Source organism: Erythrobacter sp. GH1-10 (assembly GCF_045363165.1).
In the GTDB taxonomy this organism is placed as follows: Bacteria; Pseudomonadota; Alphaproteobacteria; order Sphingomonadales; family Sphingomonadaceae; genus Erythrobacter.
In genome coordinates, this window is record NZ_JBJFLP010000001.1 from 2742246 (window position 1) to 2799916 (window position 57671).

Annotated in this window: 49 protein-coding genes (2 of these 49 cut by a window edge); 29 read left to right on the top strand and 20 right to left on the bottom strand. The window is 64.0% G+C overall.

Translation table 11 applies throughout. The features are described from left to right. The 4 genes from ACI5KX_RS13530 to ACI5KX_RS13545 all read right to left on the bottom strand — a co-directional run. Positions 1-904, bottom strand: partial view of a spinster family MFS transporter gene (locus tag ACI5KX_RS13530; protein WP_406811181.1) — the 5' portion only. Its footprint begins 416 nt before the window's first position; the window shows 904 of its 1320 coding nt (coding positions 1-904); it begins with the start codon at positions 902-904; its stop codon lies off the left edge, out of view. 73 nt (positions 905-977) lie between these two features. Beyond that, a complete protein-coding gene (locus tag ACI5KX_RS13535; protein WP_406811182.1) occupies positions 978-3941 on the bottom strand; it encodes a TonB-dependent receptor domain-containing protein in 2964 nt (987 codons plus the stop codon). 183 nt (positions 3942-4124) lie between these two features. Beyond that, positions 4125-5333: a TetR/AcrR family transcriptional regulator gene (locus ACI5KX_RS13540; protein ID WP_406811183.1), complete on the bottom strand. Its 1209-nt coding sequence runs from the start codon at positions 5331-5333 to the stop codon at positions 4125-4127. A 282-nt stretch (positions 5334-5615) separates the two neighbouring features. Next, positions 5616-6248: a TetR/AcrR family transcriptional regulator gene (locus ACI5KX_RS13545; protein WP_406811185.1), complete on the bottom strand. Its 633-nt coding sequence runs from the start codon at positions 6246-6248 to the stop codon at positions 5616-5618. 122 nt (positions 6249-6370) lie between these two features. Between ACI5KX_RS13545 and ACI5KX_RS13550 the strand changes: the two genes are divergently transcribed. Next, complete coding sequence (locus ACI5KX_RS13550) at positions 6371-8716, top strand: TonB-dependent receptor (protein WP_406811186.1); 2346 nt, start codon at positions 6371-6373, stop codon at positions 8714-8716. A 76-nt stretch (positions 8717-8792) separates the two neighbouring features. On the opposite strand, the gene ACI5KX_RS13555 is transcribed toward ACI5KX_RS13550, so the two are convergent. Continuing rightward, positions 8793-9146: a hypothetical protein gene (locus tag ACI5KX_RS13555; RefSeq protein WP_406811187.1), complete on the bottom strand. Its 354-nt coding sequence runs from the start codon at positions 9144-9146 to the stop codon at positions 8793-8795. Between the two features lie 145 nt (positions 9147-9291). Here ACI5KX_RS13555 and serS point away from each other — a divergent pair, with 145 nt between their 5' ends. From serS to ACI5KX_RS13570, 3 genes are read left to right on the top strand one after another with little or no spacing between them, the layout of a single operon-like run. Then, positions 9292-10572, top strand: a complete 1281-nt coding sequence (serS, locus tag ACI5KX_RS13560) for a serine--tRNA ligase (RefSeq protein WP_406811188.1) — start codon at positions 9292-9294, stop codon at positions 10570-10572. Then, positions 10572-11336: a 5'/3'-nucleotidase SurE gene (surE, locus tag ACI5KX_RS13565; protein ID WP_406811189.1), complete on the top strand. Its 765-nt coding sequence runs from the start codon at positions 10572-10574 to the stop codon at positions 11334-11336. Before serS ends, surE begins: the two co-directional genes overlap by 1 nt. Before the next feature lie 12 nt (positions 11337-11348). After that, positions 11349-12455, top strand: coding sequence for a potassium channel family protein (locus ACI5KX_RS13570; protein ID WP_406811190.1), 1107 nt, complete (start codon positions 11349-11351; stop codon positions 12453-12455). 11 nt (positions 12456-12466) lie between these two features. Here the strand turns inward: ACI5KX_RS13570 and ACI5KX_RS13575 are convergent, their stop codons facing one another. Beyond that, positions 12467-12865, bottom strand: coding sequence for a DUF1761 domain-containing protein (locus ACI5KX_RS13575; RefSeq protein ID WP_406811192.1), 399 nt, complete (start codon positions 12863-12865; stop codon positions 12467-12469). A gap of 70 nt (positions 12866-12935) precedes the next feature. Between ACI5KX_RS13575 and rimO the strand changes: the two genes are divergently transcribed. Beyond that, entirely contained in the window at positions 12936-14321 is a 1386-nt protein-coding gene (rimO, locus tag ACI5KX_RS13580; protein ID WP_406811193.1) for a 30S ribosomal protein S12 methylthiotransferase RimO, read from the top strand. Positions 14322-14524: 203 nt separating this feature from the next. Here rimO and ACI5KX_RS13585 read toward each other — a convergent pair whose 3' ends face one another. Both ACI5KX_RS13585 and ACI5KX_RS13590 read right to left on the bottom strand, forming a co-directional pair. Beyond that, positions 14525-16078: a hypothetical protein gene (locus tag ACI5KX_RS13585; RefSeq protein ID WP_406811194.1), complete on the bottom strand. Its 1554-nt coding sequence runs from the start codon at positions 16076-16078 to the stop codon at positions 14525-14527. 73 nt (positions 16079-16151) lie between these two features. Further along, a complete protein-coding gene (locus tag ACI5KX_RS13590; protein ID WP_406811196.1) occupies positions 16152-17177 on the bottom strand; it encodes a LacI family DNA-binding transcriptional regulator in 1026 nt (341 codons plus the stop codon). 150 nt (positions 17178-17327) lie between these two features. Here ACI5KX_RS13590 and zwf point away from each other — a divergent pair, with 150 nt between their 5' ends. The 5 genes from zwf to ACI5KX_RS13615 all read left to right on the top strand — a co-directional run bounded on the left by zwf (position 17328) and on the right by ACI5KX_RS13615 (position 25241). Next, entirely contained in the window at positions 17328-18791 is a 1464-nt protein-coding gene (zwf, locus tag ACI5KX_RS13595; RefSeq protein WP_406811197.1) for a glucose-6-phosphate dehydrogenase, read from the top strand. Further along, positions 18784-20592, top strand: coding sequence for a phosphogluconate dehydratase (gene edd, locus ACI5KX_RS13600; protein ID WP_406811198.1), 1809 nt, complete (start codon positions 18784-18786; stop codon positions 20590-20592). Before zwf ends, edd begins: the two co-directional genes overlap by 8 nt. Before the next feature lie 4 nt (positions 20593-20596). Then, positions 20597-21592: a glucokinase gene (glk, locus tag ACI5KX_RS13605; protein WP_406811199.1), complete on the top strand. Its 996-nt coding sequence runs from the start codon at positions 20597-20599 to the stop codon at positions 21590-21592. Further along, a complete protein-coding gene (locus tag ACI5KX_RS13610; RefSeq protein ID WP_406811200.1) occupies positions 21589-24381 on the top strand; it encodes a phosphoenolpyruvate carboxylase in 2793 nt (930 codons plus the stop codon). The genes glk and ACI5KX_RS13610 overlap by 4 nt, the downstream gene beginning before the upstream one ends. A gap of 101 nt (positions 24382-24482) precedes the next feature. Next, the gene (locus ACI5KX_RS13615) at positions 24483-25241 is read left to right on the top strand and encodes a L,D-transpeptidase family protein (protein WP_406811201.1); all 759 of its coding nucleotides are present in this window, start codon (positions 24483-24485) and stop codon (positions 25239-25241) included. Here ACI5KX_RS13615 and tilS read toward each other — a convergent pair. The 5 genes from tilS to ACI5KX_RS13640 form a co-directional block, all read right to left on the bottom strand. After that, positions 25238-26152, bottom strand: a complete 915-nt coding sequence (tilS, locus tag ACI5KX_RS13620; RefSeq protein WP_406811202.1) for a tRNA lysidine(34) synthetase TilS — start codon at positions 26150-26152, stop codon at positions 25238-25240. The genes ACI5KX_RS13615 and tilS overlap by 4 nt on opposite strands. 108 nt (positions 26153-26260) lie before the next feature. Continuing rightward, the gene (locus ACI5KX_RS13625; protein ID WP_406811203.1) at positions 26261-27235 is read right to left on the bottom strand and encodes a tetratricopeptide repeat protein; all 975 of its coding nucleotides are present in this window, start codon (positions 27233-27235) and stop codon (positions 26261-26263) included. A gap of 178 nt (positions 27236-27413) precedes the next feature. After that, the gene (locus ACI5KX_RS13630; RefSeq protein WP_406811204.1) at positions 27414-28280 is read right to left on the bottom strand and encodes a RodZ domain-containing protein; all 867 of its coding nucleotides are present in this window, start codon (positions 28278-28280) and stop codon (positions 27414-27416) included. A 132-nt stretch (positions 28281-28412) separates the two neighbouring features. After that, a complete protein-coding gene (gene ptsP / locus ACI5KX_RS13635) occupies positions 28413-30683 on the bottom strand; it encodes a phosphoenolpyruvate--protein phosphotransferase (RefSeq protein ID WP_406811205.1) in 2271 nt (756 codons plus the stop codon). Between the two features lie 166 nt (positions 30684-30849). Further along, positions 30850-31005, bottom strand: coding sequence for a YdcH family protein (locus ACI5KX_RS13640; protein WP_406811206.1), 156 nt, complete (start codon positions 31003-31005; stop codon positions 30850-30852). 194 nt (positions 31006-31199) lie between these two features. On the opposite strand from ACI5KX_RS13640, the gene ACI5KX_RS13645 reads away from it, so the two are divergent. Together ACI5KX_RS13645 and ACI5KX_RS13650 are read left to right on the top strand one after the other, a co-directional pair. After that, on the top strand, positions 31200-31397 hold the full coding sequence (locus ACI5KX_RS13645; RefSeq protein WP_406811207.1) for a YdcH family protein: 198 nt from the start codon (positions 31200-31202) through the stop codon (positions 31395-31397). Between the two features lie 161 nt (positions 31398-31558). Further along, positions 31559-32017, top strand: a complete 459-nt coding sequence (locus ACI5KX_RS13650; protein ID WP_406811208.1) for a DUF1465 family protein — start codon at positions 31559-31561, stop codon at positions 32015-32017. A gap of 9 nt (positions 32018-32026) precedes the next feature. Here ACI5KX_RS13650 and glpK read toward each other — a convergent pair whose 3' ends face one another. Beyond that, positions 32027-33496 (bottom strand): glycerol kinase GlpK, encoded by a 1470-nt coding sequence (gene glpK, locus ACI5KX_RS13655; RefSeq protein ID WP_406811209.1) that lies wholly within the window; start codon positions 33494-33496, stop codon positions 32027-32029. Between the two features lie 55 nt (positions 33497-33551). Between glpK and ACI5KX_RS13660 the strand changes: the two genes are divergently transcribed. From ACI5KX_RS13660 to ACI5KX_RS13675, 4 genes are all read left to right on the top strand, one after another. After that, the gene (locus tag ACI5KX_RS13660) at positions 33552-34430 is read left to right on the top strand and encodes an MBL fold metallo-hydrolase (protein WP_406811210.1); all 879 of its coding nucleotides are present in this window, start codon (positions 33552-33554) and stop codon (positions 34428-34430) included. 145 nt (positions 34431-34575) lie between these two features. Further along, on the top strand, positions 34576-35604 hold the full coding sequence (gene nadA, locus ACI5KX_RS13665; RefSeq protein WP_406811211.1) for a quinolinate synthase NadA: 1029 nt from the start codon (positions 34576-34578) through the stop codon (positions 35602-35604). Positions 35605-35670: 66 nt separating this feature from the next. Further along, positions 35671-35994 carry a hypothetical protein gene (locus ACI5KX_RS13670; protein ID WP_406811212.1) on the top strand — a complete coding sequence of 108 codons (324 nt, stop codon included), beginning with the start codon at positions 35671-35673 and terminating at the stop codon, positions 35992-35994. A gap of 26 nt (positions 35995-36020) precedes the next feature. Then, the gene (locus ACI5KX_RS13675; protein WP_406811213.1) at positions 36021-37355 is read left to right on the top strand and encodes a DUF2254 domain-containing protein; all 1335 of its coding nucleotides are present in this window, start codon (positions 36021-36023) and stop codon (positions 37353-37355) included. Here ACI5KX_RS13675 and ACI5KX_RS13680 read toward each other — a convergent pair. Beyond that, on the bottom strand, positions 37352-38275 hold the full coding sequence (locus ACI5KX_RS13680) for a DMT family transporter (protein WP_406811214.1): 924 nt from the start codon (positions 38273-38275) through the stop codon (positions 37352-37354). The genes ACI5KX_RS13675 and ACI5KX_RS13680 overlap by 4 nt on opposite strands. 66 nt (positions 38276-38341) lie before the next feature. On the opposite strand from ACI5KX_RS13680, the gene ACI5KX_RS13685 reads away from it, so the two are divergent. After that, positions 38342-39454 (top strand): alkene reductase, encoded by a 1113-nt coding sequence (locus ACI5KX_RS13685; RefSeq protein ID WP_406811215.1) that lies wholly within the window; start codon positions 38342-38344, stop codon positions 39452-39454. Here the strand turns inward: ACI5KX_RS13685 and ACI5KX_RS13690 are convergent, their stop codons facing one another. Both ACI5KX_RS13690 and lipB read right to left on the bottom strand, forming a co-directional pair. Continuing rightward, complete coding sequence (locus ACI5KX_RS13690) at positions 39455-39808, bottom strand: hypothetical protein (RefSeq protein ID WP_406811216.1); 354 nt, start codon at positions 39806-39808, stop codon at positions 39455-39457. Next, entirely contained in the window at positions 39805-40497 is a 693-nt protein-coding gene (gene lipB, locus ACI5KX_RS13695) for a lipoyl(octanoyl) transferase LipB (protein ID WP_406811217.1), read from the bottom strand. The genes ACI5KX_RS13690 and lipB overlap by 4 nt, the downstream gene beginning before the upstream one ends. Positions 40498-40581: 84 nt before the next feature. Here lipB and ACI5KX_RS13700 point away from each other — a divergent pair, with 84 nt between their 5' ends. After that, positions 40582-41412 carry a glycerophosphoryl diester phosphodiesterase membrane domain-containing protein gene (locus ACI5KX_RS13700; RefSeq protein WP_406811218.1) on the top strand — a complete coding sequence of 277 codons (831 nt, stop codon included), beginning with the start codon at positions 40582-40584 and terminating at the stop codon, positions 41410-41412. 10 nt (positions 41413-41422) lie between these two features. Here ACI5KX_RS13700 and ACI5KX_RS13705 read toward each other — a convergent pair whose 3' ends face one another. Then, positions 41423-42067, bottom strand: a complete 645-nt coding sequence (locus tag ACI5KX_RS13705) for a class I SAM-dependent methyltransferase (RefSeq protein ID WP_406811219.1) — start codon at positions 42065-42067, stop codon at positions 41423-41425. A gap of 110 nt (positions 42068-42177) precedes the next feature. Here ACI5KX_RS13705 and ACI5KX_RS13710 point away from each other — a divergent pair, with 110 nt between their 5' ends. Continuing rightward, on the top strand, positions 42178-43536 hold the full coding sequence (locus tag ACI5KX_RS13710) for an MFS transporter (protein ID WP_406811220.1): 1359 nt from the start codon (positions 42178-42180) through the stop codon (positions 43534-43536). Here the strand turns inward: ACI5KX_RS13710 and arsC are convergent. Continuing rightward, positions 43533-43877, bottom strand: coding sequence for an arsenate reductase (glutaredoxin) (gene arsC, locus ACI5KX_RS13715; protein WP_406811221.1), 345 nt, complete (start codon positions 43875-43877; stop codon positions 43533-43535). The genes ACI5KX_RS13710 and arsC overlap by 4 nt on opposite strands. A 151-nt stretch (positions 43878-44028) precedes the next feature. On the opposite strand from arsC, the gene ACI5KX_RS13720 reads away from it, so the two are divergent. Then, entirely contained in the window at positions 44029-46185 is a 2157-nt protein-coding gene (locus ACI5KX_RS13720; RefSeq protein WP_406811222.1) for a TonB-dependent receptor, read from the top strand. Here ACI5KX_RS13720 and ACI5KX_RS13725 read toward each other — a convergent pair. Next, complete coding sequence (locus tag ACI5KX_RS13725) at positions 46182-46742, bottom strand: (2Fe-2S)-binding protein (protein ID WP_406811223.1); 561 nt, start codon at positions 46740-46742, stop codon at positions 46182-46184. The two genes, ACI5KX_RS13720 and ACI5KX_RS13725, sit on opposite strands and share 4 nt — an antisense overlap. A gap of 85 nt (positions 46743-46827) precedes the next feature. On the opposite strand from ACI5KX_RS13725, the gene ACI5KX_RS13730 reads away from it, so the two are divergent. From ACI5KX_RS13730 to ACI5KX_RS13770, 9 genes are all read left to right on the top strand, one after another. Next, the gene (locus ACI5KX_RS13730; RefSeq protein ID WP_406811224.1) at positions 46828-48195 is read left to right on the top strand and encodes an MATE family efflux transporter; all 1368 of its coding nucleotides are present in this window, start codon (positions 46828-46830) and stop codon (positions 48193-48195) included. A 71-nt stretch (positions 48196-48266) separates the two neighbouring features. Further along, entirely contained in the window at positions 48267-50696 is a 2430-nt protein-coding gene (locus ACI5KX_RS13735) for a chemotaxis protein CheA (protein WP_406811225.1), read from the top strand. Further along, entirely contained in the window at positions 50693-51145 is a 453-nt protein-coding gene (locus tag ACI5KX_RS13740; protein ID WP_406811226.1) for a chemotaxis protein CheW, read from the top strand. Before ACI5KX_RS13735 ends, ACI5KX_RS13740 begins: the two co-directional genes overlap by 4 nt. A 53-nt stretch (positions 51146-51198) precedes the next feature. Continuing rightward, positions 51199-51564, top strand: a complete 366-nt coding sequence (locus ACI5KX_RS13745) for a response regulator (protein WP_406811227.1) — start codon at positions 51199-51201, stop codon at positions 51562-51564. Between the two features lie 83 nt (positions 51565-51647). Continuing rightward, complete coding sequence (cheB, locus tag ACI5KX_RS13750; protein ID WP_406811228.1) at positions 51648-52700, top strand: chemotaxis-specific protein-glutamate methyltransferase CheB; 1053 nt, start codon at positions 51648-51650, stop codon at positions 52698-52700. Between the two features lie 19 nt (positions 52701-52719). After that, positions 52720-53583 carry a CheR family methyltransferase gene (locus ACI5KX_RS13755; protein WP_406811229.1) on the top strand — a complete coding sequence of 288 codons (864 nt, stop codon included), beginning with the start codon at positions 52720-52722 and terminating at the stop codon, positions 53581-53583. A gap of 163 nt (positions 53584-53746) precedes the next feature. Continuing rightward, positions 53747-55285 carry a putative bifunctional diguanylate cyclase/phosphodiesterase gene (locus ACI5KX_RS13760; RefSeq protein WP_406811230.1) on the top strand — a complete coding sequence of 513 codons (1539 nt, stop codon included), beginning with the start codon at positions 53747-53749 and terminating at the stop codon, positions 55283-55285. Then, positions 55282-56736: a methyl-accepting chemotaxis protein gene (locus ACI5KX_RS13765; protein WP_406811231.1), complete on the top strand. Its 1455-nt coding sequence runs from the start codon at positions 55282-55284 to the stop codon at positions 56734-56736. The genes ACI5KX_RS13760 and ACI5KX_RS13765 overlap by 4 nt, the downstream gene beginning before the upstream one ends. Positions 56737-56841: 105 nt before the next feature. Beyond that, positions 56842-57671, top strand: the beginning of a protein-coding gene (locus ACI5KX_RS13770; protein WP_406811232.1) for a methyl-accepting chemotaxis protein. Its footprint extends 1030 nt past the window's final position; 830 of the gene's 1860 nt are visible here — the first part of the coding sequence; it begins with the start codon at positions 56842-56844; its stop codon lies beyond the right edge, outside the window.

Below are 57671 nucleotides of genomic sequence, written 5' to 3' on the forward strand. Positions count from 1 at the left end.
CGAAGCGATCCGAGAGGCGGTTCGCCAGCCACCCGCTGCCCAGTCCGCTGGCAATCCCCGCAAGCGCGAGCAGCGGGGCAACGATATTGCCGATCTGCAGCGTATTCAGCTCGAAAGACCGGATCAGGTAGGCAGGCGTCCAGCCGGTCAGCGCATAGCCGATCATCGACGTCAGCGTGACGCCCGCGACCAGCCAGACCGCAGCGCGATTGGCGAAGATGGTGCGAAAGCCGTCCCTGATCGACGGCATTTCGGTCGCCTCGACCGCGCCAGGCTCGGCTTTCCGCATCGGCTCGGTCGCGAACACCTTGACGATGATCGCGAGTACCACACCGGGCAGCCCGATGGCGATGAAAGCGACCCGCCAGTCGAAGAAGTAGGTCAGATTGCCGCCGAACATCTGTCCGGCCGCCGCGCCGAGCGTGACCCCGAGCGAATAGATCGACAGCGCCAGCGCGCGTTTGTTGGCCGGAAACATGTCGGCGATGATCGAGTGGCTGGGCGGACTCGATCCTGCCTCTCCGATACCGACGCCGATCCGGGCAAGCAGCAGCTGGGTAAAATTCTGCGCGAGCCCGCAGACGGCGGTCATGGCGCTCCACAGGGCCAGCGCGATGGAGATGATGTTCACCCGGTTCATCCGGTCGGCGAGCGCGGCGACCGGTATGCCAAGCGTCGCATAGAACAGCGCGAAGGCGAAGCCCGACAGCAGCCCCAGTTGCGTGTCGTTGAGCAGCAGGTCGGCTTTGATATCCTCGAGCAGGATCGCGAGGATCTGCCGGTCCATATAGCTGAAGAAATAGGTGACCGTTAGCAGCGCCAGAGTGACGTTGCGGGCTCTCGCGCTCACGTCCTGGTGGCCGGTCGGACTTCCCGCAACGGGTGCGGCAGGTGCGGTGCTCATCGGGCTGGGAAGCTCTTGTCGGAGTAAAGAAAAAGGGCCGGAGCATCACGCCCCGGCCCCTTGTGATCCGCAATCAGAAGCGGGTTCGCAGCGACAACCGGTAATTCCGGCCGATCGCATTCCCGATGAACGGGTTGAAGCCGAGCGGCAATTGCGCCTGTGCCGGCTCCTCGTTGGTGAAGTTCTCGATGGAGCCTTGCAACTGCACATCCACTCCGGCCAGCTCGAGATCGAGCGTCACGGCTATGTCGTGCTGGGTGTAGGACCCGCTGACGACACCGTAATCGGTCGGCCCCTGCGAGGTCTGGAAGCACGGATCGACGTTGAGGCAACGATCGTCGAGCACGCCATCGATATAGGTCACCGTGTAGCGCACATTGACCGGCTCGAAATTGACGTTGGCGTAACCGTTGGCGCGCCATTCCGGTAGCGTGTTGGGATCGCGGAAGTAGTTTCCGAGCCCCACAGCGTCATAGGCCGGAAGGACCACGACGCCTTGCACCTCGAAATCGTCGAAAGCGTATTCGAGATTGTAGACCGCGTTGCCACCGAAAGAGAACATCAGGCTTTCGCCGATCGGAATGTCGACGTTGACTGCGAAATCAATGCCGGAGATGTCGACATCGGGGCCATTGACGAAATCGGTCCGCACGCGGCTGATATCGAGACCGGTGGTGGTGCCCTGAATACACTGGTTACCGCTGAAGGTTATGAGGCCGACAAGCGGGCTCGAACAGTCGACCGGCGCGGTGCCGGTGGTCTGGCCGTTGGCAACCAGGCTGGCAATCGCATCGCCCGGCGTCGTGGTGATCCGGTCTTCGAGATTGATCGCCCAGTAATCGACCGAGAAGGTCAGGTTCGCCCCGCCGAGATCACCATTGAAGATCGCGCCGATGTTGTAGGTCAGCGCGGTCTCCGGGCCGAGATCGGTCGGATTGCCGAATATGTCGAGCGACTTGAAGTTACCACCCGCGGCGGTGAAGCCCTGCAGCGCGGTCACCGAGTTGTCGGCAACGTCCGATGCAAGCGGGCCGCGGAAGGTTGTCCCGATCGAACCGCGCAGTGTCAGCCAGTCGGTCGCTTCGAAACGGAAAGAGCCCTTCGGATTGATCGTCGAACCGATCGGATCGCCATAATCCTCGTATCGGATCGCGCCGTTGACCTCGAGACTATCGGTGATCGGCAGGTTCACCTCCGCGAACAGCGCGTAGACATCCTGGTCGAGCTTCACCGGACGGAAACCGCCGAGGAAGATAAACGAGCCGACACCGTCGGTGGTCGTTCCGACGCAGCTCGTATCGCCTTCGATGAAGCACGGGTTGATGTTGAGGTTCGCTTCATCGTTGATCGGATCGCTGGTGTAGGTGTTGGTGCGGTACTGCGCACCGACGGCGAAGGCGACCGGGCCGCCTCCGAGCTCGAGACCTGTTTCACCCGACAGGACGATATCGAAAACGCCCTGACGCTCCTCATCGATGGTGCCGTTGCGGACCTGCAGCCAGCGGACCAGTTCGGGCGAGTTTTCCGCGCCCGGAACGTAGAACGGGTTCGCGATATTGAGCGTCGGGTTTTCGGGGCCCGCATTGGCGAACGGGTTGAACCATAGGCAGCCGTTTGCGCCGGGCGTTGCACCGGTGCAGTTGGGTCCGCCGAACCCGTTCAGCGCAGCTTGCAGCCGCGAGCCGATGATGCCGGGAGCGAAGGCCTCGCGATAGGATTCCCAATAGGTTCCGCCGATATCGAGCGTCAGCGTGTCGGACAGCCCGATCTCGAAACCGCCGCTTATCCGGAAGGCATCGTTCGTCGCTCCGCCACGTCCTGCACCGCGATCGGTATCGAGCGGATTGCCGAGATAGCCGAACGGGCGGAACAGCACATTGGTCACCGCAACGATCGGAGCCGTCGCCGAGCTTTGCGGCAGGCCGACCTGGTCGAGGAACGCCGGCAAGCCCGGGTTCAGCGGCGAAGTCGTGAACGCGCTCAGAAAGCCCGAGCCGTTCGGGCCCTGCGTCGGCGGAAAGGCAGGCGAATAATTGAGCGAGTCCAGTTCGCTGCGCGCCCAGAGCGCATCGGCCTGGAAGCGCACCTTGTCGCTCAAATCGGCGGTAAACTGGGCGAAAACCTGATAGCGGTCTTCATCCTCGACGATGTTGTCGAAGGGGATGAAGGTGAACCGGCAGATTCCACCGTCCTGAAAACCGCCGAGGTCGTTGCACCCGCGATCGGGCCGGACCTGCGTGTTGATGCCGCCGTCGAAATAGGTGACTGCGACGAGGCCGGGCGTCGAAAGTGCCGAATAGGCCGAGGGGTTGGTCGGATAATCGGTAGCGGTGTACTCGCGCGCCGTCGTCGGCAGTTCGGAACGGTGCTGGTATCCTGCGCCGATCACGAGATTGGCATCGCTGCCGAGGTTGAAGCCGGCCAGCGCGCTTACGCTGTAGTCGTCGTCCGACCCGTCGATGAAGGTGTAGTCACCCTGCAGTTCGACCCCGGTAAAGTCGCTGCGGGTGATGAAGTTCGCCACACCGGCGATCGCATCCGAACCGTAGGTCGAGCCTGCGCCGTCCTTGAGGATTTCGACACGCTCCAGCGCAAACAGCGGGATGAGCTGCGTATCGACGAAGCCGGCGCCCGGCGTCAGGATCGTGCGCTTGCCATTGAGCAGCACCAGCGTACGGGTCGGGCCGAGGCCGCGAAGGTTGATCGAGCCGACGCCCTGGAAGCCCTGAGCCGCTGTCGAGAACTGGTTGGTGTCACCCAGCACCGCGCCGACCGAAGGCAATTCCTTGATGAATTCGAGCGGGCTGTCGACGCCCTGCTTCGCAAGGTCGTCTGCGGTGAACACGTCCACCGGCAGCGCCGCGTCTTCGGGCGTGCCGCGAATGAGCGTACCGGTAACGACGATCGTGCGACCTTGCGTTTCGCTGGCGGCCGAATCCGCCTCTTCCTGATCCTGCGCGTAAGCAGAAACCGGTGCCGCAAGAAGCGCCGCGCCGAGCGCGCCGCGCGCAATAGTGCTGTAGAAAATGCTTTTCATGTCCTCTCCCCAGAGCAGGAATTACTCCCCGGCAGGACAGGTCATCGAATTGTGGCGGAATCCACTCATTCCGCCTGTCGTCGGCTTATGCCGATCTATATCTGGCCTCTCCCAACCGAGGGGCATACTGCGCTTATTAAATATCCATTTCAAGTGGAGAATGGGGATAGTCCGCACCGCCTTTCAAAGGGCTGTCGCACCGCACTCCAATATGAGGGTGAAAACCGGCGCGTCCCTGGCCGAGATCTTGCCGCGATACATTCGACCCAGGTCGTATGAAGCGTTGGCCGCTGCGCCGATCATCTGGGCCGCAACGAACGGATCGGGAGAAGCCGATCCACCGCTCTTGACGGCCGCGCTGATTTCGGACGCGAACCAGCGAAAGCTGCGCCTAGCCTGGGCGATAATCTTGGCCCTGTCCTCGGCACCGACGCTCGGAAGTGCAGAAGTCCTCAGCAGCGGGAACTTGCCCGCGAGCTGGTTGCTGACAACCGAATGCAGCACCGCCGAAACCCGGTCCTCCGGAGGCAGGTCGCGCCTGCTCGCCTGGCGCTGCCACTCGCTCAGGCGGGCCTCACTCTGCGCAAAACAGGCTTCGATGAGCTCCTGTTTCTCGGTGTGGTGATGATAGAAGCTACCCTTCGTCACGTTGAGCTCGGCGGCGATCATGTCGATCGCCATACCCCTCACCCCGTGGTCGCAGAGCAGCCGCGAGGCGGCGCGCAGATAAGCATCGCGGTCTACGCCCGGACCAGTCGTCGCCGCCAGCTTCACGAGGGACGGTCGCGCATCGGTTGAGGGCCGGATCCGGATGCCATGAAGATAGGTCTCGATCATCGCGTCGCGGACCCGCTCGAACATCCATTCTTCGTATTCGTCGATCCAGGCCGGGATCCAGAAGACGCTTTCCATCAGGAAATGCGCCGGGCCGAGTTGCAGGATCAGCCCGCCTTCTGCATCCGCCGTTTCGAGCATGGCGGACAGCCGCCGCAAGATGCCGTCATACTTCGCGCCGAGGCGGCGACGCCGGTCGAGCGAAAGCGCACGGATTTCGCCAAGCTGCGGTCGCCTGACAGCTTCTCCGCGACGCTCCAGTGCGTAGTGTTCGAGTTCAAGATCGAGGAAACGGGCGATCCGCTCACGCGTGCTGCCTTCGCGGCTGGCGACCTCGATCCGCGTATCGATCTGCTCCAGCGCTCGCTCGTAGAGCGCCTCGGCCAGCTCCTCCACATTGCCGAAGTAATACGCGATGCTGGGCCGCCGAAGTCCGATCTCCGCAGCGACTTCGGCAAGCCTAAGGCCCGACAGACCCGCACGATTGAGCACGCGCGCGCCGGCATCCAGAATGGTCTCGCGCTTTTCGATCCAGCGGGCTGTCCGAACGCCATCCATGTCGCCATGATGATGCAGGCAGGACCGAAGCGCAAGCTTCAGGCTGGACTTGGCGCGATCAGCGATCGCACGAAGGCAGCCATACCCGGATTATGAAAATTGCAGCAGAGGGCACTAGGGAAGGATTTCTTGCAGCAGCTCAGCGGGCGATCGGGATATCTCTGGTGGTCGCGCTGGAGCGCAGCCTACGCGTGATGGGCTCGATCTCAAGCCGCAGGCGGTGTTCGATATGGAGGCCATGGCCAGCGAGATCGACATGTTGGACGGCGAGCAGAGGAGGGTTCAGGCGGGCTTGGCGACCCCGTTTGCCAGCAGCCGGTTGATCGCCTCCGCGATCTCCTGCGAGGTGCGCGGGGTCTCGCCATCGCGGTCGGCCCAGACGACGTAGCGCAGGCCGACGAACACGTTCATTCCCATCACCGCCCAGGCCTCGAGCTCGCCAAGGCCGTCGCGCAACTCGCCCGTCTTCGAGCCCGCTTCGAGGCGCGACTGTATGCGCGATGCGATCGTCTCGTAGTGATTGCGATAGCTCGCGGGATCGACGAATTCGGCTTCGTCGATGATGCGGTAGATTTCCTTGTGCTCGCGCGCAAAATCGAGGAACGCGGCGAGCGCCGCCTGCTCGATTTCGAGCGCGCCCATGTCGTCCTTGAGCGCGGCTCGCGCGCTCGTTTTGACGTTGTCGCTCATATCGGCGACCAGCGCGCGGAACAGCGCGTCCTTGCTGTCGAAATAGGTGTAGAAACTGCCCAGAGCGACGCCCGCACGGCGGGTGATCGAACTCACCGAAGCTTCGTGAAACCCTTTTTCGCCGAATTCGATCGCCGAGGCGTCCAGCAACTTGCGCAGCGTCCGTCTCCCACGCTCGGTGCGCGGCGCCTTGCTGTCGTTTACCGCGCTTTCGGAAACCGCCATGCCCATCTCTCCCGGCGTCCTGACTAAGCAGCGAAAACGCTTCGCACAAGTCTAAACTTGAAAGTTGGTTCAACTTTCAATATTGCTCCTCTTCACACAGGTTTTTGGGAGAGGACCAACCTATGAATACGAAATTCGCCACCCGTGCCGCGCTGCTTGCCGGGTGCGCCGGCCTTGCCACTTTCGCCGCCCCCGCCATCGCGCAGGACAGCGAGGCGGAAGAAACCGAAGCCACTGTGACGACGCAGGGCAGTGGCATCATCGTCACCGCGCGGCGCCGCGAAGAAGCGTTGCTCGACGTGCCGCTTTCGGTGTCGGCGATCTCCGGCGAGGCGCTCGAACAGCAGGGCATCCAGGACATCACCCAGGTCGCCCAGCAAATCCCCAACATCACGCTCGAAGTCAGCCGCGGGACCAACACCACCCTCACCGCCTTCATCCGCGGCGTCGGCCAGCAGGACCCGGTCGCCGGGTTCGAAGCGGGCGTCGGTCTCTACGTCGATGACGTCTATCTCAACCGCCCGCAAGCCGCGGTGCTCGACGTTTACGATGTCGAGCGCATCGAGGTGCTGCGCGGGCCGCAGGGCACGCTCTACGGCCGCAACACGATCGGCGGGGCGATCAAATATGTGACCGCGCGGCTTCCCGACGATCCGAGCCTGTCGATCCGCGGCACTTATGGATCCTACGACCAGGCGGATGTCATCGTCACCGGATCGACCCCGCTTACCGACAGCCTCAAGATCGGGGCCAGCGGTGCGCGCCTCTCGCGCGGCGGCTTTGGCGAGAACCTCAATCTCGGCGTCGAGAACTACAACAAGGATGTCTGGGCAGCGCGCGGCACGATCGAATTCGACAACGGCCCGCTCTTCGTCCGCCTCTCGGGCGATTATGTGAAGGACAATAGCGAGGCACGGCAGGGCCATCGCCTGATCCCGGGCCTGTTCACTGGCGCACCGGTGCTCGACAGCGTGTTCGACACACGCGCAGGGTTGAACGTGGTCGATCAGGAGGTCGAGGCCTATGGCGGCGCGCTGAACATCGCGCTCGAGCTAAGCCCCGAACTGACGCTCAAGTCGATCACCGGTTATCGCGAGGACAAGTCGACGACGCCGATCGACTTCGACAGCCTGCCGGCAGCCGACCTCGACGTCCCGGCGATCTACGAGAACGACCAGTTCAGCCAGGAGCTGCAACTGCTTTACGAAGGCGACCGGCTTTCGGGCGTGCTCGGCTTCTACTATCTCGATGCGAGCGCATTCACCGCATTCGATGTGGCGCTGTTCACCACCGGCGACCTTATCAACTTGCCGGGCCTCAACGCGCAGACGCTGGGCGATGTCGGGACCGAAACCTGGTCGGTATTTGGCGATTTCACCTACGACATCACCGACACGCTGAGCGTTTCGCTCGGCGGGCGCTACACCAATGACAAGCGCACCAGCCGTGTGCTGCGCACAACCTTCATCGGCGGGTTCTCCGACCTGTTCATTCCCAACAGCCCGGCGATCCCGATCGCGGTCACCAGCGATTTCGAAGGCTCGGAAACCTTCGAGGATTTCAACCCGCGCGCCTCGATCAGTTTCAAGCCGACACCGGACCACAATATCTACTTCACCTACTCGCAGGGTTTCAAAGGCGGCGGCTTCGATCCGCGCGGGCAGACCTCTGCCGCACCCGATCTCGATGGCGATGGCGACGTGGATTTCGACGACCAGTTCGAATTCCTGCGCTTCGCCCCGGAAACGGTCGACAGCTACGAACTCGGGTGGAAGGCCTCGTTGCTCGACAACCGGCTCAACATCTCGCTCGCGGCCTTCCTCGGCCAGTACAGCGATGTGCAGATCCCCGGATCGGTCGGGCTCGACACCAACAATGACGGCGTCAACGACAGCTTCATCGGCATCACGTCGAACGCCGCCGATGCCGACGTCAACGGGATCGAGTTCGAAGGCAACGCTCTCGTTGGCCGCGACTTCGCAGGACCGGGCAGCCGCCTCAACGTCAACTGGTCGCTCGGCGTGCTCGATGCGAAGTTCAACACCTTCATCGACGCCTTCGGCAACGACGTCGCCGACCAGCGGGTGTTCCAGAACACGCCCGATATCACCGCGCATATGGGCTTCGTGCTCGGCGTGCCGGTGGCTGACGGGATGCTCGATTTCCTCGGGTCAGCCTCGCTGCGCGACGATGCGAGCCAGTTCGAAGTGCCCAACCCGTTCCTCGACCAGGACAGCTTCGTGCTGGTCGATGCCAGCATCGTCTACACGCTCGACAGCGGGCTGTTCTCGATCGGTGTCCACGGCAAGAACCTGTTCGACAAGGAATATATCGTGGCGGGGTACAACTTCGTATCCGGGGGAACCGGCGGGGTGCCGTTCACGCCGACGCTCGGCCTCGAAGGAACGCTGACCGGCTTTTACGGCGACCCGCGGCGGGTGTTCGTCACCGCCGAAGTCAATTTCTGATCGCTGCTGCTCGAACACGAAGGGCCCGGCTCTCCTTTGCGAGAGCCGGGCCCTTTCGTTTCTTGGCCGGACTGGCTTAACCCGAGGCGCCAGCGCCCGATGCGGCGCCAGATCCGTTGGTTGCACCACCGGGAGGCGGGTTCACGACACCCGCATCGACCGCCTTTTTGGCGGTCTTGCTCCGCGCGCTCTTCGGTTTGGTCTGGAGCGCATCCTTCTGCTCGGGCGGCGTTTCGTCTTCCGACCGCTTGTCGAGATAGCGCTTCAGGACATATCCGCCCGCGCCGATCATCAGCATGGTGGGAATGCTGAAACGCGAAAGCACGAACGGGATCGCGGTTGCAACAGCGGCTCCGGCGGCACCCGCTGCCTTCGGGGCTTCGGGGGCGATTTTCGAGCCGATGGCGGCTCCGATAAGGCTTCTGAGCATGTGATTGATCTCCTTTGCTTATTGAACCGATAACCTGCCCCGATTGTTCCGGTATTGGCGTGATCCGCGCTTCGCCTCGCCGAGCTGGCAGCTCCCGCATCTTGGCACTTTCCATTGCCTCCTCGCTCGGGCATAGCGCAGCGCCATGCACGATATTCGCCTGATACGAGACGATCCCGAGGGCTTCGACGCGGCGCTGGCGCGGCGCGGGGCGGAGCCGATGGCCGCCAGGTTGATCGAGGCAGACGAGGTCCGCCGCGCGGCCGCGACCCGTCTTCAGGAATCGCAGAGCCGCCGCAACGAGGCCTCGAAGCTTATCGGCCAGGCCATGGGCAAAGGCGACACGGAAACCGCCGAAGCCCTGAAGGCGGAAGTTGCCGAGCTCAAGGAAACGCTGCCCGCCCTCGAAGACACCGCGCGCAATGCCGATCAGCAGCTCAAGGACCTGCTGGCGGTGGTCCCCAACCTGCCCGCTGCCGACGTACCTGACCGCGCCGACGAGGATGGCAATGTCGAGGTCTCGACCTGGGGCGAAAAGCGCGCGTTTGATTTCGAGCCCAAGGAACACGCCGACATCGCGCCTGCGCTGGGCATGGATTTCGAAACCGGCGCGAAACTCTCGGGCGCGCGGTTCACCTTCCTGCGCGGCGACATAGCCCGTCTGCACCGCGCGCTGGGACAGTTCATGATCGACCGGCAGACGCGCGACAATGGCTACACCGAATGCAACCCGCCGGTGCTGGTCAGGGACGAGGCAATGTACGGCACCGACAAGCTGCCGAAGTTTGCCGAGGACAGTTTCCGGACGACCGACGACCGCTGGCTCATCCCCACCTCGGAAGTCTCGCTGACCGCCAGCGTCATGGGCGAAATCCTCGACGAGAGCGCGCTGCCGATGCGGCTCACCGGGCTCACGCTGTGCTTCCGCTCCGAGGCCGGTGCCGCAGGCAAGGACACGCGCGGCTTCATCCGCCAGCACCAGTTCGAGAAATGCGAGCTCGTCAGCATCGTCAAGCCCGAGGATTCCGAAGCCGAACATCAGCGCATGCTCGAAGCCGCTCAGTCCATTCTCGAAGCGCTTGAGCTGCCTTACCGCACCGTTCTGCTGTGCACCGGCGACATGGGGTTCGGAGCGCGCAAGACTTTCGATCTCGAAGTGTGGCTGCCCGGACAGGGCGCCTATCGCGAGATCAGCTCGTGCTCGAACACCGGGGATTTCCAGGCGCGGCGGATGAACGCGCGCTACCGCCCCGAAGGCGAGAAGAAGACCGAGTTCGTCCATACGTTGAACGGCTCCGGCCTCGCAGTCGGGCGCACGCTCGTCGCGGTGATCGAGAATTACCAGCAAGCCGATGGCAGCGTGGTGGTCCCCGAAGCGCTCGCGCCCTATATGGGTGGCGTGACCAAGCTTGAACCTGTCTCGTAATGCGTATCCTCCTCACCAATGACGACGGCTATCACGCACCCGGTTTCGAGGTCCTCGAGACGATCGCGCGGCAGTTTTCGGACGACATCTGGGTTTGCGCGCCTTCGGAAGAACAATCGGGTGCCGGCCATTCGCTGACGCTCCACTATCCCGTGCGGCTCCAGCAATTCGCCGAGCGCCGTTTCGCGGTGACCGGAACTCCAACCGACAGCGTGATGATGGGCCTGCGCGAAGTGCTCGACGAACCGCCCGACCTCATCCTGTCGGGGGTCAATCGCGGCGCCAACCTCGGCGACGACATCACTTACTCCGGCACCGTCTCCGCCGCGATCGAAGGCGCGCTGGCTGGCGTGCGCTCGATTGCGCTGAGCCAGGTCTACAGCCGCGAAACGCTCAAGAGCGATGAACCCTTTGCTGCTGCGCTCGAATGGGGCCCCAAAGTGATCGCGCCGCTGCTCGATGCGCCTTTCGCCGACCGTACGCTGGTCAATATCAACTTCCCGCCGCGCGCCGCCGCCGATGTGAAGGGCATTCGCGTCGTGCGACAGGGCTTTCACGACTATTCGCGCGGCTCAATCGTCGAGGGCACCGATCCTCGCGGGCACCGCTATTTCTGGTTCGGCCTCCACGCGATCGAACACACGCTCGACCACGGAACCGATCTCGAAGCGATCGACGAAGGCTATGTCGCGGTGACGCCATTGCAACTCGACCTGACGCACCATTCCTCGCTCGACGCGATGGCGCAACGGTTCGAGGGGTAAGGCGCAAGGCGAATGGCACTGCTCGATCACGACCGGTTAAAGAAGTCCAAGCCCGGAACTGCCCCGCGCGCCAGGAAGGGTTTTAAACCGCTTCGCCGCGCCGTGAGAATTCCGGTCTGGGGCGATCTCAGCATCCGTATGGGTGCGGCCCTGTTCCTGATCGGCATGGTGGTTCTGATCCACTGGTTCGACCGCGGCGGCCTGACCGACAGCGTCGATGGCGAGGTGAGCTTCCTCGACGTGGTTTATTTCACCATGATCTCGATCACGACAACCGGTTTCGGCGATATCGCGCCGGTGACCGACCGCGCAAGGCTGGTCGAGGCGCTGATCGTTACCCCGGTCCGGTTCGCGGTCCTCTTCATCTTCGTGGGCACCGCCTACAATTTCATCATCAAGCGCAGCTGGGAGAAATGGCGCATGTCGCAAATCCAGGAAAAACTGTCCGACCATGTCGTCGTTCTGGGTTACGGTGTGTCCGGCTCGCAGAGCGTCGAGGAATTGATCGAGCGCGGGATCGATGCCCGCAAGATCGTGGTGGTCGATCCGCACGAGGACCGCCTCAACGAAGCCGAAAAGCTCGGCGTCAACGTGATGGCGGCCGACGCGACGCGCGACGAGACGCTGAAGGCCGTGCGGATCCAGGAAGCGCAGACCGTGCTCGTTTCGGCCGGACGCGACGACACCTCGATCCTGATCGTGCTCACCGTACGACACCTCGCCCCGAAAGTGCCGATCAGCGTGGTCGTGCGCGCCGACGACAACGAACTGCTCGCGCGGCAGGCGGGAGCGAACAACGTCATCAACCCGGTGCGCTTCACCGGCCTGCTGCTCGCCGGGTCGGCCAGGGGCGCACACATTTCGGACTATCTCGCCGATCTTGCCTCGGTCACCGGCCGGGTCCAGCTGGTCGAGCGGGTCGTGACCGAGGACGAATGTGGCAAGACGATCACGGAACTCAGCAGCGGGGGCCGCGGGCTGCGGCTCTATCGCAACGGACGCGCCATCGGGTTCTGGGAAGAAGAGTGCCAGAGCCTCCAGCCGGGCGATGTCGTGGTCGAAATCGTCCCGACCGAGAACGGCACGTCGAAGGGCGACGATGCGTCCGATCTCGACTAGGCAGGCCAGCCTTACCTGAAGAGCAGGAACACCCCGCCCATCGCCGCCATCCCGAACAGGAAATGCCCGGCGTCGATCAGGAAATGCATGAAGGTCTTGCGCAAGTAGAGATAGTTGATCCCGATCGCCGGGATCATGATCCCGACCGCGAAGCCGACCGCCATCATTATCACCACGAAAGGTGCGGGATCGGTGCGCGCGACGAGGTGCCACAGGACCATCGCAATCAGCATTTCGAACAGGAAGGTGAGCCCGAAGATCAACGCCATATTGCCCGACTGGACCTGCTCGTCGGTCATCCCGACGGCCTTCTGCCAGGCCTTGCCGAAGATCACTCCGTACCACAGCGCGCCGACCACGAAGAACGCCGCTGCGCCCGCGAGCACCGGCCACAATGCAAAGTCCGCCATAATCCGATCCCTCCTTTGATGCGGGAGGAGCTAGCGCAATGCGCCGCACAGGTGTAGGGGGCCGCGCAAGATGAATACCCCCACCGCCCTCCCGGACCAGAAGAAGGTCGGCATGGTCTCGCTCGGTTGCCCCAAGGCGCTGGTCGATTCCGAGCGCATCCTCACACGGCTGCGCGCCGATGGCTATGCGATGTCCCCCGACTATGCGGGCGCGGACGTCGTGCTGGTCAACACCTGCGGCTTCCTCGATTCCGCCAAGGAAGAGAGCCTCGCGGCGATCGGCGAAGCCATTTCCGAGAATGGCCGCGTGATCGTGACCGGCTGCATGGGCGAAGAAGCCGACGCGATCCGCGCGGCGCATCCGCAGGTGCTCGCGGTCACCGGCGCGCACCAGTACGAGCAGGTAGTCGAGGCGGTGCACACCCACGCCCCGCCCTCGCAAGGTCCGTTTGTCGACCTGATCCCGCAACCCGATATCAAGCTCACGCCGCGGCACTACAGCTACCTCAAGATTTCCGAGGGCTGCAATCACTCCTGCGCCTTCTGCATCATCCCGCAACTGCGCGGGAAGCTCGCCAGCCGCCGGATCGATGCGGTGCTGCGCGAGGCGGAGAAGCTCGTTGCGGCGGGCACCAAAGAACTGCTCGTCATCAGCCAGGACACCTCGGCCTACGGCGTCGATATCCGCCACGAGGCGAGGCCATGGCCAAGGGGACAGGACGCTCGGGAGGTGCGCGCGCACATGACCGATCTTGCCCGCGAACTTGGCCAGCTGCGCACCGCCGAGGGCCACGCGCCGTGGGTGCGGCTGCACTATGTCTACCCCTACCCGCATGTCGACGCAGTCATCCCGCTGATGGCCGAGGGGCTGCTGACCCCGTATCTCGACATCCCGTTCCAGCACGCGGCGCCGTCGGTGCTCAAATCGATGAAGCGCCCGGCGAACGAAGCCAAGGTGCTCGAGCGGCTCAAGGGCTGGCGCGCAATCGCGCCCGACATCACCATCCGTTCCTCTTTCGTCGTCGGCTTCCCCGGCGAGACCGAGGAGGATTTCCGATACCTCCTCGACTGGCTCGAGGAAGCCCAGCTCGACCGTGTCGGTGCGTTCCGCTTCGAGCCGGTCGAAGGCGCCGCCGCGAACGACCTCCCGAACGCGGTGCCCGAAGCGGTCAAGGAAGAACGCTACGCCCGGCTGATGGAAGTGACCGAGCGGATCAGCGCCGCGAAGCTCGCCGCCAAGATCGGCCGCACGCTGCCCGTCATCATCGACGAGGTCGGCGAGCCCGACGAAGACGGCGACATCGGTGCAACCGGCCGATCACAGGCCGACGCCCCCGAGATCGACGGCGCGGTGTACCTGCGCAACGTGCCGGAAACGCTCGCCCCCGGCGACATCGTGGAAGTCGCGGTCGAAGACGCCGACGCGCACGACCTGTTCGGGGTGATCGCGGACTAGCCCTTCCGCAAAGGTGACGAAGTTGACACTGTGTCAACCGCCGATTTGGTCTTTTTTCCTCGTGTAATCAGATGGTTGTGCCGAGAATACGAAGTTGACACTTTGCCCGATGAAATTTTCGCACGGTGCAGTATTCTCGCTTCGATCGACGTGAAGCAACCCTAACGCCCCACCGCGGAGTAGGAAAACGCCGCGGGACGCTCTCAATCCGCAGCCAGTTCCTTACGCCGCAGGGTGGCCCGCGGAACAAGCTCGGTTGGCAGGTCGCGATAGTGCTTGCCCAGCTCGGCTGCGAGTTCGGGGCGGTCGGACAGGAGGTCCGACGGATCGGGCGTGGCCGGGCTCGCGGTGTAGAACAGGTCGAGATCACTCGATGCCAGTGCGCCGATGGCCGCCTCGCGGTCGTCCTCGCTCTTCAGGCCCTTCAGCAGCATCGCCGCCGCTTCATCCTCTTCGCCGGCACAGATGAGCCCGACAATCGCCATGCCGAGCGCCTCGGAGGCGTTTTCGCGCAGAAATTCGAGTTCGGGCGCAACCTCGTTCTCGCGGCCCAACGCCATCAGGCCGCAGGCATGATCGCGCGCGATGATCATCCGGGCATAGGTCGTACCGTAATCCTCGGCGACCTTGCGAGCGAGGGCTGCGGCTTCGAGACCTTCATCCCAGCGTCCCTGCCCGACGAGGCGCGAACCGCGGTTGATCACGAAGTTGACGACCCAATCGTGCTGCTCGGGTGCATAGGACGCAAGCTGGTCGAACACCGCATCCGCCTTTTCGGGCTGGCCCAGTGAATCATAGGCATAGGCTTCGATGTTTAGCGCCCAGGCGTCGCCTTCCTCGATCCCCTCGCCGTCTGACTCGCGCTCGCGCCACTGCTGCGCAAGTTCGATCGCTGCCTCGAATTGACCGTTGAAGTGCAGCATGTAGGCATAGTTCGAAAAGCTGTCGCGGTTGGCGGGATCGGCCTCGAATTCGGCCTTTGCCTTCGCAACGGCTTCTTCGCCCACGCGGACCAGATTGGGTCCGGCTCGCTCTGCAATGACCGGCCAGAGTGCTTCGTAATCCCTGTCGATCAGCAGTTCGATATAGGTTTGGGGGCTGGCGAGTTCGGACAACAGATCGCGGGCGAGCGCCTCGTCGCCGCGTCGGACTGCCGCTTCGAAAGCCGTGGTGGCCACCGACTCCCGATACTCCAGCGGGATCGATTCGAACTTCCCCTCGCTCCACCAGCGCAGGGCGATATCCTCAATCTCTTCCACCCGGTCGGCTTCATCGAAGGCCCGGTAGATTCCCCAGAATCCTTGGTTGTCGATCTCGCCGAAATCTTCTCCGTCGAAGCCTGCAAACAGGTCGCGCAATGCGTCGATGTCCCCGGCGCGCCGCAGGACATAAAGCCTTAATCCAAGATACTCGATTCCGAGCGCATCGAGCTTGTCCAGGGCGGTAATCGCGTCGCCAAATCGCTCCTGCTGCTCGGCACACAGCGCACTCGCGAAGAACTCCGCGCGCTTGACCGCGACATCTTCAGGAGCCGCCCGGGACATGTACTGCGTGATCGGCACGCCGAAGGTGCAGGGTTCCCTGATCCAGCGGTTACCGGTTTCCTGATACATACTGAACACGTCCTGCGGACGCATCCCGCTGAAATCGGCGATTTCCGGTTCGCTGTCCTCTTGAGCAAAGGCCGGCGTTGCCAGCGTTCCTGCCGCGAAAACGGTCGTAAGAATCGCGCGCGCGCCTGCGCGGAAAATGGACATGTGCGGACCCCTGAAATCGTTCGGCAATATTCGCCGCCTTGTCGCGTCTAAGCTTCCAAAAGGAAAGGGCTTTCTAACTGCTCCCGCGTACCAGCAGCTTCACCGGAACGCGGCGCACGCTGGGGGCATCGCCCTCTTCGGCGCCCGCCACCGCCTCGACCAGCAGCCGTCCGGCCTGGTCGAGATCGGGCTCCACCGTGGTCAGCGGCGGCGCGGTCATCTCGCTTGCCGGGATGCCGTCGAACCCGACCAGCCTGACGTCATGGGGCATTGCCTTCCCGGCGGCCTGAAGCGCTTCCATCACGCCGAAAGCCAGCGCGTCGCAGACCGAAAAGATGCCGTCGAACTCGGCCCCGCTTTCGAGCAGCGCCTCGGTCGCCATGCGGCCCTGCGCACGGCGTTCGCCGCCCGGCTCGATCGAGGCGAGCGTGGCGGTGGCGCCGAGCTCTTGGGCGCGGGCGATGAAGGCATCGACCCGCTCTGCGAACTGGCGCTGCACGCTGGTGCGCGAGCCGACGCAAACGAGGTTCCTGCACCCGCGCTCGACAAGGTGTTCCGCAGCCAGCAGCGCGCCGGCCTCGTTGTCCGAGGAGACCCAGTCGAGATCGCCGAGCGGCGATCCCCAATATGCGACCGGCTGGGTGGTCTCGCCGATCTTGCGGAAATAATCCCACGCTGTGCGGTTGGCGGTGGTGCCGATCACGATCATGCCTTCGGCCTGCCCGCGTTCGACATAATGGCCGAACAGCTTGTCTTCGTCCGATTGCAGCGAGACCAGCACTTCGAGCCCGCGCTCCGATGCGGCGGCACAGATCCCGCCGAGCAGCGCATAGGAGAACGGATTGACGTCCCGCGCCCGCCCGCCGGGTTTGCAGATCACCACCGTTGCAAGCGTGCCGGTGTGTCCGCGCCGAAGCCGCGCGGCGCGCTCGTCGACGAAATAGCCGAGTTCCTGTGCCGCGTTCAGCACCTTTTCGCGGGTTGCCTCGCTGATCACCGAGGAACCCGAAAGTGCGCGGCTGACGGTCGACTGGCTGACGCCGGCGCGTTCGGCCACATCGAAGCTCGTCACCCGCAGCGGTTTGCGCGGTGTTTCCATCTCCTGCCCTCTCCTGTGGGGCCGCTGGTGCCCCGCCCTCTTGAATAGCTATGCAGCGCTATGGCCGACAATGGCGCATCGCGCTAGGACTGTGGCAAACTGCTGGAAATTCGGGTGAGAACCTGTCTGGATTAAAAGGGGATCCGTTACATGGCCGCTGCGGCTAATTCTGCTGACCGACTGCTGCTGTTCGGCGCAACCGGCGACCTGGCGCGGCGCATGCTGCTGCCGAGCCTGTGCGCGCTCGATGCCGACGGCTTGCTGGCCGAAAACCTCAGGATCGTCGGCACCGCGCGCAGCGAGATGACCGATGGCGAGTTTCGCAACATGGCGCGCGAGGCGCTGGAGAAATTCCTGCCCGCCGAACGTCGCGGCAGCATGGCGCATTTTCTCAACCGGCTGCACTACCAGGCGCTCGATGCGACCACGCTCGAAGGGTATGAGGAACTGGCCAAGAAGGTCGGCCCGTCGACCAGCGCGGACGCCGACGGCGGCCTCGCGATCTTCCTGTCGACCGCGCCGAGCCTGTTCGGCCCGACCATCGCCGGATTGCAGCATGCCGGGCTTACCGGAGACCACGTGCGGATCGGGCTCGAAAAGCCGCTCGGCACCGATCTCGAAAGCAGCTGCGCGATCAACGATGCGGTGGCGGGTGCTTTCAGCGAGGACCGGATTTTCCGGATCGACCATTATCTCGGCAAGGAGACGGTGCAGAACTTGCTGGCGCTGCGCTTCGCCAATATCCTGTTCGAACCGATCTGGAATTCGAATTATATCGAGCATGTCCAGATTACCGTCGCCGAAACGGTCGGCCTGGAATCGCGCGTCGCCTATTACGACGACAGCGGTGCGCTGCGCGACATGGTGCAGAACCACATGCTGCAATTGCTCGCACTGGTGGCGATGGAGCCGCCGACCAGCTTCGATGCCACCGCGGTGCGCGACGAGAAGGTCAAGGTGCTGCGCGCGCTGCGCAAGGTCGGCGCGAGCGAGACGGTGACCGGCCAGTATCGTGCGGGCGCCGTCGATGGCGAGGCCGTGCCCGGCTATGACGAGGAGCTCGGCAAGGACAGCGACACCGAAACCTTCGTTGCCCTGAAAGCCCATGTCGACAATTGGCGCTGGAAGGGCGTGCCGTTCTACCTGCGCACCGGCAAGCGCCTGCCCGAACGCGTGACCGAGATCGTGGTCAAGTTCCGCTGCGTGCCGCACTCGATCTTCGAGGCGACCGGATCGGGTCTCAGTCCCAACCAGCTGCTGATCGGGATCCAGCCGGAAGAGAACATCACGCTGTCGCTCATGGCCAAGGTGCCCGGCCTCGGGGTGGAAGGCGTGCGGCTGCGCGAAGTGCCGCTCGAAATCACCATGCCCGATGCCTTCGTCGGCCAACACCGCCGGATCGCGTACGAGCGCCTGCTGCTCGACCTGATCCACGGCGACCAGACGCTGTTCGTGCGCCGCGACGAGGTCGAGGCGCAGTGGCAGTGGGTCGATGCGATCCGCGAGGTGTGGGACGACAACGAGATCAAGCCCAAGACCTACAGCGCAGGCTCGTGGGGTCCGAGCGCCGCGATCGCGCTGGCCGAACGCGACGGAGTGAGCTGGCATGAGTAATCTCAACGACACGATCCACCGCGTGACCCAGCGGATCATCGGCAATTCGCAGGGCCCTCGCGGGAGCTATCTCGAACTGATGCGACGCGAGGCCGATCGCAAGCCCGAGCACAAGGACATCGCCTGTTCGAACCTGGCGCATGCCTTTGCGGGGGCGCTCGAGGACCAGTCGGCGATGAAGAAGGGTGGAACGCCCAATATCGGCATCGTCACCGCCTACAATGACATGCTCTCGGCGCATCAGCCCTATGGCCGGTACCCTGAACGCATGAAGGTCTATGCGCGCGAAGCCGGAGCCACCGCGCAGGTCGCGGGCGGCACTCCGGCGATGTGCGACGGGGTGACGCAGGGCGAAGACGGGATGGAACTCTCGCTCTTCAGCCGCGACGTGATCGCGCTCTCGACCGGCGTCGCGCTCTCGCACCAGATGTACGACGCGATCGCCTGCCTCGGCATTTGCGACAAGATCGTGCCGGGCCTGCTTATGGGCGCATTGCGCTTCGGCCACCTGCCCGCAATCTTCGTCCCCTCCGGCCCGATGCCGAGCGGGATTTCGAACAAGCAGAAGCAGGAAACCCGCCAGAAATACGCCGCCGGAGAGATCGGGCGCGACGAATTGCTCGAAAGCGAGCTTGGCTCCTACCACTCCCCTGGCACCTGCACCTTTTATGGCACAGCCAACTCCAACCAGATGATGATGGAGATGATGGGGCTGCACATTCCGGGCAGCGCCTTCGTACAGCCGGGGACCAAGCTGCGGCAGGCGCTCGACCGCGCGGCGGTGCAGCGGCTCGCCGAACTGGCGGGCACCAAAACGCGCACGCTGGCGCAAGTCGTCGACGAAAAAGCGATCGTCAACGCGGTGATCGGCCTGCTCGCCACCGGCGGATCGACCAACCATGCGATCCACATCCCCGCGATGGCACGCGCCGCCGGTATCATCATCGACTGGAACGATGTCGCCGAGCTTTCCAGCGTCGTGCCTTTGCTCGCGCGGGTCTATCCCAACGGTTCGGGCGACGTGAACCACTTCCACGAGGCGGGCGGCATGTCCTACGTCACCCGCACGCTGCTCGACGAGGGTCTCGCGCATGCCGACATCCTCACCGTGTGGGACGGCGGGATGGAAGCCTACACCGCCGAACCGGTGCTGGGCGACGGCGACAATCTCGACTGGTCGCCGGTCACCGAAAGCCGCGACGACACCATGCTCCGCCCCGCCAGCGATCCGTTCCAGCCCGATGGCGGAATGCGACTGGTCAAGGGCAACCTCGGGCGGGCGTGCTTCAAGTCCTCGGCGGTCGCGAGGGAGCGCTGGACGGTCGAAGCACCGTGCCGCGTGTTCGAGAACCAGAAGGATGTCGTCACCGCTTTCAAGGCGGGCGAACTCGACAAGGATGTGGTCGTCGTGGTCCGTTTTCAGGGACCGCGCGCCAACGGCATGCCCGAACTCCACTCGCTCACGCCCTCGCTCGCGGTGCTGCAGGATCGCGGCCACAAGGTCGCCCTGGTCACCGATGGCCGCATGTCCGGCGCATCGGGCAAGGTCCCAAGCGCGATCCACTGCACGCCCGAAGCGCTCGGCGGCGGCCCGCTCTCGCTGCTCGAGGATGGCGACGTGGTGAAGGTCTGCGCCGAAACCGGCGAGCTTTCGACCCAAGCCGATCTTGCAGGGCGCACTCCGGCTCCGGACCCGCAGCCCGACTGGGGCGTTGGTCGGGAGATGTACCGCATGCTGCAACTCCACGCCGACGGCGCCGAAAAGGGCGCTTCGGCCATGCTCGCCAGCGCGGGGCTTTAATCCCGTGGGCGCTGCGACAAAGATCGTTGCGGTCGATATCGGCGGCACCCATGCCCGCTTTGCGATTGCCAGTATCGCCGAGGACGGCGCAATCACCCTCGACGAGCCGATCACGCTGCACACAGAAGACCACGCCAGCTTCCAGACCGCCTGGGAGGATTATCGCGAACGCATGGGCGGCAGCCTGCCCGATGGCGTCGCGATGGCGGTCGCCGGGCCGGTGAACGACGAGATCATCCGCTTCACCAACAACCCGTGGATCATCCGTCCGCCGCTGATCGCCAGCAAGCTGGGCTGCTCGAAATACAAGATCGTCAACGATTTCGAAGCGGTGGCGCATGCCGCTGCGCGCGCGCCGACAGACGAGTTCATCCATCTCGCCGGACCCGATACCGATTTGCCCGAACGCGGCACGATCAGCGTGCTCGGCCCCGGCACCGGGCTCGGCGTCGCCTATTTCTATCGCCGCCCCGATGGCACCTACCGGGTGCAGGCGACCGAAGGCGGGCACGGCGACTTCGGCCCGGTCGACGCGATCGAGGACGCAATCCTCGCCCGGCTGCGCAAACGCCACACCCGCGTTTCGGACGAACGCGTCGTCTCGGGTCCCGCGATCGTCGATATCTATCAGGCGCTCGCCGCGATGGAGGGCCGTGCGGTCAAGGACGTGACCGATATCGAGATCTGGACCGCGGGGATGGATGGTTCGGACAGCCTCGCCTCCGCCGCTGTCGACCGCTTCTGCCTCGCGCTAGGCTCGGTCGCGGGAGATATAGCGCTGGTCCAGGGGGCAAAAGGCGTCGTGATCGCGGGCGGTCTTGGTTACCGGATCCGCGAAACTATCAAGACTTCGGGCTTCGCCTCGCGCTTTACCGCTAAGGGGCGCTTCGCCGGATTGATGGCGACTTTGCCGGTCAAGCTCATCACCCACCCCCAGCCCGGCCTGCTCGGTGCGGCGGCGGCCTATGCACAGAAATTCCTCGGAGCCCCAAGCACATGACACTGCCGCTCAAGACCACCGCCGATCTCAGCGCGCGCCTGCAGGAGCTTCACGCCCGCACCCGCGAGACCCCGCTGTTCAACCCGGTGTTCCAGCTCGGTCTGGACTTGTCGCGCGCGCTCGAGGCAGGCGCAACCGATCTCGATGAACTGGAAGCGTTGGTCGAGGAGCTCGAATGCGCAGGGCTCGAAGCGCGCGCCTCGCGGCTGCAGCGGCTGGTTTCACCGGTTGCACCGCAAGCCAATCACGACGCGTTGGCCAAGGTGCTGGCCGCGACCGGCGATTTCGACGAGTTTCGTGCGCAGTGGGAATCGCCCCGGCTTCACGCGGTTTTCACCGCCCACCCCACCTTCCTGATGACGCCGGGCCAGACCGCCGCTGTGGCCGAAGCTGCGAGCCAGGACGGCCCGATCACCCGCGCGGTGTGCGCGGTCGACGGCAGCGAGCGCCCGGCAATCACGCTCGATTACGAGCATGGCGAAGTGATGAAGGCGCTCGCCAACGCGCAGGATGCCCGTGCGAAGATCGTGCAGGCCACGCTGGCGCATGCGGCCGAGGCCTGGCCGAGCAAATGGTTCGATCTCTCGCCGCTGCCGTTCCGGTTCGCGACCTGGGTCGGATACGACATGGACGGGCGCACCGACATCAAGTGGTACACTTCGATCCGCTTCCGGCTCGCCGAGAAAGCCGAGCGGCTGCGGCGCTTTGCCGACGACCTTGCCGCGATCGACGCCGAACATCAGCTGATAGAGCGGCTGCGGCTCGGCGCCGACCACGCTGGCCGCAGCGCCGAGGATTTCGGCGAGGATCTGTCCGAACCCGAAGCGCTGTCGCAGGCCGCCAACCGGCTGACCTACGAGCATCCCGACAAGCTGACCTCGCTCAAGGAAATCATTGCGCAGCTGGAAAGCGAGGCGCGCGACGCTGAAGACCGGGATCGCGCGATCGCCGTGAAGACTCTTGCCGCCTGCATGCGCTCAGACGGGCTCGGCATGGGGCACATCCATTTCCGCGTGAACGCCAAGCAGCTGCACAACGCGATCCGCAGCCACATCCCCGACGCGCCCGATCTCGATCTCGCCAGCAAAGGCGCGGTCGCGACACTGCGCAAGATGCTCGCGGGTCGCGAGCCGCTGCGCACCAATTTCGCCAGCCTCGCGATCGAAAGCTCGACCGCGATCCGGCAGTTCCTCGCGATGGCGCAGATCCTCGAGCATGTCGACGCCGACACCCCGATCCGCATGCTTATCGCGGAATGCGAGCAGCCTTCGACCGTGCTTGCCGCGCTCTATTTCGCGCGTTTGTTCGGGATCGAGGACATGGTCGACGTGTCGCCGCTATTCGAGACCGAAAGCGCGCTCGAGCACGGCGGGCGGTTCCTCGATGCGCTGTGCGTCGAGGAGCAATATCGCGACTATGTCCGCACCCGCGGGCGCGCCTGCATCCAGACCGGCTTTTCCGACGCCGGGCGCTTTGTGGGGCAGATTCCGGCAAGCCTAGCGATCGAGCGTCTGCAGGGACGCTTCGCGCAGGCGATGGCGAAGAACGACCTTGCCGATGTCGCGGCGCTGATCTTCAACACCCACGGCGAGAGCATGGGCCGCGGGGCGCATCCGGCGGGGTTCGAGGATCGTCTGACCTGGCCGATGAGCGCCTGGGCCCGCGACCGCTTCGCCAGCGAGGGCATCGCGCTTGAGCCCGAAGTGAGCTTCCAGGGCGGCGACGGATACCTGTTTTTCGCCCGCCCCGAACTGGCGCTCGCGACGCTGAGCCGGATCGCATGCGCACCACGCCACGATCCCGAGGCGGCTGAGGATCCGTTCTACAGCCGCACCGATCTCAGCCTCGATTTCTACCGCGCGATCCGCGCCCACCAGCGGCGGCACCTGCGCAGTTCGACCTATGCCCGCGCGGTGACCGCGTTCGGGCTCGGCCTGCTCAATTCCACCGGCAGCCGCGTTTCGCGCCGTCAGTCCGACATTTCCGCCGACCGCGACATGAACCTGCGCCAGATCCGCGCGATCCCGCATAACGCGATCCTGCAGCAGCTCGGCTATCCGGTGAACGTCATCTCCGGGATCGGCAGCGCGTCGGACGGCAATTACGAGGACATCGCCAGCCTGCTCGAATCGAGCCCGCGGGGGCGGCAGTTGATGGCGCTGGCGCGCGCTTCGAACGCGCTGGCAAGCATCAAGACGGTCGCCGCGCATGGCGAGCTGTTCAATTCCGCCTATTGGGCGAGCCGTCCCTATCGCGGAACCGAACCGCATCTTTCCGCCGCCTGCGAAACGCTGGCCGAATTCCTCACCAAGGACGATCGCACCGGAGTCTATCGCCGGCTCGCCTCGCGGCTGCGCGTCGATGCTCTCAAATTCTACCGCCTGCTCGACCTGCTGCCCGCCGAGGCGCATGACCGGGACCGCGAGAACACCCGCCGCATGATCGGCGCGGCGCAATCGGTGCGCCTGGCTTTGATGCAGCACATTTTCCTCAAAGCAGTGAGCGTGCCGGTGTTCAGCCGCGCCAACGATATCAGCCGCGAAGACGTGCTCGAAATGGTGTTCTCGCTCCGGATCGACGACGCGCTCGCGCAGATGCGCCGCGCCTTTCCGACGCATTTCCCCTCGCCCGACGATTTCGCGATGGATGAATCGGCGGACTATCCCGATGCGACCAGCGAAGGCTACGCGCAGATCGGGCGCGAATTCATCGACCCGATCGAGCGCGCCTACGCGCTGATGCTGCGGCTTTCGATTAGCATCGCCAACCAGTTCGGCGCGCATGGTTGATTGCTCCCGACGTTAACTCTTGTCCCGCCCGTTCGTCCCTTCGAGGGACGGCCTCCTGTTAGCCACTGGCAGCTAACGCCGATTCACGGCATAATGCGGTTATGAAAAAGGCACACGAGCATCTTCGTTTCGCCGCCGCGCTGGCGCTTTCGACGCTGGTGGGAGGCGCGAGTCTGGCCAACGGGCAGGACGCCGACGGCGCGATCCAGGCCATCGATCCGACGACCGGCGGGGAATCGCTGGTGGTCGATCCGAGCATGCCCACACCTTATGGCCCCGAAGCGCAGCCCGAAATCGAGCTGCCCGCTCTGCCCGGCGAGACCCCGGCTCTCGCCATCGCCGAACCGCTCGAGCAGCCCGCTCCGGCGCGCGCGCGTTCGATCGAAAGCAACGATCCGTTCGTGATCAAGAGCATCCTCCCGATCGAAGGCACGATCCGCTACGGCGAATGGTACTGGGATGAAAGCCGCGCGCCCGAGACCGGCAAGCTGGTGATGACCGTCGATCTCGATGCGCGCGTCATCAGCGTGTTCCGCAACGGCCACGAGATCGGCACGGCGGTGGCGCTACTCGGCACGCAGAAGCACCCGACGCCGCTCGGCACCTTCCCGATCCTGACCAAGGAGAAGGACAACATTTCCGAGAAGTACAACAACGCGCCGATGCCATGGACGCTGCGGCTGACATGGGACGGGATCGCGATCCACGGTTCGCCGGTGATCAACGGCTATGCCAGCCACGGCTGCATCGGCGTGCCCGATCCGTTCGCGGAAAAACTGTTCGCAATCGCCAAGCGCGGCGACCGGGTCATTATCACCCGCGGTCAGATGATCGGTCTCGGCGACAAGATCATCAGCTAGGTCGAGGAACGCGGCGGTTCGGGGGCGAAGCGCCAAACCCGCATCGTGATTCCCGTGCCTTCGAGCCGCTCGGTCCCGGGCACCGCCAGCACGCCTGCGAGCGAGGCGTTCTCGCCCTGCCACAACCGGTCGAACGCCCTCGCGGCCTCGCCGCGCGATGCCGTTCCCCCGAGTTCGGTGATGATCCGGCCAATCGTTTCGATCGCGACCGCGCGCGGGACATTGGCATAATAGCGAAAGCCGCGCCCCTGCTGATCGGAATCGGGCACGACATGAGTCTCCCAATCTTCCGCCGCGAACCATTCGATTGCCCGCCACGCGTCTTCGAGATGTTCGGCGCTTGCGGCGAGCATCGCCGGATCGATCCAGTCCTGTTCCTCTAGGAAGCGGCGGACCCGGGCCCGGTCGAACTGCTCGTCGGTATTGGACGGATCGCGGACCGGCTCGATCCCGGCTCCTGCGACGATCGCCTCAAGCTCGGTCTTGCGCCAGCGCAGCAACGGGCGAAACAGCGTGCCGCCCCAGCCGGGGATTTCGGCGGTCGAACGGATCCCTGCGAGCCCCGACACACCACTGCCGCGGTTGAGCCGCATCAGCAGCGTCTCGGCCTGGTCGTCGGCATGATGCGCGGTCATTACCGCGCTCACCCGCGCTTCGTCGTGCCACTGGCCGAGCGCGAGATAGCGCGCCGAGCGCGCATTGGCCTGGAGGTTGCCCTCGTCGACTTCCACCCGGATCGTCGTGTGCGCCACTCCCAGTTCGGCGCACAGCCCAGCGACGAAATCCGCCTCGGCCGCGCTTTCGGGACGCAAGCCGTGATCGATCGTCGCCGCAGCAATCCGGTCCGCTCCGCAGGCGGCATGCGCGAGCAAGAGCAGCGCAAGGCTATCGGGACCGCCGGACACAGCCACGCCGAGCCGCGCATCGGCAAAACCGGAGCGCGCGCAGTCGGCGCGAAACCGCGCAATCAGGTCAGGATGGATACCCGTATCAATCAGCGCCCCCTTGCCCGCAGCGGATCAACCTTCGCAGGTGACCTTGCGGCGATTGGCCTCGTATTGGTCGAGCAGGCGCCCGCTGGCGACCGCCGGATAAGTCTCGCCGAACTCCGCGAGCGCGATGCAGGCGCGGCGCGTATCGTCCATCGCGATCATCGATTCGGCGAGGAACAGCAGGCTATCGGGCGCGCGCGCCGCGGTGCGATCGGCCTGGTAGTTGCGCAGGAACCAGCGCGCGGCTTCTTCGGGCAAGCCATCGTCGAGGAAGGCACGGCCAAGCAGGTTGCGGCCCCATGTGATGCGCCAGTGATCGGGATACTGTTCGATAAAGCTCGCCAGTTGCTGGCGCGCTTCGGGGTAGAAACCGGCATTCCACAGGCGGAAGCCGTAGGAATACTCGTCATCCGCCGCATCGTCGGTCTGCGGCTTGGCGATTTCCTGAACCGCAGCGAGCCGGGCGGCGCTTGGCCCGGTCTCCGTCTGCGGAGCGGACTCGGCCTCCGGCTGCGCGGTCGTTTCGGTTGCACCGCCGGTCATCGCGGCAAGGTTGCTGTCGGTCGCGGGCTCTTCGCTGACAGGTCCGGCTGGCGAACCACCCTCGCGGGACGCTTCGAGAGCGGCCACCCGTTCTTCCATCAGCCCGAGCGCGTTGGTGTTTTCCTCGGTCAGCGAGGTGAGCCGCTGCAATTGCAGTTCGATCGCGTCCAGCCGCGCGAGAATGTCGGTCACCGCCGTGGTCGAAGTCTGGTTGGTGCGCGTCGGCTGGCCGGTCGCGTCGCTGGAAATCTGGGGCTCGAAGAAGCGCCCGTCGGCGCCCGGAAACACATTGCGCTGCAGCGCCCGGATTTCGGCTTCGATCTTGCGGATGCGCGCTTCGGAAACGCCGTCCTGCGCCATTGCAGGCACCGGCGTGGTCGCCACCGTGGCGGCAAGGGCAAACCCGGCGATGGTTCGGATCAGGGTGGTCGGGCTTGCGGCTCGAACAGCGAATGTCATGGGTCTTAGGGCTCCCTCTCTGCGATGACTGGACGGAATGCCGATTCATCCGCCTCGCGCATCGCACCGTGTCTGACAGGTCCGCATGCTGGCGGACCGCGCATGAATATGAGCCGAATCTGTGCCGCCTGCCGCCATCCAAGTCGAGCGCACAGGGCAGCAAATCGGTGGGAAAGGCTCAGTTCGTCTCGATCCGTGCGGAATCGGGCGTTTCGGCGCGGGCGAGCAGCGCCGCCGCCGATATCGGAGTGTCGCCCATGGTGATCGGCTCTTCGGCGAGCTTGGGCACCCTTCGCCCGTCGATGGTGATCGCCAGCGCGTCGGGGCGTCCGGTGTTGATCCGGGGCTCGCTCGCGTCGGCGGGCAATTCGAAGCTCTCTCCGGTATTCATCTGCTTTTCCAGCAGGCGCTCGCCGCCTTCTTCATAGAAACGAACCCAGATGCCGTCCTCGAGTGCGGTGAAGACCACCTGCCCGCCGAGATCGATCGCGCGGCCGTTTGCCGTCGGCGTTGCACCCGTCGCGTCAGCCGGTGTCGCAGCGAGGTCCGCACTGGTATCGCCCGCCTCATCGGCATCGGCGACGATCGAGGGAAGCTCATCGCCCGTCGCGAAATAGGTGCTGTAGAAAGCGACCAGGCCGACAACGAGGATCAGCGCGGCAAATGCACCGAACCAGGCAAGGCCCGCAGAAGGCAGTTTCGCCGGATCGCCCGGCTCCATCCCGCCAGCGAGCGCCGATTGTCTCGAATAGCCTTCGGACAGTTCGTCGCGCACGGCATTGACAATCTCGTTCTCATCGAGCCCGACAGCTTTCGCGTAGTTGCGGGCGAAACCGATCGCATAGGTGCGCGACGGCAATTCGCTGTAGTCGCCCGCCTCGATCGTTTCGAGATGGCGCTGCGGGATCCGGGTTTCGGCCGCGACATGGGCGATATCGAGGCGCTGCTCCTCACGCGCCGAGCGCAGGCGCTGACCTGCAGTCTGCAAAGCCAGTTCCGGCTCCGCAGTCAGCTCGTCTGCGCTGCTATCCTGTTCGCTATCCATGACCCGGTCCACGTATACGTGGGTTTATATACCTTGTTCTGAACGCCAGAGAAACTTTGTCGGTTCCCGTGTCAAGGATTCGCTTTACGGGTCGCCGCGAAACTCGGTCGGACCAGCTTGTCTGCGCCCGTTTCAGTCGGCTTCGATGCCGCGCTCTTCCGCCCAGGCCGAAAGCTCGCGCCGCAGATCGACCGAAGGATCGAGCAGCCAGGCGGTCATGGCATCGCCGATTTCCTTGAGATCGACCTTGCGCACCAGCTCCTTGATCGGTCCGACTGCGGCGGGCGTGATCGAGAAGCGACGGAACCCGATGCCGAGCAGTGCCAGCGCCTCGAGCCGCCGTCCGCCCATCTCGCCGCACACGCCGAGATCGACCTCGTAGCCGACGGTCGACTGCACCACGCGGCGCAGGAACCGCATGATCGGGATCGACAGCCAGTCATAGCGTTCGGCCAGATCGGGATTGGCGCGGTCGGCGGCGAACAGGAACTGGGTGAGGTCGTTGGTACCGACCGAAAGGAAGCTCAGCTTGGGCAGCAACAGGTCGAGCACTTCGGCGAGCGCCGGCACTTCGAGCATCGCGCCATAATGGATCGCATCGGGCAGCAGCTTCTTGTTCTTGCGCAGGTAAGCGAGCTGTTCGTCGAAGACGGCCTTGGCCGCGTCGAATTCCCACGGTTCGGACACCATCGGGAACATGACGTAAAGCGAACGACCAGCACTCGCTTCCAGCAACGCGCGCGCCTGCGCTTTCATCAGCCCTTCGCGGTTGAGCGCGAGCCGCAATGCACGCCAGCCCATCGCCGGGTTCTCGTCATTCTCGGCGATCTCGGACGCGAGATAGGGTACCGACTTGTCGCCGCCGATATCGACCGTGCGGAAGACCACCGGCTTGTCGCCCGCCGCATCGATGACGTCGCGATAGAGCCGGAACTGCTTTTCGCGCTGCGGCAGCGTGGCGGATACGAGGAACTGAAACTCCGTCCGGAACAACCCGACGCCGTCCGCGCCGGTCATGGCGAGCGCGCTGATATCGTCGCGCAGCCCTGCATTCATCATCACCTGGATGCGCGTACCGCAGCGGGTGAAGGGTTCGACATCGCGCAGCTCGGCATAGGCGGCTTGCTTTTCACGAGACTTCGCGAAGCGCGCTTCGAAGGCATCGGCAACCTGCTGGGTCGGGCGGATCGTCGCGGTCGCCGCGGTGGCATCGAGCAGGATTTCGTCACCGTCGCGGATGATCCCGCGAATGCCGTTCGCGCGGCCCAGCACCGGCACGCCCATGGCGCGGGCAACGATGACGACATGCGCGGTGAGCGAGCCCTCTTCGAGGATCACACCCTTCAACCGCCGCCGGTCGTATTCGAGCAATTCGGCAGGGCCGAGATTGCGCGCGATCAGGATGGTATCGCGCCGCAGGCCCTGTTGCGCCGCAGTGCCGAGCTGACCCGAGACGATGCGGAGCAGCCGGTTTGCGAGATCTTCCAGATCGTGCATCCGGTCGGCGAGCAGCGGGTCGTCGATCTCGCGCATCCGCATCCGCGTGTGCTGCTGCACGCGCTCGATGGCCGCTTCGGCGGTAAGACCGCTGTCGATCGCCTCGTTTATTCGCCGCGACCAGCCCTCGTCATAGGCGAACATCTTGTAGGTCTCGAGCACCTCTTCGTGTTCCCCGCCGACGCCGAACTCGGCCTGGCTGGAAAGATTGTCGATCTGCTCGCGCATCTTGTCGAATGCGCGGTAAACCCGCTGGCGTTCGGCCTCGATATCCTCGGCGACGACCTGGGTGATCTGAACGCGCGGCTGGTGGTAGACCGCCTGGCCGACCGCGAGGCCCTTGACTAGTGTCAGCCCGTTGACGACCTGCGGGCCGGTCTGTTCCTCGCTCAGCCCGCGCGCTTCCTCTTCGTCGATCAGCTCGGCATTCGCGATCAGTTCGGAGAGCACCATTGCGGTGGTCTGCAGCGCCTCGATCTCGACCTCTTCGTAGCGCCGCGGATCGACATGCTGGACGCACAGCACGCCCACTGCGCGCTCGCGGTAGACGATCGGAACGCCGGCGAAGGAATGGAATTTCTCTTCACCGGTTTCAGGGCGATAGGCGAAGTCCGGATGCGCCTTGGCTTCGGCAAGGTTGAGCGTTTCGACACGGTCGGCGATCGTGCCGGTCAGGCCCTCGCCGATGGCCATCCGGGTGACATGGACCGCGCTCTTGTTCAGACCGCGCGTAGCAAAGAGTTCGAGCATGCCTTCGCGCAGCAGATAGATCGAGCACACCTCGCTTGTGAGGCTTTCCCCGACGATGTCGACCACCCTGTCGAGCTTGCCCTGCGCATGCATGCGCGAGGCCATAACCTCGTGAAGGCGGGTGAGAATCTTTCTGGCGGAAGCGGCGGCTGACATGTCGGTCAACGCTTAGGCAGTCCGGCGCGCAAAAGCAAAGCGAAGCGGTGCGGCCCGCGCGCATTTGCACGATGCGGCCGGACTGCCCGCGCCCGGAGTGTGCAGTGCCCACCCGGAACCGGAATCACTACGCCGCGATTGGGCTGAGGAAGAGCCCCCGTGCGCGCTAGGCGCGGGCGATTTCTTCCTTCAATCGCAGCTTGCGTTTCTTAATGGATTGAATCGTCGCTGCATCAGGCGCGGGGCGGGCCAGTTCTTCGCGAAGCTTGGCTTCGAGGCCGGCGTGTTTGGATTGGAGCGCGTTGACGTGAGACGATGCCATACAGGTTCTCCTATGTATCGGGGGGCTGCCCCCGGGGGAACGACTCGGCACCATGCGGCCGAGCCGCTGATTTCGATGAAACCATATGAAGGTTAACTTGCAAACCCCTTCATTTGAGTGAAACGATAGAGTTGCACACAGGCGCGGGGAATCATCCGCGCAATCGGGTTCGACACGGAGAGGCGTGACGCTGCATGAACGAGCAAGAGCTCCAGAAGAAACTTGAATTGCTGCGCTCCGAACACCGCGATCTCGATGCGGCGATCACGGCGCTGACCGAGAGCGGGTCGACCGACCAGTTGCAGATCGCGCGGCTCAAGAAGCGCAAGCTGCGCCTGAAAGACCAGATTGCGATTATCGAGGACACGCTGCTTCCCGATATCATAGCGTAACTTCGCGCGCCTTCGGGTGCGATTGTCGCATGTGGAGCGCGGCTCGTCTCGTTAAGAACCGGTCGATTCTGTCCCGCTCGGGGACGTTTTCAAATCCTGCTTGGATAATAACCTTACTGCCATGGCCCGGCGCGCGGATGCGGCGTAGCAATCAGTGAGTTATGGCTCGCACAGGCAATCTTTCACGCCCGATTATCGAGGCTTTGTACACCGAAGCGCTCGTCCTTGCAGACGATGTTCGCGCGGTTTTCGCGCTGGGCACGAGGGAACCGGATATCGGCGAGGATGCAATGGTCCGGCTGGCGCTTTCGACCGAGGGCCTCAAGACCACCACGCGCATGATGCACCTGCTCGCATGGCTGCTGAACCAGCGCGCCTTCTTCTCGGGCGAGCTATCCGAAAACCAGGTGCGCAATCACGGCGCGCTGCCGCCCGATCGCCCTTCCGATCCGGAGCAGCTCGAACTGCTCGAGCCGGAAACCGTTGCCCTGATCGAAGAAACCGAAGCCATGCACCGGCGGATCGCGCGGCTCGATGCGGCGTGGCGACAAAGCTTCGAGCTGGGTTCGCCCGCCCGCGCCCTGCGCAGCCGGATCGATCAGGAATTCCGGCGCGGCTGATTCTGCCGGTCAAGCCGCCGCGAGCGCTTTCTTCCAGCTTGCCAGCCGCGCTTCGCGGACACTGTCATCCATATCGGGTTCGAAGCGCATCAGCTTGCCGCGCATCGCCTCGGCGGCGCTTGCAAGGTCGGGATAGAGCCCCGCTCCCGCCGCTGCGAGCATAGCCGCGCCGAGCGCGGTCGTCTCGACGAAATCGGGCCGCTCGACCGGAACCCCCAGCACATCGGCGAGGTCCTGCGCCATCCAGCTGTTGGCCGCCATCCCGCCATCAATGCGCAGCGTCTCCCAAGGTGTGCCGTCGGCAGCGAACGCCGTCGCAAGATCGTGGGTCTGGTGCGCCATCGATTCGAGCGCGGCGCGCGCAAGTTCGGCCTTGCCGCTCGCAAAGCTGAGGCCCGAAATCACCCCGCGCGCTTCGGCCTGCCAATGCGGCGCTCCCAATCCTGCAAGCGCGGGCACGATCGTCACTCCGCCGCTGTCGGGGATCGAGCGGGCAAGCTCCTCGGTCTGGCTGGCCACCTCGACGATCCCAAGCGAATCGCGCAGCCACTGGACGAGGCTGCCCGCGACGAACACCGATCCCTCGATCGCGTAGGTGCGCCTGCCGCCGATCTGCGACAGCACCGTGCCAAGCAGGCGATTGCGCGATTGCGGGATGTTCTCGCCTTGGTTGGTGAGCACGAAGGCGCCGGTGCCGTAGGTTGCCTTGGTCTCTCCCGGAGTGAGGCAAGCCTGCCCGATCGTCGCCGATTGCTGGTCGCCCGCCATACCGGTGATCGGGATCGCCGATCCGAACAGCGCGGGGTCGGTCTCGCCAAGCGTACCGGACATGTCGATCACCTGCGGGAGGGCGGCATGCGGCACGCCCAGCAGGTCGCACAGCCCTTCATCGAAGCCCGCTCCCGCCAGTTCGAGCAAGAGAGTGCGGCTGGCGTTGCTGGCATCGGAAACGTGCGCGCCGCCGGTCAGCTTGAAGGTCAGCCAGCTTTCGATCGTGCCGAAGGCGAGCGTGTCTTTTGCGGCCGCCGCGCGGACCTCGGCCACGTTATCGAGCATCCAGCGCATCTTGGTGCCCGAGAAATAGGGATCGAGCAGCAATCCGGTACGGCGCTGCACTTCCGCTTCGTGCCCGCTCTGCCGCAGTTCGGAGCAGAACGGTTCGGTCCGCCGGTCCTGCCACACGATTGCGCGGGTCAGCGGCTCGCCGGTCACCTTGTCCCACGCGACCACCGTTTCGCGCTGGTTGGTGATCCCGATGCCCGCAATCATGGCCGCTCCGCCAGCCTTGGGGATCACCTCGAGCGCGCAGGCGAGCGTCTTCTCCCATATCTCTCCCGCATCGTGCTCGACCCAGCCGCTTTTCGGATAATGCTGGGTCAGTTCCTTCTGCGCGGAGGCGACCAACACCCCGTCGCTCGCGAACAGCATCGCGCGGGTCGAGGTGGTGCCTTCGTCAAGGACAAGGATGTAATCGCTCATCGGGCTCCCCTTCTCGGGCGTGACATGTGCACGGGCGCACGCCATATGCAAGGGCATGGCTGGCATTCCTCCCAAACCGTGGCCCACGGGCAAAGCCGAGCAGGTAGAGCCGCTCGTCAAGCGCGTGCTTGCGCCCAACCCCTCGCCCTACACCTACACCGGCACGCAGACCTATGTCGTCGGCGAGAGCCACGGGCCGGATTGCGCCGTGATCGATCCGGGCCCGAACGAGCCCGCGCATATCGACGCAATTCTGGAAGCCGTGGCCGAGCGCCGGATCGTCGCGATCATGTGCACCCACACCCACCGCGACCATTCGCCTGCTGCCGCGCCGCTATCGGAGATGACCGGAGCGCCGGTGGTCGGCTGCGCACCGTTGGTGATCAAGACCGATTTGCCGCGCTCGGACGAGGCGTTCGACACGACCTATTCGCCCGACCGCGTGCTCGAAGACGGCGAGGCGATGCAGGGCACAGGCTGGACGTTGACCGCGGTCGCGACGCCCGGTCACACTTCGAACCATTTGTGTTTCGCGCTCGAAGAGAGCGGCGCGCTGTTCACCGGCGACCACGTGATGGGCTGGTCGACGAGTGTCGTCATCCCGCCAGATGGAGACATGGGCGATTATATGGCGAGCCTCGAGAAACTGCAGGCGCGCGAGGACACGGTCTATCACTCGGCGCATGGCGAAGCGATCACCAAGCCCAGGCAGCTGGTGCGCGGAATGATCGGCCACCGCCGCCAGCGTGAAAACCAGATCCTGCGGCTCCTGGGCGAAGAGGCGCGTCCGGTCTCGGATTTCATTCCGCACATGTACAAGGGGCTCGACGAACGCCTAATCCCGGCGGCCGAAATGAGCGTGACGGCCCACCTGATCGACCTCGAAAGGCGCGGGATAGTTTCTGTGGAGGACGACGTCTGGCGCGTCCTGTGAAGCTGGACGGACCTTCGCCTTGCGAACCCGCCGAAGGCGTCGGCATGCCCGTGCGCGCCGGGCTTTGACCAAGCGCCCGGTTTTTGCTCGAAAAAGCTGATCGACCGCCTATATCGGGCGCGAACGATATAGCGGGGTCATACCTATGAGCATCGAGACCAAAATCCCATCGGGCGAGGACCTGCTCGCCGAGATCGACCGGCTGCGCAAGGAGCGCAACGCGGTGATCCTCGCGCATTATTACCAGACGCCCGACATCCAGGACATTGCCGATTTCGTGGGCGATTCCTTGCAGTTGTCGCAGCAGGCCGCGGAAACCGATGCGGATGTGATCGCGTTCTGCGGGGTCAAGTTCATGGCCGATACCGCCAAGATCCTCTCGCCCGAAAAGATCGTGGTGCTGCCCGACATGGACGCCGGCTGCAGCCTCGAAGACAGCTGCCCGCCCGACAAGTTCAAGGCCTTCCGCGAGGCGCATCCCGATCACATCGCGCTCACCTACATCAACTGCTCGACCGAGGTGAAAGCGCTTTCGGACGTGATCGTCACCTCGTCGAGCGCGGAGACGATCCTGCAGCAGATTCCGAAGGACCAGAAGATCATCTTCGGACCGGACCGGCATCTGGGGGGATACCTTTCGCGCAAGTTCGACCGCGAGATGCTACTGTGGCCGGGCGTGTGCATCGTCCACGAGGCTTTCAGCGAGACCGAGCTGCTGAAGCTGAAGGAGCAATATCCCGATGCGCCCGTCGCGGCGCACCCCGAATGTCCGCCTGCGATCATCGACCATGCCGATCACGTCGGCTCGACCAGCTCGATCCTCAACTTCGCCAAGAATTTCGAAGGCGACACGCTGATCGTCGCGACCGAGCCGCACATTATGCACCAGATGGAAAAGGCGCTGCCCGAAAAGACCTTCATCGGTGCGCCGGGTGCGGACGGCAACTGCAACTGCAATATCTGCCCCTACATGGCGCTCAACACGATGGAGAAGCTCTACGTCGCGCTGCGCGACCTCGAACCGCGCATCGAGATCGATGAAGAACTGCGGCTCAAGGCGAAACGCAGCCTCGACAAGATGCTCGAAATGGCGAGCGATACGGTCGGCAAAGGCGATGTCGGCGAGATCGAAATCGAAGACGTTCCCGAGGGCGAGGTGCCAAGCGGGGATTGAGTGAAATTCGGCGGTCATAGGTATAACTGGAAAGGCTTCCTGCGCCGCCGTGCCGGCAAAGCGATAATGCTGACGATCGCCATGATCGGGCTGATCTCACTCTACGCCGTGCTCGATGTTCAAACGGCGGTTATGAGCGGAGCAACCCAGAAGCCCGTATTCAGTTGCATCGACGCACCGCATCTCGACAAACGCGAGACGCTGGTCGACCGCGCGTTTGCGCGGGCCGTGGCCTCTCATCGACAGCCAGATGCGGGCAGTTCCTCCAATTGGCATTTCGCGCAGGCTAACGCGATCTATGGCGGCTGGCTCGCCTACTCGAAAGAGGAACGCAAGGAACTGATGATGCCCTCCCTCGAAGCGCTACCGGCGTGCAAGGACCGCAACTAACCCTCGCTTGAAGCGTTTCCCCCTCGATGAAAGCCGAAATCCGCTTCTTCTGGGCGCGTCTCAACGCCAATTACTGGTTCTATCCCGCCCTCTTCGCGATCCTCGCGGCGCTCCTTGCGTTCGGCACCGTCTGGCTCGACCGCAACGGTTATGGCGCGTTCCTGAGCGAGGCCCAATGGCTCGTGCCGGTCGGGCCCAGCGGTGCCTCTGACATCCTCTCGGTCATGGCGGCAGCCATGATCGGGGTCGCCTCGACCGTGTTCTCGATCACGCTGGTCGCCGTCACCTATGCGAGCGGAAATTACGGCCCGCGCCTGCTCACCAACTTCCTCGAGGATAAAGGCAACCAGGTCAGCCTCGCGACCTTCATCTGCACCTTCGTCTATGCGCTGATCGTGCTGCGATCGGTGCGGGCGGGAGACGAACTGCCCGCCGGTGTCGGAGCCGAAAGTGCCACCACGCTCCCCGGATTTGCTCCGCAGCTCTCGCTCCTTGGCGCTTACATCCTCGTGGGTCTGTGCGTGGCGGTGCTGGTGTTCTTTCTCAACCACGTCCCCTCGTCGATCCGGATCAACAAGGTGCTGGAATCGATCGGGACGCGGCTGCTCGATGCGGTGCGCGACGCCTATCCGGTCGAAGACTCGTTTGCCGACGCCCGCGAACCGCAAGGCGGAGAGCCCTTGCCCGCAACCGCGACCGGCTATGTCCAGCTGATCGACTTCGAGGATTTGGTGAAGACCGCTCGCAAGCACGACTGCACCTTGTCGCTGCGGGTGCGGACGGGCGATTTCGTGCATCCCGGCTTGCCATTGCTCGACGTGAAGGGCTGCGCGGTCGACGATATCGAAGCGAGCGTGCGCGAAGACTTCACACTCGGTTCGGTCCGCACGCCGGAACAGGACCCGCAATTCCTGATCGACGAACTGGTGGAGATCGGGCTGCGCGCGCTTTCGCCGGGTATCAACGATCCGTTCACCGCGATCACCGCGTTGCACTGGCTCGGTGCGGCGATCTCGGAAATCGGTCGTCGCGATCTGCGCAAGACAGTGTGCGACGACGATGCCGACGATTGCCCGGTCATCCCCCGTTCGGACGGGTTCGACCATTTCGTCGCACGCGGGTTCGGATCGATCCGTGGCGGCGTCGCGACCAGCCCGGTCGCCGCGCTGGTGATGCTCGATACCATTTCGAACGCGGCGATCCCGATCGTCCATGACGGTCGCAGGCAGATGCTGATCGACGAAGGCAGGCAATTGATGGAGCAGGCCAAGATCGATCTGAAAGGACCCGACCTTGCCAAGGTGCGAGAACGGTTCGACCGGTTCGAGCGCACGTTCGGCGAGACGGAATCGGAAGACTAACCCCGCTTCTGCACCATCCCGGGACCCGCCTTGCGCGTCGTCGCCCTGGCCACCACGAGAGCGCTGCCCAGCAGCACCATCCCGCCGATGTCGAGCGGGGTCAGCACTTCGCCGAATACCGAATAGCCCACGAGCGCCCCGACCGCGGGCTGGGTCAGCAGCGCAAGGCCGATCACCAGCGGCGGAAAGTGACCGAGCGAATAGACCAGCAGCCCCTGCCCGATCAGCTGGCTGGTGACGAACAGGATCAGGATCGGCGTCCAATTGGTCGGCAAAACAGGCTCTCCCAGCGCGAGCGCCAAAGTGAGCAGGACCGGGCAGGCAAAGACACTCACCCAGACGAGAAGACTCCACGAGCCGAACCGGGCGCGCTCGCCCTGCAGCGTGAGCAGGTAAACCGCGTAGAGCACCCCTGCGGTGAGGCAGAACAGGTCGCCGACGAAGGTCTCGGTCGAAATCTCGAGGCTGCGACCGAGCAATATTCCTGCCCCGCCGAGCGCGCAGGCGATCGCCAGCCATTCGAGCCCGCGCGGCAGCATTCGCGCGATGATGAAGCCCCAGAACAGGAGGATGATCGACCCGGCATTGCCGAACAGCGTCGCGTTGCCGAGCCGCGTCATCCCGATCCCGACGTGCCAGCTCGCAAGGTCCATCGCGAAGGCGCACGCTCCGATCGCGACGAGCACCAGCGTCTTCCTGGGCATGCCGCCGAGGCGCTGTCCGGCCATCCGCGCGAACACCATCAGGAACGGCAGTGCGAGGAACAGCCGCCAGAACGCCGCGCTCACCGGACCGGTATCGGCCTCGCGCACGAACCATGGCCCAAGCGCCAATGCGACATTGCCGCCGAGCAGCGCCGCCAGCAGCAGCGCCGCGCGCGCATCGAACAGCTTTTCTTGGGCGGCCCCGTCATTTTCCATCCTTGCGCCCTAATCCGCAAAGCCCCAAGTGAACAGCCAAGCTAAGCAACAGGAGAAGATTCCGCGATGCATGACGTTCTGTTCCAGCCGCTCAAGATGGGTGCCCTCGAAGCGAAGAACCGCATCTTCATGGCCCCGCTCACCCGCGGCCGCGCCGCCGAGCCGATGTTCACCCCGAACGAGATGATGGCGACGTATTATCGCCAGCGTTCTGGCGCGGGCATGATCCTTACCGAGGCGACAGGCATCAGCCGCGAAGGACTCGGCTGGCCATCCGCCCCCGGCATCTGGAGCGACGAGCAGGTCGAAGGCTGGAAGCTGACGACCGAGGCGGTGCACGAGGAAGGCGGGCTGATCGTGATGCAGCTGTGGCACATGGGCCGGCTGGTCCACCCCTACTTCCTCGATGGCGAACCGCCGGTGTCGGCGAGCGCGACCAAAGCTCCCGGCGAGGCCCACACGCCGATCGGCAAGCAGGAGTACGGGACCGCACGCGAGCTTTCGAAAGACGAGATCAAGCGCGTGGTCGCCGATTACCGCCACGCCGCCGAAAACGCCAAGAAAGCCGGCTTCGACGGGGTCCAGTTGCATGGCGCGAACGGCTATCTCGTCGACCAGTTCCTGCGCGATTCCTCGAACCTGCGCACTGACGAATACGGTGGCAGCCCCGAAAACCGCACCCGTTTCCTGCGCGAAGTGCTCGAGGCGCTGATCGAGGTGTGGGGCGCGGACCGGGTCGGCGTGCGCCTCTCTCCCAATGGCGAGACCCAAGGGGTCGACGACAGCGATCCGGCAGCAACCTTCGGCGCGGCGGCAAAGGTGTGCGAAGAGCTGGGTCTCGCCTTCGTCGAGCTGCGCGAGCCGGGCCCGGACGGCACCTTCGGCGCGACCGACGTGCCCAAGCAGAGCCCGCTGATCCGGCAAATCTATTCCGGCCCGCTGATCCTCAATTCGGATTACGGCGCCGATGAGGCCGATGCCGATGTATCCAGCGGCAAATGCGACGCGGTGAGCTTCGGGCGACCGTATATTTCGAACCCCGATCTCGAAAAGCGGATCGCGGCAGGCGCGCATCTCAACCCGAACAAGGACGTGCCCAAGAGCTGGTACTTCCCGATTCCGGAAGGTTACATCGACTATCCGACGCTAGAGGAAGAGCAGGCGGAAACCGCCGCCTGATCACTCGACCGGCGGGGCGACCGTCGGTGTCGGAGCAGGCGCAGGTGTTGGCGCAGGGGCCGGAGCAGCGGGAGGCGCTGCTTCGGCCTCTTCGCTTTCGGGCTCCGGCTCTTCGTCCGCCTCGGCGGGTTCGCTCGCAGCTTCACCCTCCTCTGTCACCTCCGATCCAACAGCGGGGGGCGATTGCGAAGTCAGTTCTTCAAGCGCGAGCATGTCGTCGCTGATTGTGCCGCCAAGCACTTCGCCGGCAGCCTCGCCGCCTTGCTCTACGGCTTCCTCGCCGGCGGGATCGTCGTCACCACAGGCGGCAAGCAGCAGTGCAGGTGCGAGGGCAAGGAGCGGATGTCGGATCATGTCGGGCACGCCTTTCGCCCCGACTTGTCGAGCGCGTCAAGGAAATCCTGCGCGCGCGCCATCAGCGCCTGGTCCCATTCGTCCTGCGACACGCTCTTGCCGAGCCGCGCGAGGCTGGTGACGCCGAATTCGTCGATGCCGCATGGGACGATACCGGTGAAATGCGACAGGTCGGGATCGAGGTTGACCGAAAATCCGTGCATCGTCACCCAGCGCCGCACGCGCACCCCTATCGCACCGATCTTGGCCTCGCGCCCGTCGATATCGCGGGTCCAGATGCCGACCCGGCCCTCGGACCGCCAGCATTCGACCCCGAAATCGGACAGCGTGTCGATCACCCAGCCTTCGATCGAATGGACGAAGCAGCGTACATCCTTTCCGCGCTCGTTGAGATCGAGCACGAGGTAACCGACCCGCTGGCCGGGGCCGTGATAGGTATAGCGCCCGCCGCGCCCGGCCTCGACCACTTCGAAGCGGGGATCGACGAGTTCTGACGGATCGGCGCTGGTCCCGGCAGTGTAGACCGGCGGGTGTTCGAGCAGCCAGACAAGTTCGTCGGCCTCGCCCGCCGCCACTGCCGCGTTGCGCGCCTCCATGTCCGCAAGGGCATGCGTATAAGGAACGGGCGCGTGCGACTGCCGCCATTCGATCCGCCGATCCGCTTCGGAATTCCGAGCTACGCTTGCCATCGCCTGTTGGTGGGGGCATTGCGGGCCATTATCAAGCGCTAAGACGATCAGGATGGGCGCATCGAAACGCGCGAGGGGTGACGCATGAAACTCGATATGAACAAGGTCTGGACCCGCTGCATGGTGCTGGTGCGCGAGAATTTCCAGCTGCTCGCGGTGATTGCCGGGGTGTTCATCCTCTTGCCGACCATGGCGATGTATTTCCTCATCCCCGGCATGGAGGCTTTCGTCACGCCGGGTGCCGATCCCGAAGTGGTGCAGGAACGGATGCTCGAGCTTATCGGTCCGCTGCTGACCTATGGCCTGATCGGAAGCGTGATCCAGTTCGTAGGCTATGGCGCAATGGTCGCGCTGATGGGCGAGAACCGGCCAACTGTGGGCGAAGCGCTGGGTACCGGGGCGAAATCGGTGCTGAGCGTGATCGGGGCGTTCGTGATCTTCTTCGTGCTCTACATGGTGGCGGCGATCGTGATCGTCACGCCGATCGCGATGCTGGCCGGCGCCATCGGCGTGCCCGGCCTCGCGGCGATCGCACCGCTCTTTGTCATCGCGATCGCGCTGTTCCTGATGGCGCGGTTCTCGCTGACGATGCCGGTGATCGTGGTCGAGCACATGCTCAACCCGCTCAAGGCGGTAAAGCGATCATGGGATCTGACCGGCCCGAGCCAGTGGGGCGTGCTCGGGTTCTGGCTGATCCTCGGCGTCGCCTATATGGTCATATCGCTATTGCTGCTCGGCGTGTTCGGAGTGATCGCGGCGCTCGCCGGCGACGGAACCACCGGCATGCTCATCCTCGGCCTGTCGAACGGGCTGATATCGATGGTGGTGAGCATGGTCCTGTGCGGGCTCGCCGTGGCAATGCATGCACAGCTCGCCGGTCCGTCCGAAAAGGACATTGCAGCAACTTTCGATTAAGGCTGGTGCCTCAGGCGGCGGCGCCGTCGTCCTCGGCTTTCCACGCCCAGTAGAGCTTGCAGGGCAGGACATTGAGCCACTCGAAGCCCTCATCGATCCGCTCGAAGAACGGTTTCGATTCGTCACGCACGGCCGAGGTGAACTGGTACGCGAGGAAGCCTCCGCCCGGGCTGAGCACGTCATGGGTCGCTTTGGCGATTTTGGTCGCCACTCCTGCCGGAAGGGTCGAGAACGGCAGGCCCGACAGGACGTAGTCCGCCTTTTCAAGTCCAAGCTCGGCGAGGATCTCCTCGACGTTTTCAGCCGAACCGAGCACCGCGTGGAAGCGCTTGTCGCGGATCGAACGGTTGAGATAATCGATATACATCGGGTTGGTGTCGATCACGACCAGCCTCGCATCGCCGCGCAGCTTTTCCAGCACCGGGCGGCAGAACGTACCCACGCCCGGCCCGTATTCGACGAACACTTCGCATTTGCCCCAATCGACCGGTTCCAGCATCTTGCGGATCGTGAAGCGCGAGGACGGGATGATCGATCCCACCATGCGCGGATGCTCCAGAAATCCGCGGAAGAACACGGCCCATTGCGCGGTGTAATCGCGCCATCGCGCGCGCAGGCCGCCGCGTTTTCCGATTGCTGAAATATTGCCGGTCATTCTTTCTCCTGCGCGATTGGCGCATCTGTTCGAACGGGGTTTGCCCATTCGCCTCGCAGACTGGATATCCGTTTGCAAGTCCCCCACGGCTGGCTTAGCCAATCGCGACCATGGCCGATGCCGATCCCTCGACTGCGAAAGCACCCCCGCGTTCGATATCGAACGGACGCATGGCATTGCTGTTCACCGTCATGCTGGTCACGGCAGCGGGCAACACCGCGATGCAATCGGTGATGCCCTCGATCGGGACCGCGCTCGAGGTCGAGGATTTCTGGATCAGCCTCGCCTACAGCTGGTCGGCCTTGCTGTGGGTAGTGTGCGCGCCGATCTGGGCGCGGCGCTCCGACCAGCGCGGCCGCAAGGCGATGATGGGGCTCGGGCTGATTGGCTTCATCGTCTCGATGGTGTTGTGCGGCGCGGCGTTGTGGGCGGGCCTGGCAGGCTGGATGACGGCATTCTGGGCGCTGATCGCCTTCGCAGCCGCGCGCAGTCTCTATGGCGGGTTCGGCAGCGCCGCACCGCCTGCCGTTCAGGCCTATGTTGCCTCGCGTACACCGCGCGCCGAGCGCACGCAGGCGCTGTCGCTGATCGCGTCGAGCTTCGGTCTTGGTACCGTGATCGGCCCCGCGCTCGCCCCGCTGATGGTGCTGCCGTTCCTCGGGCTCGGCCTGACGGGCCCGTTCATCTGCTTTGCGATAATCGGGGTGGTGGCGCTGGTCGTCCTGCGGCTGCGACTGCCCAACGACGAGCCGCAATTCGCCGCGCGCGGTCTTGCCGCGCCCTATTCGAGCGGCTCGGGCGCGCCGAGCGATCCCGGCGAAGCGTTCGATTCCGAAGACGAGGAAGACGGATCGGAACCGAGGGAGCCGGGCAGGCTTGGATGGTTCGACAAGCGCCTGCGACCATGGATCGTGGCGGGGTTCTTCGGCGGGCACGCGCAGGCGATGGTGCTGGGCATTTCGGGCTTCCTCGTGCTCGACCGGCTGGGCTTGCGCGACACACCTGCCGAGGGCGCGGGTCCGGTCGGCCTGGTACTGATGGTCGGCGCGGCGGCGACCCTGCTGGCGCAGTGGGGATTGATCCCGCGTTTCAACCTCGGCCCGCGTGCGGCGACCTTGTCGGGAATCGCGGTAGCCGCCTTCGGCACGGTGATCCTGGCGATCTCGCAGCAGATTCAAACCATTGCCCTTGGCTATGGCATCGCCTCACTCGGATTCGGGCTGTTCCGCCCGGGCACGACGGCGGGCACTTCCCTGGCCGTGACCCGCGCCGAGCAGGGACAGGCATCCGGCGTCGTCGCCTCGCTCGCGGGGGCAAGCTACATCTACGCCCCGGCGCTGGGCGTGTATCTATACGGCCATTCGGACTGGCTCGGTTTCGGGCTGATCGTCGCGCTGTGCGTGGTGGTGTTTGTGCACGGCTGGCGAGCCCTGCAGAGCGACCGAATCCTCACGCGGGAACGGATCTAGAGCAGCTCGCGGACCTTGTCCTGCGGGCGGCACAGGGCCACGCCCTTGTCGGTTTCGACCAGCGGCCGCTCGATCAGGATCGGTTCCGCCGCCATGGCGTCCAGCACCGTGTCGGCATCTGCATCGGGCAGTCCGCGTTCCCTGGCATCGGTTCCTCGGATACGAAGCCCCTCTTGCGGGGCGATCCCGGCATCCTTGTAAAGCTGCGCGAGTTTTGCGCGGGTCGGCGGGTTCTTGAGATATTCGATCACCGTCACCTCCACGCCCGGCATCTCTTTGAGGATCGCCAGCGTCTTGCGCGACGTGCCGCATTTGGGGTTGTGCCAGATGGTCGCTTTCATGTCCGAATCTCCCGTTGATTGGCCGCCGCAGCGCTAGCGCACGGGCGGCGATTTCGCCACACGCAACCTCAATTGAGAATAATTCTCAAATTCCGTCTTGCAGTTGCGAGTAAGTTGCAATAGCGACTCTCGCCAAGACGGAAGGACACTCATGATTCACACGATTTCCCGCACCACCCTGCTCCTTGGTTGCGCAACTCTCGCATTCCCCGCAGCCGCTGAAACCGCGCCGGAGAATGCACCCGAAACTGCCGAGACCAGCGCCGAGGCGGTCGATTACGGCGACCGCAACATCGAGGTTCGCGGCGATGTCCTCTACAGCGACCAGATCAATGCCGTGAAGACCCCGACGCCGATCCTCGACGTGCCGCAAAGCGTCACGATCACCACGCAGGAGGAAATCCTCGAGCGCGGCTTCACCAGCATCGGACAAATCGTCGATTACACCCCTGGCGTGAACACCTCGCAGGGCGAAGGCCATCGCGATGCGATCGTGTTCCGCGGCGTGCGCTCCACCGCCGACTTCTTCATCGACGGCGCGCGCGACGACGTGCAGTACTATCGCGGGCTCTACAATCTCGAACAGGTCGAGATCCTGCGCGGACCCAACGCGCTCCTGTTCGGGCGGGGCGGCACCGGCGGCGTGCTCAACCGCGTCACCAAGAAAGGCGTGATTGGCGAGACCTTTGCCGGCGGCCAGCTGGCAGTCGATACCTTCGGCGAATTCGGCGTCCAGGGCGACCTGAACCTCGCGGTCGGAGACACCGCCGCAGTCCGAATCAACGCCGCCTATGAAGGGCTGAACAACCACCGCGATTTCTACGACGGCGAACGCATCGGCTTCAACCCGACCGCGCGGGTCGAACTCGGCGAGGAAACGCTGCTCGACCTGTCCTACGAATTTATCGACCATTACCGTTTCGTCGATCGCGGCATCCCGACCGGGACCGACGGTCGCCCGGTCGAAGCGTTCGAAGACATCGTTTTCGCCGATCCGGAAGAGAACTTCACCGATCTTCAGGCGCACCTGTTGCGCGCCAACCTGCAGCACGCGTTCTCGGACAATGTGAAGGGCGTTTTCAGCGCGTTCTACGGCGATTACGACAAGGTCTATTCCAACGTCTACGTCTCCGGCTACGATCAGGCCAATACGCCCGATGTCGTGACCCTCGATGGCTATATCGATACGACCAAGCGCCAGAACCTGATCCTGACTGGCAACATCATCGGGGACTTCGAAACGGGGGCTATCGGTCACACGCTGCTGATTGGCGGCGAATATATCGCGACCTCGTCGGACCAGGACCGCTTCAACACCTTCTGGAGCACCACGCAGGACGACAACGAAATCTTCGCCGTCGAGCGCCCGCTCGCCTTGCGCGGCAATGTCGGCGTGAACGCATCCGGCCAGCCGACCACCAACGACTACACCGCCGACCTCAACGATTTCACGCAGGTCGAGATCGACGTCTTGTCACTCTACATCCAGGACGAGATCGAGGTGACCGACTGGCTCGATATCGTGATCGGCGGCCGGTTCGACAGCTTCGACATCGAAGTGCTCAACGTGCCCGCGAACGAACTTCGCAGCCGCAAGGACGAGGAATTCTCTCCGCGCGGCGGCATCATCATCAAGCCGCGGGAGAACATCTCGTTCTACGCGAGCTATTCGGAAAGCTTCCTGCCGCGCTCGGGCGAGCAGTTTACCGACATCAACGGTTCGGCCAATGCGCTCGATCCCGACACCTTCACCAATCTCGAGGCCGGCCTCAAATGGGATTTCGACCAAGGCCTGAGCTTCACCGCAGCGATCTTCGAGATCGAACAAAGCTCGCCGCAGCCGAACGACAATGATCCCGCCACGCTCGACGTGATCGATTCGCGCATTCAGGGCTTCGAGCTTCAGCTTCAAGGCGAGGTCACGCCGGGCTGGTTCATGTCGGCGGGCTACAGCTTCCTCGATGGCGAACAGGTCGACCGGCTGGGCCCGACCGGCCTGCGCCCGCGCGAACTGCCCGAAAACATGTTCTCGATCTGGAACCAGGTCGAAGTGACCGACCGCGTCGGCATCGGCCTCGGCCTCACTCACCAGGACGAAAGCTTTATCGACAACGGCAACAACGCCGTGCTGCCCGCCTACACACGGGTGGATGCTGCCGCCTGGTTCGAAGTCAGCGAGAATCTGCGCCTGCAGGTGAATGTCGAGAACCTGACTGACACGCTCTACTTCCCCAACGCGCACGCTACGCACCAGGCAACGGTCGGCGCGCCGTTCAACGCCCGGTTCGCGGTCACCGGAAGGTTCTAGGAGCCGCCGTCGGTTTCGGCGGGCGGTCGTCGCAGCGCCGGCACGCTCTCCGCGGCATCGGCAGCGCTGATGCCCGGCGCAGGTGCAGCGCCGATGCTCTCGCCGCGCTGGATCACCCGGCTCGCGCGCTGGATCACCCTGACCAGCCGCGGGTAGACGCCGCAGCGGCACAGGTTGGTGATCGCCTCCTCGATCTCGACTTTGCTCGGTGAGGCGTTGCGTTGCAGAAGCCCTGCCGCAGCGATGACGATACCGGGCGTGCAATAGCCGCACTGGATCGCCTGTTCCGCCACCATCGCCTGCTGTACCGGATGCGAACGATCGCGCGACAGCCCCTCGATCGTGGTGATGAAGCGCCCTTCGCATTCGGCGAGGGTGATAAGGCATGAACGAAGCGCGGTGCCGTCGACCAGCACCATGCACGCGCCAACGCAATCGCCTCCACCGCAGCTCTTCGTGCCTGTCAGGTTGGCTGCCTCGCGCAGCGCGTAGAGCAGCGGCATCTCGGGATCGAGATCGAATTCCACCGGTCGATCGTTGACAGTCATGCGCGGCATGGGCGGGCATTTAACGCATGAGGCGCGCGGCTCACAGAAGTTTTTCGCTTTGTCTCTCCTGCCCCTGAGGCTAGGCGAGCCGTCGATGAGCGACGCCAATCCCGCACCCGAGAATTCATCGGCCAAACTGGTGCGGGGCAGCATTCCGGAGCATCTGGTCGGCCAGACCGCTCCGGCGATCGTCGGCGTCGCGGCGATCATGTCGATCGGGCTGGTCGATGCCTATTTCATCGGCAAGCTCGGCAGTGACGCGCTTGCGGCGATTTCCTTCATTTTCCCGGTATCCGTGGCGCTCTCGAGCCTCGGGGTCGGCGTCATGGTCGGGATCAATTCGGTCGTCGCCCGCGCGCTGGGCGAAGGGGACGACGAAAAGGCAGCGCGGCGCGCCAATTTCGGGATCGTCTTTGCGGCCCTGTGCGGAATCACGATCGGACTGACGCTCTACGCCCTGCTCGAACCGCTGTTCGCGCTGATGAACGCGCCGGACACTATCGCGCCGCTAATCCGGATCTACATGGAGCCCTACGCGCTCGGCTTTCCGCTGATCCTCGGAATCATGGGGCTCAACGGGGTGCTGCGAGGCCAGGGCGAAGCACGCAAGACGAGCCTCGTCTCGATCACCTTTGCCGCCGCCAATTGGGTGCTCGATCCGATCCTGATTACCGGGGCTTTTGGCGTCGAGGGCTTCGGGATTGCCGGAGCCGCATATGCCACGATCATCGGCTGGGGCTGCGGGGTGGCCATGGCGATGTTCCTCGCGCGCAAGGCGGACATTCCGATCAACCCCATGCTGCTGAAAGATTGCAGCCTGGTCGACCCCGCGATCTCGATCCTGCGCGTGGGCGTCCCTGCGGCGCTTTCGAACTCGATCAATCCGGTCGGTCTCTCGATCCTTACTGCGCTCGTCGCGCTGGAAAGCGAAGCCGCGGTCGCGGGCTTCGGCGCGGCGGGACGGCTGCAAAGCTTTGCCACCGTCCCGCTCCTGGCGCTATCCGGATCGATCGGCGCGATCGTGGGCCAAAACTGGGGGGCCAAGGAATTCGGTCGCGCGCGGCAGGCGGCGCTCTATGCGGGAATCTTCTGCATCGCCTGGGGGCTCGCCATCGCCATCGCGATGGTCGCAGCGGGCGAATGGTTCGCCGACCTCTTCACCGAAGACCCGGCGGTGATCGACCAGTTCGCGCTTTATCTCAGCATTGCTGCCTGGGGGTATGCTGGTTTCGGCCTGCTGATCGTCGCCAACGGCATCCTCAATGCAGTCGACCAATCGAAATACGCGTTGCTGCAATCGCTCGCGCGCGTGTTCCTGGTGATGCTGCCGGTCGCATGGCTGTTGCAATCCGCATGGGGTAGCGAGGCGATCTACACCGCCGAACTCGCCGCCAACCTGTTCGGCGCGATCAGCGGCGTTGTGCTGATCTGGTACGTGTTGCATTGCCGAGCTCCCGAGTAGGCAAGCGGTAGCCCTTCATTAACCATCCTCCCCCATAGACGGTCCTGCATTGCAACAGGGGCGCACGGGCCATGGACGAACTGCTGGCGGAATTCGTCGCAGAAACACGCGAGATGCTGGAGGCGAGCGAGGGCGAAATCATCGCCTGGGAAGCCGATCCGACCGACCGCGCACGCCTCGATACGATCTTCCGCTTCGTCCACACGGTGAAGGGCAATTGCGGTTTTTTCGATTTTCCCCGGCTCGCCTCGCTCAGCCATGCCGCAGAGGACGCGCTGGCGGATTGCCGCGCCGGACGCCGCGAGCCTGACAGCGAGCTGGTTACGGCGGTGCTCGCGATTATCGACCGGATCGTGCAGATGGTCGACGCGATCGAGGCCGGTGAGAAATTCCCCGAAGGCGGCGACGAAGCGCTGATCGCAGCTCTCGGAAACCATGGGGAAGACGACGACGAAATCGTCGTGCACGATGAAACCGTCCCCGCGCAGAATACCGCTGGTCACGAAAGCGACGCGGACAAATCTTCCGGTTTCGCGGCGGACAAGGCCGCTCCGGCGGTACAGCGCAGCATCCGCCTGCCCGTCGATCTTCTCGACCGCGTGATGAGCGGCGTCTCCGACATGGTGCTCGCGCGCAACGATCTCGGTCACCGGCTGCGGCAGGCTGGCAACCAGCCGACCATCGACGGACCGTTCGAACGGCTCACCACGATTCTGTCCGACGTCCGCGATGCCATCACCCGGATGCGCATGCAGCGAATCGAAACGCTGTTCGCGGCCCTGCCCCGCCTCGTGCGCGATCTCTCCGCCGAACTCGGCAAACAGGTGATGATCGACCTCGAAGGCGGCGATGTCGAACTCGACCGCGAAATGGTCGAGATGGTGCGCGATCCACTCACCCATATCATCCGCAACGCGATCGATCACGGGATCGAACCGCCTTCCGACCGGCTGAAAAAAGGCAAACGCGAGATCGGCCTGCTGTCGATTGCCGCGCGCCAATCGGGCAACACGATCTCGATCGTCGTCAGCGATGATGGAGGCGGGCTCGACGAAGACAGGATCGCCGCCAAAGGCGTCAGCACCGGCCTCATCACGGCCAAGCAGGCCAAGGAGATGGGCCGGGAGAAAATCCTTCAGCTGATCTTCGAACCGGGCTTTTCTACCGCCGAAAGCGTCAGCAATGTCTCGGGACGCGGGGTGGGGCTCGATGTGGTTCGCGAAAACCTCGAAAAGGTCGGCGGCAGCATCAAGGTGTCGAGCCAGCCGGGCGTCGGCACGCTGTTCACGCTCCAGATCCCGCTCACGCTCAGCATCATCGCCGGGCTCACGGTGGAGGTCGGCAAGCAACGCTTCGCGATACCGCAAAGCTATGTCGAAGAGATCATTCATGCCTCGGCCAAGGCGCTCGATTTCACCCGCGTGGGCGACACCGCCCTGGTCACCTTCCGAGGCAACCGCGTGCCCTGCCTGCTGCTCGCCGAGGTGCTCGGACTGCCTGCAGGCGACATCGTCGAAGGCGACCACACAATGGTCTTGCTGCGCCTCGCCAGCGGCGATCTGTTCGCGCTCGCTGTCGACCGTATCCACACGCATGGCGATCTGGTGGTCAAGCCGCTCGCTCCGGCGGTCATGAAGGCCGGAATCTATGCCGGTTCGACCCTGCTCGACGATGGCCAGCCGATCCTGCTGCTCGATGTGACCAACATCGCCGGTCGCTACGGTCTCGTTTCCGATGCGCGCACACGGGTCCTTCAGGCGGTCGAGGAAACCGCCGAGACCAAACGAGCCGACGTGTGCCGCGCGATGCTGTTCACCGATTTCGACGGGCGCCGCCGCGCGGTGCGGCTCGAACTGGTCAAGCGCATCGAAACCACCACCATCGACGTGATCGATCGCAGCGGCCCCGCACCGCGTGCCGTGATCGACAGCACGATCCTGCCGCTGGTCGGCCTACCCGAGGGCCCGCTCCCGACCGAAAAGCTGCGTCTGCTGCGGCTTAGCGATGGAGAATGCGAACTGCTCCTTGCCGTGCGCGAGGTGGAAGACGCCGCCGAACTCACCGGCAAGTTGAAGCCGGTCAAGGACGATCCGATGGTCGAAGCCGTGACGCTGGTTGATGACCGCACCGTCTCAGTGCTCGACGGACACGAACTGTTCGCCAGACACGGCGAAGCGCCCGAAGCGGTGGCCAAACCGCTATGCCGCCTTCCCGGCAGCGATTGGGCGCGCAACATCCTCGGGCCGCTGGTCGAATCCGCCGGCTACGAGATCGCCGATCCAACAAGCGAGCCCGTGAACGATGGCAGCGAAGTCTCGATCATGCTCGAAGAAGAATATGAAGCGGCCACCGCGCTCGAAATGCCGCTGAGCGGACCGATTATCCGCCTGCGTAGCCTGCCACAGGCCACGCCCGGCGAGGACACGATATACCGCTACGATCGCGACGCGCTGATCCAGGCGCTGCGCAAGGCTCGCACACCGGAAGGGACCGGACGATGAACGAACTCATGGTCATGATCCAGATCGCCAACCGCCGCTGTGCGCTGCATGCGCACGACGTCCAATCGGTAATCGAACTCGGCGCGATCACGCCCGTCCCGCAGACTCCTTCCTTCATCGCCGGGATCACAGCTATGCGAAGCCAGGCGCTGACCGTTATCGATTCGCGACTGGCGCTCGGCCTGTCGAGCGCCGATTGGGCCACCGACACGCGTGCGGCAGTCGTTTCGGTGGGCGGATATTCGTATGCCCTGATGATCGACGCGATCGAGGACATCACCACGGCAACCGGCGAACCGACCCAGGTCACCGGGGGCTTCGGCCCCGAATGGTCACGGGTCGCGACCGGCATGATCGAAACGTCGAGCGGCCCTGCGCTGCTGATCGATCTTCCGGCACTGGTGGCCGGACCGGAAGACGCCCGCGGAGATATCCCGGATGCGGCTTAATCCAATAGTTACCGCTCTCACCTACTTTCGAGACACAATAAGCAGGGGTTCGCATGAAAACGTGTCTGATCGTCGATGATTCACGGGTGATCCGCAGGGTTTCGAGGCACATCCTCGAAACGCTTGGATTCAAGGTGGAAGAAGCGGAAAACGGCAAGGAAGGTCTCGATATTTGCGAGACCGCCATGCCCGACGTAGTCCTGCTCGACTGGAACATGCCGGTAATGACCGGCATCGAATTCATAATCCAGCTGCGGCAGCGGCCCGGCGGCGACAAACCGAAGGTCGTGTTCTGCACCACCGAGAACGACGTCGCGCATATCCGCGAAGCGATCGAAGCCGGCGCAGACGAATATGTGATGAAGCCGTTCGATCACGAGACGCTTCAGATCAAGCTGCAGCTGGTCGGCTTCGCGTGAATGCGGACGCTTCCTCTCCCGGCCGCCTGCTGAGGCCTGCACCCCAACCAAAACCGCTCGCACGGGCATACGGCTCCGGGCGAATGGCCGTGCGCGTGATGATTGTGGACGATTCGCTGACAGTCCGCACGATCTTCAAGCGCATGGTCGAAAGCGACCGCAACATGGCGATTGCCGGCACCGCAAGCAGCGCCGAACGGGCTATCGCCCAGCTGCGGACCACGCCCGCCGATGTCATCCTGCTCGATCTCGAAATGCCGGGCATGGGCGGGCTCGACGCGCTGCCCGCGATCCTCGAAACCGCCGAGGGCGCTCAAGTCCTGGTGGTCTCTTCGCTTACCGAAGACGGTGCCGAAGCGACAATGGCCGCGCTTTCCATGGGCGCGGCGGACACTATGCTCAAGCCGCGTCCGGGAGGGTTCAACGAAGACTATCGCACGCAATTGTTGGGCAAGATCAGGGCACTGGGTAGCACCGCCAGCGAAGCGGCCGGAGGTGCTCCGACTGCAACAGAGCGGCTCGGTGAAGAAACGCATTTGCGCAGCGGCAAGCGCCCCGAAGTGCTCGCGGTGGGCGCATCGACCGGCGGCATCCATGCGCTCAACCTGATGCTGCGCGCCATCCCGCCCGAATTCAACCTGCCGATTCTCGTTACCCAGCACCTGCCCGCTTCCTTCGTGTCGGTCTTCGCGCGCCAGATCGAAACGGTCAGCGCGCGCCGGACGGTCGTGGCCGAGGACGGCACCGAGATCCGCCCCGGTGAAGTCGTGATTGCTGCCGGGCACGGTCACATGATCGTGCGCCGGGTCGGCGAGCGACTCATCGCCAAGGTATCGTCGGAACCCGCACAAAGCGGCTGTATGCCATCGGTCGATCCGATGCTGAACAGTCTGGCGCACGCATGCGGCGGACGTGTGCTCGCCGTCATCCTCTCGGGCATGGGGCGAGATGGGCTATCCGGTGCGCAGGATCTTGTCGAGCGAGGCGGAACGGTCTTCGCCCAGGATGCCGACACCAGCGCCGTCTGGGGCATGCCGGGCGCTGTCGCCAAGGCCGGCCTGGCCAGCCTCGTCGCCGCACCCGAAGCTCTGGCTGGCGAGATCGCTTCATTCGCCCGCCTCCCGGTCTCGAGATGAAAGCGAAGCGGTAGCCGCAATGGAAGTCAGCGAAGCCTCTTACCAGATCATTGCCGACCTGTTGGAATCGCGCACGGGACAGCACCTCACGGAAAGTCGCCGGTGGCGAGTCGCGACCGCGCTGTCGGGTATCTTTCGCGAGCACGGAATCAGCAATGTCGACCAGCTCGTGTGCCTGCTCGACCTGCCGATGCGCACCCCGGGCAAGCCTGACCTTTCCCAACAGGTGGTCGAGGCGCTGCTGAACAACGAAACCTATTTCTTCCGCGACAAGCCGACCTTCGACCAACTGCCCGAGGACATCTTCCCGGAGCTGGCGAGCCGCCGTGCCGACACAAAGCGGCTCTCGATCTGGTGTGCGGGCTGTTCGACAGGCCAGGAAGTGCATTCGATCGCGATGATGTTTGCCGATGCAGCCGAGCGCTGGAAGGACTGGACGATCGACATCCTCGGGACCGATGTCTCGCATCGCGCGATCAACTCCGCGCGCAACGGTGTGTACAGCCAGTTCGAGGTTCAGCGCGGCTTGGGGGTTGCGCAAATGCTGAACCATTTCGAAGAGACCAGCCAAGGCTGGCAGGTGCGTGAGGAAACGCGCGCAAATTCGCGCTTCCAGCATCATAACGTCCTGAACGATCCGCCTTCGCGCCAGCGCTTCGATCTCATACTGTGCCGCAACGTTCTGCTCTATTTCGACCAGCCGACCCGCCAGCGTGCCTTCTCGCGGCTTTCGGAAGCGCTTGCCGATGACGGATTCCTGATGCTCGGTGCCGGCGAAACGGTTGTCGGCCAAACCGATGCCTTTATGCCGGTTCCGAGACGCCCGAGCATTTACCGCCTGGCCCGCCAAGCCGACTGTCTACGTCTGCTGGCCACCGGCTAACCCTGCCAACTTCGATTGAAACCATATCGGCGACCGAAGCGCCGCAGCGGCGCACGATTTTACCGGAAATTAGCCAATGCGCTTTAGGAACCGTCGCGGTTGGGAGGTTGCCGACTTTTTCGATGGCAAGCACCTGAAATATCGTGCGTAACAGGGAACAGGCGTGACCGAACAGAGCAAGCCACAAGGTCTGGACGCTGTCAGGCTCGTCGTCGTGCCGTTTGCGGTCCTTTCGCTCGTATTCGGCTTGATAACACTGGTGGTTATCGCCAGCGACCGGATTGCCTTTGCCTCGCCCGGTGCGCTGATCATCGCCGGATTGCTTGTTTATGCGGGTACCATAGTGCTTCTCGGACGCAGCGGTTTCGCCAACGTCCGCGCAATCGAAAAGTTCGTCACCAAGGATACCTTTACCGGCCTCCCCAATCGCCGCGCGCTCCATTCGGATATCGCTCGCCTGCACGCATCCGAAGATGAAGTCGCGATCGCGCTGATCGACCTCGATTCCTTCAAGCAGGTCAACGATCGCTACGGTCACGCCATGGGGGATCGGCTTATCAAGACCTTTGCCTCGCTGTTGCGCGAGGTTATGGGCGAAGAAGCGCGATGCTATCGGCTCAGCGGAGACGAATTCGCGGCAGTCATATCGGGCCGTGCAGCCGGGACAATTCTCGAAGGAATGTGCCGGTCGCTGCTCGACCAGCTCCATTCACCGTTCGAGGCCGATGATCGCCTGGTTTCGGTCGGGGCCAGCGTCGGCCTCGCTCGCAGCACCCACGATGCTCGTCTGGTGTCTTCGGAAATGTTGCGCCGGAGCGACGTCGCCATGTTCATGTCGAAGCGCGGTGGAAAGATGCGCTGCACCTGGTTCAACGAAACGTTCGACCGGCGCCGTGAAGCTGTGCGCGAAATCGAAGACGAGCTGCGCGGCGCGCTTGCCAACTCCGAATTCGCACTCGCATACCAGCCGCTGGTCGATGCCGGGGACGGGCGGATCGTCGCGGTCGAAGCGCTTCTGCGATGGAATCGCCGCAACGGGGAGCGTATTGGACCGAACGTCTTTATCCCGATTGCCGAGGAATCCGGGCTGATCAATCCAATCGGGCTGTGGGTCCTGCGCCAGGCCGTTTGCGATGCCAAACACTGGGCGGGCATCAGCCTGTCGGTGAACATTTCCGCGGCGCAGCTGCGCAATCCGGAATTCCCAGTCAAACTCGGCGAAATACTTGAAGAGACCGGGTTTCCGCCGGAACGGCTCGAACTGGAAGTAACCGAGACCTGCCTCGTGCTCGACCCGGTGGTTGCCGAGCGCACACTGGCTGTGATCCGCGGCTTCGGGGTCCGTATTTCGCTCGACGATTTCGGCACCGGATATGCCTCGATCGGATTCCTCCGAAGGTTCCGGTTCCAAAAACTCAAGCTCGATCGCAGCCTCGTGGTGCAGGCCGGCGAAGACGAAGGGAGCCGCGCGATGATGCTTTCGAGCATCGCGCTGGCCCGCGCACTCAACATGGGCGTGACCGCCGAGGGCGTCGAAACCGACGAACAGGCCGATCTGGTGCGGCTTGCCGGAGCCGACCAGATCCAGGGCTGGCTTTACTACAAGGCCATGCCGGCGGAGGAAATCGACCAGCTGATTGAGGAACAGGCCGCTCCCGACCGGGTTCGGGCCGCACTTGCCGCCGGGGGAGCAACCCAATGAGTGCTTACGAACACGTAGGGCCCCGCCCTAGTAGCGCGGCTGACGAGACCGCCGCTGCCGTTTCGGGCGAGGCCTATCGGTATGAGGAAAAGGGCGGCTGGCTCGTCGGCTGGTTCCGCCGTCGCAGCACAGGCCAGAAGGTGCTGCTCACTGTGGGTACACCCCTCGCGCTTGTCTGCATTACCGCCGCGTTCGCCTTCATCAGCCTCGGCCAGATATCGGACGGGCTTCGCAGCGGACGGATCGATGCAATCGCGGCAGCCGCCGCCCAGGCAGACGCTCTCCGCTATGTCATGGTCGGCGCCGTCGTGGCCGGGATCGTCCTGATGCTCGCATTGCTCAACTTCATCCGTATGGACGTCATTGGCACTACGCGGCAGCTGATCGACTGTATGCAGCGCATCGCAGGCGGCGAGCACGATATCGTTGTGCCGCACCGCGAGCGGATCGACGAGTATGGGCAATTTGGCGAGGAGATCGAAAAGATCCGTCTATCCAGCATCGTCCTGTCGAAGCTCCATCGCGAGCGAGCGGAACGGGCCAATGCCGAGCTTGAGGAACAGACCCGGCTGCAACTCCAACGCGAAGAGGCGCGGGCCGATCACGATGCCATGCTGCGCGATCTTGCGGACCAATTCGAACGGACGATCGGCGACGTCGTGAGCGGTGTCGCTGCGGCGTCGGCGCAGCTTCAGAACACGTCGCGATTGATGGCCACCAGCGCGGATGATTCGAGCCGACGTGCCGGGGAAGTCTCGGCTTCGATGCGCGAGGCGAATTCGGGTGCGACCGCAGCCGCTGCGGCAAGCGACGAATTCGCGATGTCGATCGGGGAGATCAGCCGTCAGGCCGCATCCTCTGCCGAATTGGCGCGCACTGCAACGCTTTCGGCGGGCGAGGCGGACCAGACGATCTCGGCACTTGCCGACTCCGCCCAGCAAGTCGGCCAGATTGTCGAGCTGATCCAGACCATCGCGCAGCGCACCAATCTGCTCGCGCTCAACGCTTCGATCGAAGCGGCTCGCGGCGGTGAGGCAGGACGCGGCTTTGCGGTTGTCGCCAGCGAAGTCAAAGAGCTTGCGATGCAGACGAGCCGCGCCACCGAGCAAGTGGCCGAGCAAATTCGCACAATGCAGGACACGACCGGCGCAAGCGTATCCGCCTTGCGGTCGATCTCCGATCAGGTTCAGCAGCTCGAAACCACGGCCGTGTCGATTGCCAGCGCGGTCGACCAACAATCGGTGGCGGGACAGGATCTGGCGCGCAGCATCGACCTCGCCGCGCGCAGCACCGAACAGGTGAGCGCCCATATCGAGGACGTTCGCGAACTCTCGCTTTCGACCGGTTCGGCAGCCAGCCAAGTTCTTTCCAGCGCAACCGATCTCGAAGCGCAGGCGACAACCCTGCGCAGCCAGGTCGATGCCTTTCTTGCAAAGGTGCGCGCGCGTTAACCGGTCTTGGGCGAATTGCCGCCTTCTCCGCCTCAGTGGAAAGGAAATGGAAAGGATTTTCGTTCAGGAATTGTCCCCGATGAAAGGTCAGCGGGGTATGCCGGCATGAACATGATGAGCCAGCAAGACGCGCATTCGGAGCCTGTGGTGCCCGAATTCATGAGCCAGCTTCAGTCCGATCCTGCAGCGAATGACGAAAGCACGGCCCCACCCGCTTCCTCGCGCACCCTGTTCGATCGCTTCGCATGGTTCGGGAATCTCAAGATCAAGGGCAAGATCCACGCGATCTTCGGTACGTTTTTCGCTGTCTGTTTCGCAATGGCGCTCATCATCGCAATCGGCCTCACCGAGATCTATGTCCGAGCGCAGGCCGCCGCCGAGGTTGAAGACGGGGTCATCGCCTCGACCGCGTTGCGCGGGACCATCGGGGAACTGCGCTACAGCTCCGACAGGATCGTTTTCGGGCAGGAAGCAAACGCCAGCGAACTCCAGCAGGAAGACTTTGCAGACGCAGAGGCGCAGCTCGACGATGTCGAAGCGGTGGTGAGAAAGCATGTTCCCGAGCTAGCCGACCGCTTCGATGCCACCCGAAACAATCTCCAGGACTACAAGGCAACTTTCACAGATCTCGTGGCCAGTCTCGATCGCGGCGGTCGCAGCCGGGACACGGCTGCGCTGTCTTCCCAATTGAACGAGCAGGGCGACGCCCTGTTCACACAGGCCGATGCCTTTGCAACCGACCTCTCGGCTTTCAGCGATCAGATCAAGCAGAACGCGACCGACTACTTCTTCACGATGATCGTGATCGTCATCACCCTCGGACTGATCGGCTCGGTGATCCTGCTGATCGGCCTGAACTATCTGTCGCGGGACTTTTCACGCAAGGTCTCCGAGATCACCCACGGGATGAACCGGCTCGCCAAGGGAGATCGCAA

Bases quoted from the DNA above. Each gene is read 5' to 3' on its own strand.
- ACI5KX_RS13640 (WP_406811206.1), bottom strand. From the start codon at position 31,005: ATGGCATCGTCTCACGTCAACGCGCTCCAATCCAAACACGCCGGCCTC.
- edd (WP_406811198.1), top strand. From the start codon at position 18,784: ATGAGTAATCTCAACGACACGATCCACCGCGTGACCCAGCGGATCATC.
- cheB (WP_406811228.1), top strand. From the start codon at position 51,648: ATGGCCGTGCGCGTGATGATTGTGGACGATTCGCTGACAGTCCGCACG.
- ACI5KX_RS13555 (WP_406811187.1), bottom strand. From the start codon at position 9,146: ATGCTCAGAAGCCTTATCGGAGCCGCCATCGGCTCGAAAATCGCCCCC.
- ACI5KX_RS13575 (WP_406811192.1), bottom strand. From the start codon at position 12,865: ATGGCGGACTTTGCATTGTGGCCGGTGCTCGCGGGCGCAGCGGCGTTC.
- ACI5KX_RS13610 (WP_406811200.1), top strand. From the start codon at position 21,589: ATGACACTGCCGCTCAAGACCACCGCCGATCTCAGCGCGCGCCTGCAG.
- ACI5KX_RS13545 (WP_406811185.1), bottom strand. From the start codon at position 6,248: ATGGCGGTTTCCGAAAGCGCGGTAAACGACAGCAAGGCGCCGCGCACC.
- ACI5KX_RS13690 (WP_406811216.1), bottom strand. From the start codon at position 39,808: ATGATCCGACATCCGCTCCTTGCCCTCGCACCTGCACTGCTGCTTGCC.
- ACI5KX_RS13660 (WP_406811210.1), top strand. From the start codon at position 33,552: ATGGCTGGCATTCCTCCCAAACCGTGGCCCACGGGCAAAGCCGAGCAG.
- ACI5KX_RS13740 (WP_406811226.1), top strand. From the start codon at position 50,693: ATGAACGAACTCATGGTCATGATCCAGATCGCCAACCGCCGCTGTGCG.
- ACI5KX_RS13670 (WP_406811212.1), top strand. From the start codon at position 35,671: ATGCTGACGATCGCCATGATCGGGCTGATCTCACTCTACGCCGTGCTC.
- ACI5KX_RS13735 (WP_406811225.1), top strand. From the start codon at position 48,267: ATGGACGAACTGCTGGCGGAATTCGTCGCAGAAACACGCGAGATGCTG.
- ACI5KX_RS13590 (WP_406811196.1), bottom strand. From the start codon at position 17,177: ATGGAAACACCGCGCAAACCGCTGCGGGTGACGAGCTTCGATGTGGCC.
- ACI5KX_RS13630 (WP_406811204.1), bottom strand. From the start codon at position 28,280: ATGGATAGCGAACAGGATAGCAGCGCAGACGAGCTGACTGCGGAGCCG.
- rimO (WP_406811193.1), top strand. From the start codon at position 12,936: ATGAATACCCCCACCGCCCTCCCGGACCAGAAGAAGGTCGGCATGGTC.
- ACI5KX_RS13700 (WP_406811218.1), top strand. From the start codon at position 40,582: ATGAAACTCGATATGAACAAGGTCTGGACCCGCTGCATGGTGCTGGTG.
- ACI5KX_RS13550 (WP_406811186.1), top strand. From the start codon at position 6,371: ATGAATACGAAATTCGCCACCCGTGCCGCGCTGCTTGCCGGGTGCGCC.
- ACI5KX_RS13615 (WP_406811201.1), top strand. From the start codon at position 24,483: ATGAAAAAGGCACACGAGCATCTTCGTTTCGCCGCCGCGCTGGCGCTT.
- ACI5KX_RS13540 (WP_406811183.1), bottom strand. From the start codon at position 5,333: ATGGATGGCGTTCGGACAGCCCGCTGGATCGAAAAGCGCGAGACCATT.
- ACI5KX_RS13730 (WP_406811224.1), top strand. From the start codon at position 46,828: ATGAGCGACGCCAATCCCGCACCCGAGAATTCATCGGCCAAACTGGTG.
- ACI5KX_RS13535 (WP_406811182.1), bottom strand. From the start codon at position 3,941: ATGAAAAGCATTTTCTACAGCACTATTGCGCGCGGCGCGCTCGGCGCG.
- ACI5KX_RS13725 (WP_406811223.1), bottom strand. From the start codon at position 46,742: ATGCCGCGCATGACTGTCAACGATCGACCGGTGGAATTCGATCTCGAT.
- ACI5KX_RS13645 (WP_406811207.1), top strand. From the start codon at position 31,200: ATGAACGAGCAAGAGCTCCAGAAGAAACTTGAATTGCTGCGCTCCGAA.
- ACI5KX_RS13755 (WP_406811229.1), top strand. From the start codon at position 52,720: ATGGAAGTCAGCGAAGCCTCTTACCAGATCATTGCCGACCTGTTGGAA.
- ACI5KX_RS13685 (WP_406811215.1), top strand. From the start codon at position 38,342: ATGCATGACGTTCTGTTCCAGCCGCTCAAGATGGGTGCCCTCGAAGCG.
- ACI5KX_RS13650 (WP_406811208.1), top strand. From the start codon at position 31,559: ATGGCTCGCACAGGCAATCTTTCACGCCCGATTATCGAGGCTTTGTAC.
- ACI5KX_RS13570 (WP_406811190.1), top strand. From the start codon at position 11,349: ATGGCACTGCTCGATCACGACCGGTTAAAGAAGTCCAAGCCCGGAACT.
- ptsP (WP_406811205.1), bottom strand. From the start codon at position 30,683: ATGTCAGCCGCCGCTTCCGCCAGAAAGATTCTCACCCGCCTTCACGAG.
- ACI5KX_RS13745 (WP_406811227.1), top strand. From the start codon at position 51,199: ATGAAAACGTGTCTGATCGTCGATGATTCACGGGTGATCCGCAGGGTT.
- ACI5KX_RS13680 (WP_406811214.1), bottom strand. From the start codon at position 38,275: ATGGAAAATGACGGGGCCGCCCAAGAAAAGCTGTTCGATGCGCGCGCG.
- surE (WP_406811189.1), top strand. From the start codon at position 10,572: ATGCGTATCCTCCTCACCAATGACGACGGCTATCACGCACCCGGTTTC.
- zwf (WP_406811197.1), top strand. From the start codon at position 17,328: ATGGCCGCTGCGGCTAATTCTGCTGACCGACTGCTGCTGTTCGGCGCA.
- lipB (WP_406811217.1), bottom strand. From the start codon at position 40,497: ATGGCAAGCGTAGCTCGGAATTCCGAAGCGGATCGGCGGATCGAATGG.
- ACI5KX_RS13585 (WP_406811194.1), bottom strand. From the start codon at position 16,078: ATGTCCATTTTCCGCGCAGGCGCGCGCGCGATTCTTACGACCGTTTTC.
- ACI5KX_RS13765 (WP_406811231.1), top strand. From the start codon at position 55,282: ATGAGTGCTTACGAACACGTAGGGCCCCGCCCTAGTAGCGCGGCTGAC.
- arsC (WP_406811221.1), bottom strand. From the start codon at position 43,877: ATGAAAGCGACCATCTGGCACAACCCCAAATGCGGCACGTCGCGCAAG.
- ACI5KX_RS13710 (WP_406811220.1), top strand. From the start codon at position 42,178: ATGGCCGATGCCGATCCCTCGACTGCGAAAGCACCCCCGCGTTCGATA.
- ACI5KX_RS13720 (WP_406811222.1), top strand. From the start codon at position 44,029: ATGATTCACACGATTTCCCGCACCACCCTGCTCCTTGGTTGCGCAACT.
- serS (WP_406811188.1), top strand. From the start codon at position 9,292: ATGCACGATATTCGCCTGATACGAGACGATCCCGAGGGCTTCGACGCG.
- ACI5KX_RS13705 (WP_406811219.1), bottom strand. From the start codon at position 42,067: ATGACCGGCAATATTTCAGCAATCGGAAAACGCGGCGGCCTGCGCGCG.
- glpK (WP_406811209.1), bottom strand. From the start codon at position 33,496: ATGAGCGATTACATCCTTGTCCTTGACGAAGGCACCACCTCGACCCGC.
- nadA (WP_406811211.1), top strand. From the start codon at position 34,576: ATGAGCATCGAGACCAAAATCCCATCGGGCGAGGACCTGCTCGCCGAG.
- ACI5KX_RS13675 (WP_406811213.1), top strand. From the start codon at position 36,021: ATGAAAGCCGAAATCCGCTTCTTCTGGGCGCGTCTCAACGCCAATTAC.
- ACI5KX_RS13625 (WP_406811203.1), bottom strand. From the start codon at position 27,235: ATGACATTCGCTGTTCGAGCCGCAAGCCCGACCACCCTGATCCGAACC.